The organism is Rhizobium altiplani, assembly GCF_001542405.1.
In the GTDB taxonomy this organism is placed as follows: Bacteria; Pseudomonadota; Alphaproteobacteria; order Rhizobiales; family Rhizobiaceae; genus Rhizobium; species Rhizobium altiplani.
In genome coordinates, this window is the sequence record NZ_LNCD01000085.1 from 113541 (window position 1) to 167552 (window position 54012).

A 54012-nucleotide genomic window follows, 5' to 3' on the forward strand; every position below is an offset into this window, starting at 1 on the left:
AGCGGATATCCAAGCGCGGCCGGGTCGATGCCGATCGTGAAGGCGGCGATGATCCCGCGCTCTTCCAGGCGGCGGAGGCGTTCAGCGGCACTGGGCGAGGACAGCCCGGCAGCCTGGGCCAGTTCCTTCAACGAAATGCGGGCGTTCTCCGCCAACGCCTCCAGGATCTTCTGGTCGACATCGTCGATCACATTATCATTAGGCGAAACAGACATTATCCCTCACAATGATAGGAAAGAGCCGCAACCAACCTAATGCAAACTATATAATGCAGCGCAGTGCCGCAATAGTCTTCATCCATCGAGATGGAGAGATGTGATGCAGAGCGAAATCCGCGCCGGCGCGACCCAGATGACCGCCGCAATGCTGATATCGGGGACAATCGGTTGGTTCGTGGTGATGTCCGGCCAGCCGGTGAGCGGCGTGGTGTTCTGGCGCTGCCTCTTTGGCGCGATCAGCCTGCTTGTCGTATGCGCGGCAATGGGGCTGCTGCGACCGGGCGTCATCAGCCTGAAATCGGCAGGCATCGCTGTCCTCGGCGGCGTGGCCATCGTGCTCAACTGGTTGCTGCTCTTTGCATCCTACGGCCACACATCGATTTCGATCGCGACGACCGTCTACAACACGCAGCCTTTCATGCTGCTTGGGCTGGGCGCCCTGTTCCTTGGCGAAAAGATCACCGCCGCAAAGCTGTTTTGGCTGACGCTGGCCTTTGCCGGCATGGCGGCCATCGTCGAGGCCAAGCCGGCCGCGGCGGGTGGCCATGAGGGATATGGCCTCGGTATCCTGCTGGCGCTCGGTGCCGCCTTTTTCTACGCTCTCGCGGCGATCGCGGCAAAATGGCTCAAAGGAACGCCGCCGCATCTTATCGCGCTGATCCAGGTGGCGACCGGCGTGCTGATGTTGCTGCCGACGGTGAATTTTTCTGAGCTGCCCACAAATGGCCAGTCATGGTCGATCCTGATTACCCTGGGTGTCGTGCATACCGGTCTGATGTATGTGCTGCTCTATGGCGCGATCCAGAAGCTGCCGATCCATCTGATCGGAGCGCTGTCATTCATCTATCCGATTGCGGCGATCCTGGTGGACCGTTTGGCCTTCGGACACGCCTTGCAGCCGCTGCAGCTCGTCGGCGCTGCCGTCATTCTGGTCGCTGCGGCCGGAATGAACCTTGGCTGGACGCCCGCGCAGCTGTTGCGTACGCGGGCGGGCTGATGATTTAGAGCCTTTCAGGTTTAAAGGACCGGCTACTTCTGCTGCCGGGTCGTTTCGAACAGGAACCAGGTGCGGCGCTCAGCCTCGTCGATCCAGACCTCCAGCAGGCTTGTCGTCGCGAAATCATTATGCTCTGAGCAGACATCGTGCGTCTCGCGCAACAGCGAGACCAGCTGCTTGTTGTCATCACGCAGTTCCGCCAGCATGTCCTCAGGCGTGACGTAGTCTGCATCGTTGTCGTTGATGCGTTGCAGGCGGCCGATATGGCCGATCGAGCGCAGTGTCGTGCCGCCGATTTTGCGGGCGCGCTCGGCGATCGCATCGGTGGTGGCGAAGATCTGCTCGGCCTGCTCGTCGAGCATCAGGTGATAGTCGCGAAAATGCGGCCCCGACATGTGCCAGTGGAAATTCTTGGTCTTCATGTAGAGCGCAAAGACATCCGCCAGCAGCGCCGCCAGGGCGGCCGAAATATCCTGAATGGCATTGCTTTTCAGGTCGGTGGGGGTGGCGAGCGGGGCGAGTTTGCGCTTTTCGGCGGCAGTGGGGCTCATCAGTGTCTCCTTTGGCGAGCGGCGGGTGGCAGGTGTCGGCGCGGTTGGGGGATGCAGGCTCCACCAGCCATAATCACCGCCTTGGAACTAGAACCGCGACAGGCAGCGTCAATAGCGACAAGCGACCGCAGCATGATGACAGAACGACGCTCCTTGAATGGAGCGAGCCGCAGGCGTAGAAGGCGGCTGAAGCAGGAGTCCACATCATGTCATTCACCGCCCTTTTAGCTTACGCTGCGGCGCTGTTCATCGCGGCGGCAATTCCGGGACCGGGCATCACGGCGATCGTCGCGCGCGCGCTCGGTTCGAATTTTCGCGAGACGTTTTTCATGGGCCTCGGCCTCGTGCTGGGCGACATGACCTATCTGACTGCCGTTATCCTCGGGCTCGCCTTCGTGGCACAGACCTTCACCGAGGTCTTCATCGTCATCAAGGTCGCCGGTGCGCTCTATCTCTGCTACATCGCCTACAAGCTATGGACCGCCGGGCTGCTGCCCCAGGACATCGCGGCCAAGAAGGCAAGCAGTGCCGGCATGAGCTTCCTGTCCGGACTGCTGGTCACGCTCGGCAACCCCAAGACCATGCTTTTCTACGTCGCCCTGGTGCCGACGCTGATTAATATCAACAGCGTCGGACCTCGCGAATACTGCACCCTCCTGGCAACCACCTTCGTCGTCCTGCTCGTGGTTCTGGTGCCCTATATGCTGCTGGCGTCGCGGGCGCGCATCATGCTCAAGCAGCCCCGCGCGCTGCAGGCGCTGAACAAGACAGCGGCAGGCATTCTGGCCGGTACGGCAGCCTTTATCGCCACCCGTACGGCGTGAAAAATTCAACCGGCAAAGTTCGGTTGTTAAAGGTTTTTTTCTCAAAGGATGGCCTCAAGCGGGTGAAGCCAGACTGGTTTCCATGCGCCTTTGACCCTATTCTCTCCGCACATTTCACCCAGGGAGAGCCTAATGTCGAAGAAACCTGGCCGCGGCCGCATCTATTCCTCGATCACCGAAACCATTGGCGATACACCGATCGTGCGGCTCGACAAGCTCGCCAAGGCGAAAGGCGTAAAGGCGAACCTGCTGGCCAAGCTTGAGTTCTTCAATCCGATCGCGTCCGTAAAGGACCGCATCGGCGTCGCGATGATCGAGTCTCTGGAATCGCAGGGCAAGATTTCGCCCGGCAAGACGACCCTCATCGAGCCGACATCGGGCAATACCGGGATTGCGCTGGCTTTCGCCGCTGCGGCGAAGGGATACAAGCTGATCCTGACCATGCCGGAAACCATGTCCGTCGAACGCCGCAAGATGCTGGCGCTGCTTGGCGCCGAGCTCGTGCTGACGGAAGGTCCGAAGGGCATGAAGGGTGCGATCGCCAAGGCTGAGGAACTGGCTGCGACGCTCCCGGATGCGATTATCCCGCAGCAATTCGAAAACCCGGCCAACCCGGAAATCCACCGCCGCACGACGGCCGAGGAGATCTGGAATGATACCGACGGTACGGTCGACATCCTGGTTTCCGGCATCGGCACAGGCGGTACCATTACGGGCGCCGGCCAGGTGCTGAAGTCGAAGAAGCCCGGCATCAAGGTGGTCGCCGTCGAGCCGACAGAATCTCCGGTCCTTTCCGGCGGCCAGCCGGGACCGCACAAGATCCAGGGCATCGGCGCAGGCTTCGCGCCGGCAATCCTCGACACCCATATCTACGACGAGATCGTTACGGTAAGCGGCCCCGAGGCTCTGGAACTTGCCCGCGAAGTCGCCAGGCTCGAAGGCGTGCCCGTTGGCATCTCCTCCGGCGCAGCACTGGCCGCTGCTATCCAAGTCGGCCAACGAGACGAGAATGCTGGGAAGAATATAGTTGTGATCATTCCGTCCTTTGCCGAGCGCTATCTCTCGACCGCGCTGTTCGATGGCCTTGGAAGCTAGGCAACGCCTTTTCTGCAGCATCTGGGGCGCCTCGGCGCCCCTTTCTGTTCAGGCAGCCGTGCTTAGCCGCTCACCGGCGATGCGATAGGAAATTGCCTCGGCCAGGTGAATGCGGCCCACCGTCTCGTTACCGTCGAGATCCGCGAGAGTGCGCGCCACCTTCAGTACACGATGGTACCCCGCGCCGAAAACCTCATTTTCTCGGCCGCGTCGCGGAGCAATTGCAGGCCGGCAGGTTCGGGCGCGGCGTAATTTCTCGATCATGGCGGTTGAGCAGCGAGCGTTGGTGCCGACGCCTCCAAGCCCGGCCGCCTCAAAACCGCTACGCTGGATATCGCGGGCACGGCCGACGCGGCGGGCGGCATCCGCGCTCCTTTCAGCCGGCATCGGCCAGATGAGATCGACAGCGGAAACGGCGAGCACATCGATGCGGATGTCGATACGATCCATCAGCCGACCTGATATGCGCGCCTGATAATCCGGCATGCAGCGCGGGCCGCGGGCGCGCCGGCCATGCCGCAGCGGCACGGATTCATGGCCGCAACCAGCTGGATGCTGGCGGGGTAAGCCACGCGATGATTGGCGCGTGCGATGCTGCACTCGCCCGTTTCCAGAGGTTGGCGAAGGGCATCCAGCGCCTGCGGCGAAAACTCCGGGAACTCATCGAGAAACAATACGCCATAGCGGGCAAGCGACGCCTCGCCGGGCTTCGCTCGAAGACCACCTCCGACCAGTGCCGCCATGTTGCCGAATGATGGGGGGTCCGGAAGGGGCGTCGATCCGAGAGCTTTCCGCCGGACAATTGTCCGGCCACCGAATGGATCATCGAGATTCGAGCAGTTCGGCAGCCGAAAGCGATGGCAAAATCGAGGGCAGCCGAGCGGCGAGCATCGATTTTCCCTAGCCGGGAGGACCGACCATCAGCAGATTGTGGCCACCAGCCGCAGCCACCACGAGCGCCCACTTGGCACTCTCCTGCCCTTTGATATCGGCTAGATCAGGCAGGTTCGCCGTATTCGCGCGGATCCCCGGTTCCGGACAGGCGGAACCTGGGTGCCACAAAAGTGATTGGCAAGCGCGATGAGGCTGCGCGGCGCGAGGATGTCGATATCGGGACCGGCCCAGGCTGCCTCCGCACCGCTCTCGGCCGGACCGATCAAGCCCTTGCCGATCGCGTTGGCGCCAATGGCCGCCGGCAGTGCCCCGGCAACGGGAGCAATCGTGCCGTCGAGATTGAGCTCGCCGATAACCACGTAGCCGGAGAGCGCGTCCGCGGGGATCGCGCCGAGAGCGGCCATCAAGCCGAGGGCAATCGGCAGATCGAAGTGGGAGCCCTCTTTCGGCAAGTCAGCGGCGCCAGATTGACGGTAATCTTCTTGGCTGGCAGAGCCAGGCCGGAGGCGTGCAATGCCGCGTGAACGCGCTCTCGACTTTCGGCAACGGCCTTGTCCGGAACCCCAACGATCTGGGTCACGACCCGCCCGGGCGCGACCATGACCTGAACTTCGACCGGAACACCCTCAATGCCCTGAAATGCAACCGTGCTGACGCGTGCGACCATGCCCCAATCCCCTGTGCCGCATCCCACTACACTACAGTTTAACGACGTGTCATTGTCGACAATTGCAATCTTTCATAGAAAACAGAATGGAACAAGAACAATAAAAGAGCGAATTCAAGCCTGCGCTGTAGTCAGGTTGTGGTTGGTTGCACTAGCAGAACAAAGTAAGGAAACGCCCGGATCGATGCCAATCCGGGCGCTCACAAACTCATTATAATTTTGCGGAAGAGCTCTCCTCACCGCGCATGAGGCGGCGAAGCCAAGCGCTAGGCGCGCTTGCGCTCAATCGCGTCCCAAAGAAGGGCTGAGATGTCGGCGCCGCCAAATTTGCGGACCTCCCGAATGCCCGTCGGCGACGTGACGTTGATCTCCGTCATGTAGTCGCCGATGACATCGATGCCGACAAAGAGGAAACCGCGTTCCTTGAGCGCAGGGCCGATACGCTTGCAGATTTCGATTTCGCGGGCCGTCAGGTCAGTCGCCTCGGCGCGGCCGCCGACATGCATGTTGGAACGGCTGTCGTGCTCGGCGGGGACGCGATTGATGGCGCCGACCGGCTCGCCGTCGACGAGCAGGATGCGCTTGTCGCCCTTGCGGACATCCGGGAGATATTGCTGCGCGATGAAGGGCTCGCGGAACAGCTGACCGAACATTTCGAGCAGCGACGACAGGTTGCGGTCGTCCCTGGTCGAATGGAAAACGCCGGCGCCGCCATTGCCGTAGAGCGGCTTCAGGATGATGTCGCCCATCTCGTCCCTGAACCGGCGAATTTCGGCCGCGTCCTTGGTGATCAGCGTCTTCGGCATCAGATCTGCAAATTCGGTGACGAAAATCTTCTCGGGCGAATTCCGGACCCACGCCGGGTCGTTGACGACGAGCGTCTTCGGGTGGATTCGCTCCAACAGGTGCGTCGAGGTGATATAGGCCATGTCGAACGGCGGGTCCTGGCGCAGCAGGATCACATCCATCGTCGACAGATCCACGCGTTCCGGCGCCCCCAGCTCGAAGTGATCGCCCTTGACGTCGCGCAGCACCATCGGCTCCACGGTGGCGTACAGATTGCCATCCCTGAAGCTCAGGCGCTCAGGCGTGTAATGGAAGAGCTTGTAGCCACGGGTCTGGGCTTCCAGGCTCATCGCAAAGGTGGAATCGCCTGCAATATTGATGCCGGCAACATGGTCCATCTGGACCGCTACATTCTTAATCTTGGCCATTTCCGTCCCTTAGCTGATGCCGGACAGATGTAGGCTGCAGATGCCTTGAAAGCAACGCCAATCAATGGCGTCCGGGGCGACGAGCGGGCGAATTCCTCAGGCCGCGATGCCGCTCTTCGGCGCCTCGCCGCGCAACAGGCTGCGAAGCCGGTAGACAAGCGCGACCGGCTTCGGAAACGGCTTTCTCAGGAATGCGACCTTGCGCACATAATTGTCGACGCGCCAGCAGGCCCAGGTGCCCGCCGCGAAGAACGCAACGTCGCCAGCCTCCAGCGTCCGCTCCGTGCCATCCTCGGCAACAATATGGACGCCGCCTTCAAGGATCATCACCGTTTCGTCCCAGTAGAAGTGCCAGCGGAATTCGCCGGCTGTGCAATCCCAGATCGCCGTATATGCCGCATCATCATTGCTGCGCGAATGCTCGCCGGTGCGGGCCTGCGGCTCGCCGCTGATGATCCAGTCCGGGTTGATGGGCGTCGCGTGCATGACGAAGTTATCCCCGGACTTCGCCACGAAGGTCTTTGCTGCCGGTTGCGGAAGACTCGGAAAGGGCACCACTCGTGCGGCCATCGCGACCACGCTCGCCAGCATCACATGAATACCCATGAGCAACCCCCGCTGCTATCCAGTCCTTGTCGGGATAGCAGAGAGTCGTAAAGGCACCGTACAGGCGGTCGGTACAATTTGAATGATCAGCCCAAGGCGTCAGGCGATTTCCGTTTTCACCTGGACGACCTGCGGAGACACGGTATCGCCGATGCGCTTCCCCGTTTCCTGATTGAAGAAATGCAGCTTCTCGGTAGCCACCACCAGGCGCAACTCCGACTTCAGCTCTGTCACAGGGGACAGGACTGCCGTCAATGATTGGTCGCCCAGATTTCCATGCACGAGACGCTGGGAACCAAGCTCTTCCACATAGTCTACCGCAACGGTCATGGCATGTTCGCCGGGACCGGCAAGGCGTAGGTCCTCGGCGCGAATGCCGACGGTGACCGGCCCCGATGTAGGAGCAAGCCCCGCAAGGTCGATCATGCTTGGCCCCAATGCGAGCTTGTCGCCATGCAGTTCGCCCTTGAGCAGGTTCATGGCCGGCGAGCCGATAAAGCTCGCGACGAAGGTCGAGGCCGGGGTGTGGTAGACCTCGAGCGGCGCGCCGATCTGCTCGATCTCGCCGCCGTTCAGAACCACCAGGCGATCGGCCAGCGTCATGGCTTCCAGCTGGTCGTGGGTGACGTAGATCGAGGTGGTGCCGAGCCGGCGTTGCAGGCGCTTGATCTCGCCGCGCATCGAGACGCGCAGCTTGGCGTCGAGGTTGGACAAGGGCTCGTCGAACAGGAAGGCCGCCGGCTTGCGCACGATCGCGCGGCCCATGGCAACGCGCTGACGCTGGCCGCCGGACAGGGCGCGCGGCTTGCGCTCGAGGTATGCTTCGAGTTGCAGCATGCGCGCGGCTTCCGCGACGCGGGCGTCGATCTCGGCCTTCGGCGTCTTGCGATTGCGCAGGCCGTAGGCAAGGTTTTCATAGACCGACATATGCGGATAAAGCGCGTAGTTCTGGAAGACCATGGCAATGTCGCGCTCGGCCGGATCGATCTTGTTGACGACGCGATTGCCGATCTTCACGTCACCCTTGGAGATCTCCTCCAGTCCCGCGACCATACGAAGCAGAGTGGATTTTCCGCAGCCGGAGGGGCCGACGAGGACGATGAACTCGCCGTCCTTGATGTCGATGCTCACGGATTTCACCGCATGCACGTCCCCGGTATAGATCTTGGAGACCTGATTGATTTCGATGGCGGCCATCGGCGTTTCCTTTACTTGTCGCTTTCGGTGAGGCCCTTGATGAACCAGCGCTGGAACACCACGACGATGATGACAGGCGGTAGCATCGCGAGGATCGCGATCGCAAAAGCTTCGTTGTAATCGGGGATCTGAGCGCCGACCCAGACCAGCAGGATCTGCTTGATGCCGCGCACCAGCGTGTAGAAGCTCTCGTCATTGGTCATCAGCATTGGCCAGAGATACTGGTTCCAGCCATAGACGAACATGATGATGAAGATGGCTGCCACCATCGTCTTCGAGAGCGGCACGATGACGTCGAAGAAGAACTTGATTGGGCCGGCGCCGTCGATGCGCGCCGCCTCGAGCAGCTCGTCCGGGATCGATTTGAAGAACTGCCGGAAAAAGAAGGTGCCGGTTGCCGAGGCGAGTAGCGGCACGATCAGGCCGGTATAGGTGTTGATGAGGTGCAGTTGGTGCATCACCTCGTAGGAAGGAAGGATGCGGACCTCGAGCGGCAGCAGCAAGGTCGTGAAGATCATCCAGAAAAACAGCGTTCCAAGTCGAAAGCGGAAATAGACGATCGCATAGGCGGCGAGCATCGACAGCACGATCTTTCCGACGGCAAAGCCGATACCGAGGATCAGCGAGTTCATCAGCATCCGCATGCCGGTCACCTGTCCGGTGAAACCACCTTCGCGGTTCAGGACCGCATTGTAGGTCTCGACGAAATGGTTCCCCCACCTGAGCGTCAAACCGTTGCGGTGAATTTCGGCCGCCTCGTGCGTCGAGGTGAAGAAGGCGACGACGACGGGCGCCATCATGACGAAGACGCCCAGGAGCAGGATAATGTGATCAGTTATCTTGAGACGATACATTGCGCCCCCTCAATTGTAGTGAACGCGCCGCTCAAGGAAGCGGAACTGGAAGACCGTGAGCACGAAGACGACAATCATCAGGATTACCGACTGGGCCGAGGAGCCGCCGAGGTCGTTGCCACGGAAGCCGTCCATGTAGACTTTGTAGACAAGGGTGATCGGATTGTTGGCGGCCTTGTCCTTCACCATCACGTCGACGATGCCGAAGGTATCGAACAGCGAATAGGTGACGTTGATGACGAAGAGGAAGAAGGCGGTCGGCGCCAGGAGCGGCAGGATGACGGTCCAGAAGCGGCGGAAGCCCGAACGGCAGTCGAGCGCCGCGGCCTCGCGAACGGAAACGGGAATGCCCTGAAGGCCAGAGAGAAAGAAGATGAAATTATACGGGATCTGCTTCCAAACGGAGACGACCACCATCGCAAAGGCCGTGTCGAAGTAGTTCAGGCCGATCTTCATGTCCCAGCCGAACAAGGCGGCGAAACGCACGAAGGGGCCTATGTGCTGGTCGAAGAACATCATGCCGATCAGGCCGGCCACCGGCGGGGCGATCGCATAGACCGAAATTAGCACGGTCTTGTAAGCCGAGCTGCCGCGAATGACAGCGTCCGCCTTGACCGCCAGCAGGAGGCCAAGCGACAGCGAGAAAAACGTGACAAGCGCCGTGAAGATCGCCGTAAAGCCGGCAATCGAGCGGTACTCCGCGCTTTCGAGGATGCCCTTGTAATTGTCGAAGCCCACGAAGCTGGAGCCGAAGCCGAAGGGATCCTCAAGGAAGAACGAGGACTTCACCGCCTGAACGGACGGCCAATAGAAGAAAATGAAAATCACCGCCATCTGCGGCAGCAGGAAGAGATAAGGCAGCGTTGGCGACGAAAACTGCACGCGCTTCATGGCGAGACCTTTTTGCAAAGCGGTTCCGGAGACGGCCAACGCCCCCGGAACCGTTGTCTTTCAGCAATGGGCTAGATCAGCCGGCAGTCTTGGCAAAACGCTCGAGGAGCTGGTTGCCTTCCTTCTCGATGGTGTCGAAAGCGTCCTTGACGGAGGTTTCGCCCGAGAAGATGCGGCCGTATTCGCGTTCCATGATTTCGCGGATCTGCGGGTAGAAGCCGAGGCGGTAGCCCTTCGACCATTCGCCATCATCAAGCTTCAGCTGCTTGATACCGACTTCGGCAACCGGCTCCTTGTCGTAGTAGCCTTCCTTCTTGGCGAGCTCGTAGGCTGCCTCGGTGATGGCGACGTAACCGGTTGCCTGGTGGTAGAACTTCTGGATCTCAGGCGAGGTCAGGAACTGGAAGAAGTCGGCAACGCACTTGTTCTCCTCAGCCGACTTGCCGGACATTGCGAAGAGCGCCGCGCCGCCGATGAAGCTGTGGGTGCCGGCGCCCTTGATCGCACCCCAATACGGCAGGAAGGTTGCCGAGAAGGGCATCGTTGCCGTCTTCTTCAGGCCGCCGAAGGAGCCCGAGGAACCGATCCAGAGAGCGACCTTGCCTTCTTCAAAGGGCTTCTGGTTGTCGTTCCAGCCGGCGCCGTAGTACTTGAAGTAGCCTTCGTCGGACCAGGCCTTCAGCTTGTCGAACATCATGATGAGGTTCGGATCGGTGACCTTGAGCTTGGTGTCGACAACGCTGTCGTAGCCGTTGTTGTTGGTGGCGAACTGGATGTTGTTGCGCGAGAAGAAGTTCTCGGTGAATTCCCAGGTCAACTGCGACTGGACGAGCGGGATATAGCCGGCCTCCTTGAGCTTCGGAGCAATTGCTTCGAACTCTTCCCAGGTCTTCGGAGCTTCGACGCCAGCCTTCTTCAGCGCTTCCGGATTGATGTACATAATCGGTGCGGAAGAGTTGAAGGGCATGCCGACGAACTTGCCGTCAGCGGCGGCGTAGAAATAGCGAACGCCGGGAATGAAGGCATTGCGGTCGAACTTGTAGCCGGCGTCCTTGATCAGGTCTTCGGCCGGAACGACAGCGCCCTTGGCGTTGATGATGGTTGCTGCACCTGCGTCGAAGACCTGCAGAATGTTCGGCTGTTCGCCCGAACGGAAGGCCGCGATGCCGGCGGCAAGTGCTTCTTCATATGTGCCCTTGCTGACCGGGGTCAGGGCGCAGGCGGACTGCGCAGCGTTGAACTTCTGTGCAACCTCATTGATGACTTCGCCGTTGCGGCCGCCCATGCCGTGCCACCAGGTGATGTTGGTCGCAGCAAAGGACGACGACGCCGAAAAGCTGGCCGCCATGGCGGCCATAGAAATTTTCTTGAACATGGCTAATCCCTCTCCACCAATTGTTGGGGTGAGGAGTGCAATAGAGGCCTTCCATGACGCCTCCTTGATGGTTTCATGACAGGACTGTTACAGCCGGATCCTTTTGCACGCGATTGCAATGACGTCAGAAGGCATTCGGAAAGTTCGCGGCAGGCGGCCGGGCAGGATGGCCACGATGTCGTAACGCCACGAAAGCAAAGCATAATCGCGTTGTCGCTGTAGCCACAGATCGCTGGCCGCTCTGATGCGGTTTTGCGCTGTAGGAGACACGGCGTCGATCGCGCTCATCTCCTCGCGCCGCGCCTTCACTTCAACAAAAATCGCCAGGTTGCGCTTTGCAATGATGTCTATTTCCCCGAGCTTGGTGCGATAGCGCAGCGCGACGATGCGATAGCCCTTCAGCATAAGATAAAGAGCAGCGAGATACTCGGAGACCTGGCCCCGACCGAGCGCCCTGCGGCGGTCGGCAGCAGCAGCCCTATCGCCCATCGCCGCCCTTCATGTCGAGAAGCCGCTGGTAGAGTTCCTTCTTGGAGACGCCAGTCAGCTTCGATGCCTCGGCTGCCGCTTTGGAGGTCGGCAGGGTTCTTGCCAGATGGGCCAAGATCGCATCGACATCGGCAGCTTCGACCACCCGTTCGGGAGGCGGACCTATGACCAACACGATCTCGCCTTTGACGTTGTCGACATCGGCGTAGTGGGCAGCCAGCGTCCCTAGGGTGCCGCGGCGAAACTCTTCGAAGGCTTTGGTCAGTTCGCGACAGACGCAAGCCGACCGGTCTGCACCGAGCACATCGGCGGCGGCGGCAAGGGTCGCAGCAATGCGATGCGGCGATTCAAAGAACATCAGCGTCGCGGGGGCCGCCTCTAACTCCGCCAGCCGATCGCGACGGGCCTTGTCCTTGGTCGGCAGAAAACCGGCGAACAAGAACGCATCATTCGGCAGGCCGGAACCCACGAGAGCCGCAAGCGGTGCCGAGGCACCGGGGATCGGCACGACGCGATAGCCGGCCTCGATGGCGCTCTGTGCGAGGCGATAGCCGGGATCGGAGACCAGGGGCGTTCCGGCGTCCGAGACGAGAGCGACTGACTTGCCGGCCTCCAGCGCCTGAAGGAGCCGCGGACCAGCCTCGTCGGCATTGTGTTCGTGATAGGCATAGGGGCGGTTCTGAATGCCAAAACGGTCGAGCAAGACGCGGGTGACGCGCGTGTCTTCGCAGGCCAGCACATCGGCGCCGGCAAGGGTTTCCAACGCACGCAGCGTGATGTCGCCGAGATTGCCGATCGGCGTCGCAACGAGGTAAAGCGCCGGCTCCAACGGTCGTGCCGGAACGGACATATTGTGCAGGCGGAAGCTGCGTTGCCTGCCGCCATCGGCCATCACATCGTCATTGCTCAAGGTATCGATACTCTCCTCTGGTTTCCGCTTTTATGGGCGAGACCCCGCCGTTCGGCAAGGCCGCAGCAATTTCTGTGTGCATTGCACCGGAAAACGGCAAATGCACTGGCGCGGCCATTCGCGCCTCTTGCAATCGGTCTCAAAATCCTGCCATTTTGCCTATCCACTCTATGGTCCCTTTTGGGCAAAGGCATTCCTTGCGGCGCGCAACATGCGCGCTCAAGCAGTAACGGTCGAAAGCGGTAGCATCCCATGCGTATTACAATTGAGCGGTCCAACCTTTTGAAGTCGCTGAACCACGTGCATCGCGTGGTCGAACGCCGGAACACGATCCCGATTCTGTCCAACATCCTGCTGCGCGCCGACGGCCAGAATCTGGACATGAAGGCGACCGACCTCGATCTCGAAGTGACCGAAGCGACGCCTGCGAATGTCGAACAGGCCGGCGCCACTACGGTCCCCGCCCATCTTCTTTACGACATTGTGCGCAAGCTGTCTGATGGCTCCGAAGTTCTGCTGGCGACCAGCACCGACGGCGGCTCGATGACCGTCCAGTCCGGTCGTTCCAAGTTCTCGTTGCAGTGCCTGCCGGAGTCGGACTTCCCTGACCTCACCGCCGGCACCTTCAGCCATACCTTCAAACTGAAGGCGACCGATCTCAAGATGCTGATCGATCGCACCCAGTTCGCGATCTCGACCGAGGAAACCCGCTACTATCTGAACGGCATCTTCTTCCACACCATCGAGAGCAAGGGCGACCTGAAGCTGCGTGCCGTCGCAACCGATGGCCACCGCCTCGCCCGCGCAGACGTGGATGCACCATCCGGCTCGGAGGGCATGCCCGGCATCATCATCCCGCGCAAGACCGTCGGCGAACTGCAGAAGCTCGTCGATGTGCCTGATGCGATGGTGACCGTGGAAGTCTCGGACGCCAAGATCCGCCTCAGCATCGGCTCGATCGTTATGACCTCGAAGCTCATCGACGGCACGTTCCCGGACTACCAGCGCGTCATCCCGACCAACAACGACAAGGAAATGCGCGTCGATTGCACGACGTTCGCTCAGGCCGTCGACCGCGTGTCGACGATCTCCTCTGAGCGCGGTCGCGCCGTCAAGCTCGCCCTCTCCGACGGCCAATTGCTGCTCACCGTCAACAATCCGGATTCCGGCAGCGCAACCGAAGAAGTCGCGGTCGGCTACGACACCGACTCGATGGAAATCGGCTTCAACGCCAAATACCTGCTTGATATCACCGCGCAGCTTTCTGGCGATGAAGCGATCTTCCTGCTCGCCGACGCCGGCTCGCCGACGCTCATTCGCGACACGGCTGGCGACGATGCCCTTTATGTGCTGATGCCGATGCGCGTCTAGCCGCGCGTCGCATCTACGGTGCAAACTTTGCCAATTGCGACGTCAGGCCTTGTTTTTCGGCGGAACTGACTGCAATTAGAGAGCGGGCTGCTTTGTTGCATATCTAGGAGGACGGGCATGGCGTTGCGCCTAAAGGAACGGCTGGGCAAAAAATTCGATGAAGAAATCCGCTTCTTCAAAGGAATGATGCAGGGGCCGAAGACTGTCGGTTCGATTGTTCCCACCTCCTCCATAACGGCCCGCAAGATGGCAAGCGTCATCAACCCGCATTCGGGACTGCCGGTCCTTGAGCTCGGCCCGGGTACCGGCGCAATCACCAAGGCCATTCTTGGTCGCGGCGTGAAACCCGAGAAGCTGGTCGCCGTCGAATATTCGACGGATTTCTACGAGCACCTGGTCCGGCTCTATCCGGGCGTGAACTTCATCAACGGCGATGCGTTCAATCTCGACAAGACGCTCGGATCGATGAAGGATCAGACGTTCGATTCCGTTGTATCCGCCGTCCCGCTGCTGAATTTCCCGATGCAGGCGCGCATCGCGCTGCTCGAAAGCCTGCTCGACCGCTTGCCGGCAGGCCGCCCCGTTGTCCAGATCTCCTACGGCCCGGTGTCGCCGATCATCGCGCGGCCGGATCGCTACCATATCCAGCACTTCGACTTTATCGTCCGCAACATTCCGCCGGCACAGCTCTGGATCTACCGACGCGGCTGACCCGGTGTTCGGCCTCTACGTCACCCATCCGCAGGTGAGGATCGACGCAGCGGTTCCCGTGCCGAAATGGGGGCTGTCGGAGATCGGCGCCGCACGCGCCCACAAGGCCGCCGAACGCCGCTGGGCAAAGCAGCTGCGCCGCATCGTTTCCAGCGACGAGACAAAGGCGATCGAGACTGCCGAGATCCTTGCAGCCGCAGCGGACGTGACCGTCGAGATCGTACACGACATGCATGAGAACGACCGCTCGGCGACCGGTTTCATGCCGCCCCCCCGAGTTCGAGAAGGCGGCCGACTGGTTCTTTGCACATCCCGAGGCGAGCTTCAAAGGCTGGGAGCGCGCGATCGACGCCCAGCGGCGTATCGTTTCCGCCGTCACAGATATCCTCGCGTCGCACAATCCCGCCCTTCCCATCGCATTCGTCGGCCATGGAGGCGTCGGCACGCTGCTCAAGTGCCACCTTGAGGGCCGCCCTATCCGGCGTGATGGCGATCAACCGGGAGGCGGTGGCAATCTCTACTGTTTCAGCCTTGCGGATCGACGCCCGTCGTGCGACTGGACGCCTATCGAAGAGTGGCAGGGATGGATGTGAGATGGACGTACGCGAACGCCTGATCGTCGGGCTGGATGTTCCAACACTTGGCGAGGCCGAAAGGATCGTCCATACGCTTGGCGACGACGTCGTCTTCTACAAGATCGGATATCAGCTGGCTTTTGCCGGCGGCCTGGAATTTGCGCGCGATCTTGCCAAGAGCGGCAAGAAGATCTTCCTCGACATGAAGCTGCTCGACATCGACAACACGGTTGCATCGGGTGTCGAGAACATTGTCAAGATGGGCATGTCGATGCTGACGCTGCACGCCTATCCGAAGGCGATGAAGGCCGCCGTCGAGGCCGCCAAGGGCTCCGACCTCTGCCTGCTCGGCGTGACCGTACTGACGTCGATGGACGAGCAGGACCTGGTCGCAGCCGGCTACGAATACGATCCGCATACACTGGTTTTGCGCCGCGCCGAACAGGCCCACCTCGCCGGTATGGGCGGCATCGTCTGCTCCGCAGAGGAATCGGCGGCTGTGCGCAAGATCATCGGCCCCGATATGGCGCTCGTCACGCCGGGCATTCGCCCCGCCGGCGCCGACAAGGGCGACCAGAAGCGCGTGATGACGCCGGCTGACGCACTGAAGGCCGGCTCCAGCCATCTGGTCGTTGCCCGCCCGATCGTGAAGGCAGCCGATCCCCGCGAAGCGGCTCGCGCAATCCTCGCCGAAATGTCGGCGGCCCTTTAATAATCTGACAAACAGGGAGGACCTGAAATGGCAAAGGCATATTGGATCGCACGCGTCGATGTTCGTGATGTCGAGCGCTACAAGGACTACGTCGCAGCAGGAAAGCTGGCCTTCGATAAGTATGGCGCCAACTTCCTCGCCCGGGGCGGCGCGATCACCGAGCTCGAGGGCAAGTCCCGCGCACGCAACGTTGTGATCGAGTTTCCCTCGATGCAGCACGCTGTCGATTGCTATAATTCGCCGGAATACCAGATCGCTGCGAAAATCCGCCAGGAAATCGCCGACGCCGAAATGATCGTCGTCGAAGGCATCTAAGACGAGTTCTCAGCCGTGAGATCTGCCGCGCGATGACCCTTTTCGTCGCGTCGTGATTGGTCTAAGACGAAACCAGATCGACCACACAACCGAGCCTTTCGAGGAGCCTGTCATGACCCTTGCCAACCTGCCGCCACTCGTTACCGTGTTCGGAGGGTCCGGCTTCATCGGCAGGCACGTCGTCCGTGAACTGGCAAAGCGCGGCTATCGCATCCGCGTCGCCGTTCGCCGCCCGGATCTCGCCGGCTTCCTGCAGCCGCTCGGCAATGTCGGCCAGATCTCCTTCGTTCAGGCAAACCTGCGCTACCGCAACTCCATCGACCGTGCCGTCGAGGGCGCCGACTTTGTCGTGAACTGCGTCGGCATTCTGCACGAAGCCGGCCGCAATTCCTTCGAGGCGGTTCAGGAGTTTGGCGCACGTGCTGTCGCTGAAGCCGCTCGCGGCGTCGGCGCCAAGCTGATCCACATCTCGGCAATCGGCGCAAACGCGCACTCCGATTCAGCCTACGCCCGCACCAAGGGCCGCGCAGAGGCAGCGATCCACGCGATCAAGCCGGATGCCATCATCTACCGCCCGTCCGTCGTCTTCGGTCCCGAGGACAGCTTCTTCAACAAGTTTGCCGACATGGCGCGCATCGCGCCGGCGCTACCGCTGGTCGGCGGCGGCAAGACGAAGTTCCAGCCGGTCTATGTCGTCGACGTGGCCGAAGCCGTGGCAAAGGCAGTCGAGGGCAAGGTGACCGCGGGCCAGGTTTACGAGCTTGGTGGCCCCGAGGTGCTGACCTTCCGCGAATGTCTCGAGGTCATGCTCAAGACAACCTGGCGCAAAAATCGTCTGGTTTCGCTTCCCTTTGGCATTGCCTCGCTCATCGGCAGCATCGCCTCGCTCATTCCGTTCGTCACACCGCCGATCACCTCCGACCAGGTGCGTCTGCTGAAGAAGGACAATGTCGTTTCGAAGGAAGCGGAAACCGAAGGCCGGACGCTGAAGGGTATCGGCGTCACACCGACGCTGGTGAACTCGGTCATCGGCTCTTACCTCGTGCAGTACCGTCCGCACGGGCAGTACACCGGATCGGGCAAGGCGGCCTGAGAGCTGCGACCTTCCCAAAGCAACACGCCGCTCGCGACCTTCACGGGCGGCGTTTCTCGTGGAAGGTTTTTTCAGAATCGCAGAAGTTGTGAACGCTTTTTTCCCTGTAGCAGACCGGCACTCGTTGCATAAAAGTCGCACGTAAAAATTAGCGGAATTAACACCAAATTTAGCAGGAACATTTATTGCTATTTGTCATTCCACTGACTACACACCCCGCGCGTTTCCCAATGGACTCAGCGCCTTGACGGCGCACTAACGACTTTTGAAAGGCTTTCTTCAATGGGTAGGTCAATCGCGCTCCTGTTTGCGTGTGCGGCGCTGGTTATTCTGGCAGGCTCCTTCATTGCGCCCGGATCGGTTGCAGCGGTGAAGGGTGAGTGCTCGCCGGCCTACGGTGTCGATCCCTGCGAGACCGGCTCGATTAGCCGATAATAAAAAACCGGCGCTCTTCACGCCGGTTTTTTCTTGCCTTGCTTTCGGTAGTGGAACTGATCCGCATCCGCGCCACAAGGACTCGGATGCGTCGATCAAGTGCGTCTCAGGCGATCATGCCTAATGCCGCCATGCCGAGCAGGATAGCGCCGAGAATGATGCGGTAGATTGCAAACACCGTAAACCGGTTGCTCCTGATGTAGGACAGCAGCCATTTCACGGCGATAAACGCAACAATCGTCGAGACGATGAAAGCGATGCCGAGGCTCGTCCAATCCTCGTTTGCAGCCCCGCCATCCTTGAACGTCTTCAGCAGTTCGTAGCCGCTTGCGGCATACATGGTCGGGATGCCGACCAGGAAGGCGAATTCGGTCGCGGCGGCGCGATTGCCGGTGCCGGCCAGCATGGCAACGAAAATCGTGGCGCCGGAGCGCGACGTTCCCGGGAAGACGCCGGCCACCACCTGGGCAATACCGACCAAGATGGCGACGAGCCAGGTAATCTCCTTATGAGGCGGTCGACGAGCGGCGGCCCATTCGGCAAAGATCATCCAGATGCCGCCGATGATCAGCGCCCAGGCAATCGGCGTCGCATTCTCCGGCAGTTGGAAGCCGAGCTTCTTGACGACCAGTCCGAGGATCGCCGTGATGAGAAACGCGACAATCAGCTTGGCCGCGTAAGTGCGATTGCGCGGATCACGCCAGCCCAGGACGAGATCCAGGAGGCGACGCCAGTAAATAATGGTGACGGCGAGAATCGCGCCCGCCTGAATGACGATGTTGAACATGTCCGACCGGTGGCCGAGCCATTGCTCAGCGATGATAAGGTGGCCGGTGCTCGAAATCGGCAGAAACTCGGTAATTCCCTCTATTATGCCTAGAATTATAGAGTTCACATAATCCATACATTCTCTCCGTGGAGTTTGGTCGGGCTTTGATTGGGGTTATGGCGTCCGGAAGTGACGAAGGCAGGGCGGGAAAACAAAAATCCGTTTTTCGAGCACGCCCACCTCCTTTGTCAGGGAGTTGGCTACCCGACTCGCTTGTATTGAAAGGGCCAAGCTCCTATAGCTTCAACGAATAAGTCATGACTAGGGCGCTATGATCATCGCGCTCCCGCAACATGCCACACACCTCAAAAAATCCGAGAATCAATGCCCACGCTCTATCATCATCCCATGTCATCCGCATCACGCTTCGTTCGGCTGATCCTGACGGAGTACGGCTATCAGGCGGACCTGATCGAGGAGCAGACCTGGGAAAAGCGCCGGGATTTCCTCGCGCTCAACCCGGCCGGAACCCTGCCGGTTTATGTCGATGACAGCATGCGGGCGTTGTGCGGCGCGGCTGTGATCTCCGAGTATCTCGACGAGACGCACGGCGTGCTCAAGCGTGATCGCCGGCTCCTGGCGGAAGATCCATTCCAGCGCGCCGAGATTCGCCGGCTGACGGAATGGTTCATGCAGAAGATGGAAACAGACGTGACCAAGCCGCTCGCCCGCGAGCGGGTCTACAAGCTGCAGATGACGGCGGACCAGGGCGGCGGCGCGCCTGATTCCAAGATCCTCCGCACGGCGCGGGCGAATATCCGCCAGCACATGAAGTATCTGGGCTGGCTTGCCGGCTCCCGACAGTGGCTGGCCGGCGACCGCATGAGCTATGCAGATCTCGCTGCTGCCTCGGCCGTTTCCATTCTCGACTATCTCGGTGAAATCGACTGGTCTGAAGCTCCTCTCGTCAAGGAGTGGTATCAGCGCCTGAAGTCGCGTCCATCCTTCCGGCCGTTGCTCACCGAGCGCGTGCGGGGCCTGACCCCGGTTTCGCACTACGCCGACCTGGATTTCTGACGAGGGCCTTCAATGGCCATGGAAAACAAGGACCAGAAACGCCGCGATACCCTCACCGCCTTCGTTCGGTCGGAGGCGAAGGCCTTGGGTTTCGACCTCTGTCGCATCACGCGACCCGACGCCATACCGGAAGCCAAGGAGCGGCTCGGCGAATTCATTGACGCCGGGCGGCATGGAACGATGGAGTGGATGGCGGAGACCCGCGACAGGCGCGGCGATCCACGCACGCTCTGGAGCGACGTCCGGTCGATCGTCGTCTTCGGCCTCAATTACGGACCGGATGAAGATCCGCGCGAGATTCTGACAAAACCCGACAAGGCTGCAATCTCGGTCTACGCGCGCAATCGCGACTATCACGACATCATCAAGGGGCGATTGAAGGAGATCGCAACACGCTTTGCGGCGCGCGCCGGGGCGGATGTGAAGGTCTTTGTCGACACGGCTCCGGTGATGGAAAAACCGCTCGCGGCAGCGGCCGGCCTCGGCTGGCAGGGCAAGCATACGAACCTCGTCAGCCGCGAGCACGGATCATGGCTTTTCCTCGGCTCGATGTTCACGACCGCGGATCTGAACATCGATGCGCCGGAGATTGACCACTGTGGCTCCTGCCGCGCCTGTCTCGATATCTGCCCGACGAAAGCCTTTCCCGGTCCCTACCAGATCGACGCACGGCGCTGCATCTCCTACCTGACCATCGAGCACAAAGGACCGATCGACCCGGCGTTGCGGTCCCTGATCGGCAACCGGATCTATGGCTGCGACGACTGTCTCGCCGCCTGCCCATGGAACAAATTTGCCCACGAGGCCTCCGAGATGAAGCTGCAGGCCCGGGAGGACTTGAAGGAGCCATCGATCGAGTATCTGCTCGGCCTCGATGATGCCGCCTTTCGCACATTCTTCAGCGGCTCGCCCGTCAAGCGTATCGGCCGCGATCGGTTCATCCGCAATGTGCTCATTGCCGCCGGCAATTCGAACGATCGCCGATTTGTCGAGCAGTGTCGGAAACTGTCAGAGGATCCCTCCCCGGTCGTACGCGGCATGGCAATTTGGGCCTTGTCGCGCCTTCTCGAGGCTGGCGAATTTTCTGCCTTTGCGGCACAAAGGCCAGATGAGTCGGATAGCGATGTCCTGAGTGAATGGCGCCTGGCGGGAGCAGTTTGATGCAAGTGATGATTTTCGGCTGCGGCTATTCGGGCACGGCGATCGCCAAGGCTTTCATGGCGGACGGCGCGCGTGTCTCCGGTACGACGCGCTCGGAAGACAAGGCAGCTGCCCTGCGTGGCCAGGGCATCGACGCTTTCGTGTTTGACGGCGACGTGCTGGACGAGAAATTGAGCGAGGCGATGCGGGGCGCGACCCATCTCGTCCAATCCATTGCGCCGCGCGATAATGGTGATGCGCTGATCAGGCTCGCTGGCGACCGTCTGAAGGAGATGATGCCCAAGCTCCAGTGGATCGGCTATCTCTCGACGGTCGGCGTCTATGGCGATCACAAGGGAAATTGGGTCACCGAAGAAATGCCCTGCACGCCGGTTTCCGGCCGCTCGAAGGAGCGGCTGGAAGCAGAAGACGGCTGGATGGCCATCGGCGCCGCCATCAATGTTCCGGCGGCGGTTCTCCGCCTCTCCGGTATCTACGGGCCAGGCCGCAATGCCCTTTGCAATCTGGAACGCGGTACCGCACGGCGATTGATCAAGAAGGATCAGGTTTTCAACCGGATCCGGGTTGAGGATATCGGCGCGGCGACGCGGTTCCTCGCCGACCGTGGGCTCGGCGGCATATATAATGTGACCGACGATCTGCCCGGCCCGCCTCAGGAAGTCATCGTCGAAGCAGCCCGGCTGCTGGGCGTCGAGCCGCCGCCGGAGCAGCCCTTCGAAACTGCCGAGCTCACCCCGATGGCGCGGTCCTTCTACGGCGAGAACAAGCGGGTCTCGAACGCCAAGCTGAAGGCGGCGGGCTTTATCTTCGCCTTCCCGACCTATCCCGCCTCGCTCGCGCAGCTGATGCAGAGCAACAGCTGGCGAGGATAGCGACGCCTCAAATCGAGACGCCGAGCGCCGGCTCGGCCTTTACCCGTGCGAGCGGCGGGAATGCGAGGGCTATTGCGGCTGCGCCGAGCCCGACCAGAGCGGATCCGATGAAGAGCCACGAGTAGTTGTCAAAGGTGTCGAAGATCCATCCGCCGATAAGAGGACCGAAGGCCATCCCGAGGCTGGAGAGCATCGTCGCCGCGCCGAACACCGTACCGATGATGCGCGGCCCGAAATATTCTCGCGCCAGAACAGCATAGAGCGGCATCACGCCGCCATAGGCGCTGCCGAAGATAATGGCGAGGGCGTAGAATTCGCCGAGCCTGCTGACGAAGAGGTAGGTCGCAAGCGCAATCGCCTGGACGAGCAAACCGGCGACGAGGACCGGCTTCACCCCGACCCTGTCGGCCAGCCCGCCATAGAGAAGCCGGCCGCCGAGCCCCGCAAGTCCCTCGACGCTATAGATGCTGACGGCGGCCATTGGCGCTATGCCGCAGATCGTCGCGTAACTGACCATGTGAAAGATCGGACCGGAATGCGCAGCGCAGCAGGCGAAGAACGTCAGCCCCAACACAATGAATTGTGGCGATCGGAACACCCGCGAGAGCGAAGGCTGTTCCCCGCTTGTTGCAGTGGCGGTCGCGCCGTCCCCTGCCTCTGCCGGCGGGCGCCGAACCAGCAAGGCTGCCGGAAGCAGCAGGACCCAGGCAGTGATGCCGATCAGCAGCATCGCGGTTCGCCAATCATAGGCAGAAATGAGCCAGCGTGCGAAAGGTGAGATCGTCATGGGCGCGACACCCATGCCGGCAGAGACAAGGGAGACGGCGAGGCTGCGGTTCTCCTCGAACCACCCGGTCGTCGTCGCGATCATTGGCGCGAAGAAGGTGCTGGCGGCAAGCCCGACCAAAATCCCGTAGGTCAGCTGAAACTGCAGAAGCGATTCCGCGCGGCTTGCCAACACAAGGGCCAGGCCAAGGCCGGCAGCACCGATCAGAACGACAACCCGCGCGCCGAAGCGATCGCTCGCAGTGCCCCACAGGAAACCGCCAATCCCCATGACAATGAAATTAAGTGTCATCGCGCTCGCAATGCCAGCGTGCGACCAGCCGGTCTCGGTCGCGATTGGCTCCTGGAAGATTGCCAGGGAGAACATCGCGCCGAGTGCAACGCAAGTCATCAACGCCCCGGCAGAAACAATGATCCAACGATAAGGTATGCTCATGATTTCGCAGCCTCCCTGCCCAATTTGAATGAGGCGCGCACTGCTTGCGCGCTTGCAAGCTAAAGACGTTTGAATGTCACCGTTTTGGACACGCCCGGGGCGTTTTTAATGCTATGCCGCAGCGACTTCCGTCGACTTGCATATCACGACTTGCCTGCGGGGCGAGAGCGGGCGGCAGACTTTTCGTCTTGCGATTGTATTTGTCGATCACAAATAGCGCGGTTTCAGGGTAGGAAATTTCTACTTCCTCCATTCGGCGCATATAATATAGCGCCGGATTATGGTTAACGGCCTCTGAATTTGCGCAAATGAGGCACTAATTATGGCAATCGCGCAAAATTATTTTCGTTAATTTTGTGATCTTTGGTTGCGTGGATCAGGCCTTGCAAAAAACGTTCTAATTTTACTTGATTTCATTATCTTTTTTCCTAATCATTCGATTTTCTGTGGCGCACATGCCGCGCATCTAGCCATCACGTATATTACACTTTGTAATATTCCGTGATAATTGGGGGCACTTTTTCGCCACACTTGGCCGGATTCAACCCTCCCACCGCCCACAAGGCGTGAGTTCAACAATTGAGGGGACAATCCGTTTTGAAGAAAATCTGCCGTTCTGTCATCGCCGCAGCAACAATTGCAGCTTGCTCTACTATCCTTCCCGTTGAAGGATTTGCTGCAAATGGTTGCGGTGGCGCTTCATGGTACGCACTTCGCTCCAAAACCGCCTCCGGGGAACGGATGAACCCGACCATCAATACTGCAGCACATCGTTCGCTGGCATTTGGCACGAAGCTGAAAGTTACCAACAGCAAAAACGGACGCAGCGTCGTCGTCCGCGTCAATGATCGTGGCCCATTCATTCGCGGCCGCGTCCTCGATCTCTCCCGCGCTGCCGCCCAGAACATTGGCATGGTCAGCAGTGGCACGGCAAAGGTCTGCTACGAAGTCATAGGCTAAGCGTTCGCCCGTACACGAACGGGTCGCTTGCTCTTGCCGCCAATCGCGTCTACGACGCGGTCTAGACTTGTGTACTATCCGCTGCGTCTGTCGCGCTTCCTGCGGATTGTTCACAAGCCCGGTATTTTGATCCAGGCGATAGGAGCTGTTTGAATGCGGTTGGGCGGTCGGCTCGAAGGGGCGATTTCGGTTCTTGCAGATATCGATGCCCGCAGACGGCCTGTCGCCGATGCATTGAAGGACTGGGGTCTTGCCCATCGGTTTGCCGGATCGGGCGATCGCGCCGCGATCGGCAATATCGTCTACGATGCCCTTCGCATGCGCCTCTCCCACGCCTGGCTGATGGACGATGACAGCGCATCCGCTATCGCCCACGCCGTGATGTTCCGGCAATGGGGTTTCACGCCAGAAAGCCTCGCCGCGGAACTCGCAGACGACAAGTTCGCACCAAGCCCGCTTTCGCAAGCTCAGCTTTCCGCTTTCAACAGCCGCCAGCTGGCCGACGCGCCCGCTCACATCCAGGGCGATATTCCCGAATGGGTCCAGCCCTCGTTTGAAAGCGCCTTCGGCGATCACTGGATCGTCGAGGCGCAGGCCCTCGCCGGGCGTCCGACCCTCGATCTGCGCGCCAACATCCTGAAGGCGACCCGCGACAAGACAGTCAAGGCGCTCGAAAGAGCCGGCGCACAAGAGGCGGCGATCGCGCGTTACGGCATCCGGATTCCCGCCGGCGAAGGCGCCTCAAGGCTGCCAAATGTGACCGCCGAGCTTTCGTTCCAGAAAGGCTGGTTCGAAGTGCAGGACGAGGGGTCGCAGATCGTTGCCGATCTCGTGCTCCCAAAAGACGGCGAACAGGTTCTCGACTACTGTGCCGGTGGTGGCGGCAAGACGCTCGCCATGTCGGCGGCGATGCACAACAAGGGCCAGGTTCACGCCTATGATGCCGACCGCAAGCGGCTCGCGCCGATCATAGAACGGCTGAAGCGTGCCGGAACGCGCAATGTCCAGGTGCACGATGACGCCAAGGCTCTGAAGAGCCTGAGCGATCGCTGCGACAAGGTGCTCGTCGATGCGCCATGCACGGGAACCGGGACCTGGCGGCGGCGGCCCGACACCAAGTGGCGCCTGACCGCGAAGAACCTCGACGAGCGCACGACCCAGCAGCAGGACGCGCTCAAGCAGGCGAGCGCCTTTGTCCGTCCGGGCGGAGAACTGATCTACGTGACCTGCTCGGTGCTGCCGCAGGAAAACGAGGCGCAGGTCCGGCGTTTCACCGCAGAAAACGGCGACTACGAGATTGTCAGCGCCCTGCCTGCGTGGGATGGACTGTTCGGAAAGGACAGCCAACGTCCTCGTTCGTCCGACGGCAAGACCGTCACGCTGACACCCGCCTCCACCGATACGGACGGTTTCTTCTTCTGCCGCATGCAGAGGAAAGGCTGAGCCCTCGCTCAGCCGGCAGACTTCTGACAAAGCCGTCAACTCAATTGATTTTCTGGGGGCGAGATACCCATCGCCGTCATACCGGCCTCGAGCCGGTATCCAGCGCGATCAAGTCCTTGATCGCGAAAAACTCTTCAGCCCCGCAGACGCGCGGCGGGCTGGATTCCGGCTCAAGGCCGGAATGACGGAGAAGCAGGGGGTGTCAAAACAACAAGAGGTTCGTCAGACCGCGCGAATACACTTAAAATCATTCCAAACTAGAGTGTTTGACACCAGTTTGCTTTTGGGCGAAGAGATTTTTCGTCGGACCTCAGACGGAAAGTCCGCACAGGAGAGGATCATGAAACTCAACAAGAATTTCCGCGCAGCCGTGGCGCTGGCGCTGGCCCCAGCCGCTCTGCTGGCCATTCCCGCTTACGCGGCCCCGGATGCTGCTGCAGTTGTAAAACACTACGCCGACGTTGCGCATGCCAAATACGAAGACTCGCTGACGACGGCCAAGGCCCTCGACGCGGCAATCGACGCCCTGCTCAAGGACCCGACCGACAAGACATTGAAGGCTGCCCGCGCCGCGTGGATCAAGGCACGCATCCCTTACCAGCAGACGGAAGTCTATCGCTTCGGCAACCCGATCGTTGACGACTGGGAAGGCAAGGTCAACGCCTGGCCCCTCGACGAAGGCCTGATCGATTACGTCGATGCGTCCTACGGCACCGAGAGCGACGAGAACGCGCTCTACGTCGCCAATGTCATCGCCAACAAGACGATCAAGATCGACGGCAAGGATGTCGACGCGTCCAAGCTGACTCCTGAATTCCTGTCCGGCACGCTGGCCGAAGCCGGCGGCGTCGAAGCCAACGTCGCAACGGGCTATCATGCCATCGAATTCCTGCTCTGGGGCCAGGACCTGAACGGCACCGGTCCCGGAGCTGGCAACCGCCCTGCCACGGACTACGACCTGAAGAATTGCACGCACGGCAATTGCGATCGCCGTGCCGAATATCTGAAGTCCGCCTCGACGCTGCTGGTCTCCGACCTTCAGGAAATGACTAACAACTGGGCTCCGGAGGGCGAAGCCACCAAGCATGTCGAAGCCGATCCGAAAGCCGGTCTCGTTGCCATTCTGACCGGAATGGGCTCCCTCTCCTACGGTGAACTGGCCGGCGAGCGCATGAAGCTCGGCCTGCTGCTGCACGATCCGGAAGAAGAGCATGATTGCTTCTCGGACAACACCTTCAACTCGCACCTCAACGACGCGATCGGCATCGCCGCTGCCTACACGGGCGACTACACCCGCGTCGACGGCACGAAGATGAAGGGACCGTCGCTGCACGATCTCGTCGCAGCCAAGGACGAGAAGCTCGACAAGGAAATGCAGGCCAAACTCGACGCGACGCTCAAGGCAATGAATGTCATGGCGAAGCGCGGTCTGAACGTCGAGAAGTACGACCAGATGATCGGCGAAGGCAACAAGAAGGGCAACGCCGTCGTTCAGGCCGCCATCGACGGTCTCGTCGACCAGACCAAGACAGTGCAGCGCGTTATTGCCGCACTCGATCTCGGCACGGTGAAGCTTGAAGGTTCCGACAGCTTGGATAATCCTGGCGCGGTCTTCCAATAAGTGAAAAGGCGGGCCGCTTCGTTCGACGCAGCGGCCCGAACTCTCGAATGCCTCCCAGACCGGCTCGTCGTCTTCTCAGTTGCGCAGCATTTTGCGCCGCGATTGCCGGATTCTCCGTTGCGCTGGCATCCGGGTTCGATCTTCCGACGAAACGAAGCGACCTTTCCGACGCGGATATGAAACGCGTCGCCGATGTCACGCGGCCGGCCACCGATTTTTCCAAGGCCGAGCAATACGAAGCGATGCAGGCCGGCGGCGCCACCTCCATCGATCCGGTCACGCAGGATTCCTTTTCGCATATCTCGGCGACAATCCCCTTTGAAGAAGAACAGCCGTTCCGGCTCGGAAATGCCCTTTTCAAGAAGCTCTGGGTCTCCGCCCCTTCCTCGACGCAGGCCTCAGATGGTCTGGGGCCGCTCTTCAATGCCCGCTCCTGCCTGAGTTGCCACTTGAACGACGGCCGCGGCAAGCCGCCGGAAGGTGGCGTCAGTGCCACCTCGATGTTCCTGCGCCTGTCGCGCCCGGCGACAACGCCTGATGAGCAGCGGGCGATTGCCAGCGCCGGAGTCGTCAATTTCCCGGACCCAATCTACGGCCACCAGTTGCAGGATCTTGCGATTCCAGGGCTTCCCTCAGAGGGCAAGATGGCTATCCGCTACACCGAGGAGCCCGTGACGCTCGGCGACGGCGAGACCATCTCGCTCCGCCGTCCGACATACGAAGTGACCGACCTCGGCTATGGGCCACTCGACCCAACAACGACGATCTCGCCGCGCGTTGCGCCGGCGATGATCGGGCTCGGGCTGATCGAGGCCATCCCTGAAGCGGACATCCTTGCCCACGCCGATCCGGACGATGCGGACGGCGACGGCATCCACGGCAAGGCGGCCATCGTACGCGACCATCGCACCGGCAAAGTTGCGCTCGGGCGCTTCGGTTGGAAGGCACAGAATGCGAGCCTGCGCGACCAGAGCGCGGATGCCTTCTCCAATGACATTGGCATTTCGACGCCGGACCGACCCGACCCGCATGGCGATTGCACAGAAGCTGAAGCCAAGTGCGGGAAGATGCCGACCGGCGTGCAGAAGCGGCTTGGCAAGGAGGAGGCCCCCGGCCCGATCCTCGACCTCGTCACCTTCTATTCGGCCAACCTTGCCGTTCCTGCCCGCCGCAAGACGAGCTTCCCCGCGACCCTTCAGGGCAAGAAAATCTTCTACCAAAGCGGCTGCATTTCCTGCCACATGCCGAAGTTCGTCACGCGGCGCGACAGCGTCGACAAGGCTCAAGCCTTCCAGCTGATCTGGCCCTATTCCGACTTCCTGCTGCACGACATGGGCGAGGGTCTCGCGGACGGACAACAAGTCGGGAGCGCGAACGGACGTGAATGGCGCACGCCGCCGCTATGGGGTATAGGTCTGACCCAGACTGTCACCGGGCACAGCTTTTTCCTCCACGACGGCCGCGCCAGAAATCTCACCGAAGCGATTCTCTGGCATGGCGGCGAGGCTGAAAAGGCGCGTGACGCTTTCGCATCCCTGCCCGGGGATGACCGGCAGGCACTGATTACATTCCTGGAGTCCCTTTGATGCGCCTTTGGCAACCTCTTGTCCTCTCCCTTGTCCTTGCTACTTCTGCCTTCGCCCAGACTCCTCCCGCACCGCAAGCCGGTCTGAACGAGGAGGCGGTCTCCGGAGTCATGCAGCGGGCGGTCGATGAGGTGATCCGCCCAGGCTATCGCAATGCCCAGCAATCGGCAGCACGCCTGACAACGGCGATGAAGGACCTCTGCGAGGACGCGACGCAGCAGAAGCTGGACAAGGCGCGGTCAGCACTCGACGACATGATCCGCTATTGGTCGGTCATTGAAATCGTTCAGACTGGACCAGTGATACAGGACAATCTCTTCGAGCACATCCTGTTCTACCCCGATCGCAAGGGCGTCGCCCTGAAGCAGGTTCAGGCTCTGATCGCCAAAGCCGATCCCAAGGATACGACTGTAGATGCAATCGCCGGCAAGAGCGTCGCGCTGCAGGGGCTGACTGCGCTCGAATACGTGCTCCACGGCACCGGTTCGGAAGACCTGACGACGCAGAAGAACAGCTTCCGATGCCTCTACGGCACTGCGATTGCCGGTAACATCCAGCGTGAGGCGGGCGAGGTCGTCGCGGCCTGGGAAAAGCCCGACGGCGTGCAGGGAAGCTGGAAGCATCCCGGCCCGCAAAGCGAAGACTTCATGGACAACAAGGAGGCCATAACCGCTTTGCTCGGCATCCTCGTTCATGGCGCGGAGACCGTTCGCGATCAGCGGCTCGAGCAGTTCTACAAGGGCAAGGACGCCACGCCTCGTCCACGCATGGCGATCTACTGGCGCTCCGGGAACACCTGGAAGTCGATGACGGCCAACGTCGAGGGACTTCGCACACTCTGGCAAAAAGCCGGAATGGCCGAGCTCTTGCCAGCCGACAAGAAGCCGATCGCCGACACGATCGATGCCAATTTGAAGTCGCTGCTTGAGGCGTTGCAGAAGGTCAACCCCGATATCGAAGTTGCAACAAGCGACGCCGAGAGGGCAAAGCTTGATGCTCTTCTGGTCAGCACGCGCGAGCTGATCACCAAGATCAGCGATGACTATGGCGCGGCAATCGGCCTTTCAGCGGGTTTCTCCTTCTCGGACGGCGACTGAACCCATGTGGAATAGCTCCGCGATCGATCGGCGCAGTTTCGTCAAGGCGGCCGGGCTGACTTTCCTGGCTGCCCTACAGCCGCGAGCGCTCATGGCACTTGAGCGCGCGGATGCGATCTATGCGTCAGGGATGCGGACCGCGAACGGATCCTACGCCGTTGCGACGGTCACGGAGCGCGGCGAGATCGTCGATCAAATTGCCCTTCCGGCACGCGCCCATGGCATGGCCTTCAGCAACGCGACGGGAAAAACCGTCGCCTTTGCGCGCCGCCCCGGCACCTATGCGATGATCTTCGATCCCCGCGGCAAAAACGAGCCGATCACCATTGCAGCCGCCGAGGGGCGCCACTTCTATGGCCATGGCGCCTTCTCGCCGGACGGCCGGATTCTCTATGCCAGCGAGAACGCCTTCGACGCCAACCGCGGCATGATCGGCCTCTACGATGCGACCGGGCGTTTTGAGCGCATAGGAGAGTTCGAGACCTACGGTGTCGGTCCGCATGACATGACCGTGTCCGACGACGGGCGCATGCTGATCGTTGCCAATGGCGGCATTGAAACGCATCCGGATTTCGGCCGCGCCAAGCTCAACCTCTCCAATATGCAGCCTTCGCTGACGCTGATCGATGCGGCAACCGGAGACCTGATCGAAAAACACTCCCTCCCATCGCAGTGGGTGCAGCTCTCCACCCGACACGTCGATGTCGACGCGAGGGGCCGCATCTGGTTTGCCTGCCAGTATGAAGGGCACCGCAACGACCTGCCGCCGCTCGTCGGCTCCTTTGCCAAAGGCGAAGACCTGCGCTTCGTCGATCTGCCGGAGGAGACGACACGCCGGCTTGCCAACTATGTCGGCGCGATCGCAATCAATCGCGGTGAAGGGCTCGTCGGCGTCACGTCTCCCAAGGGCGGCGCGTCCGTGACGATCGATGCGAAGAGCGGACGCGTGCTTCGTGAAGAGATTGTGCCGGATGCGGCAGGGATTGCCGCAGCCAAGGCCGGCTTTGCCGTGTCATCCTATGAAGGCGGATTTTTGTCGACGCAGAGCGACGTTACCTGGGACCAGCATATCGTGCGCATTGCGGCCGTCTGAATTGTGCGCAAAAGATCGCTAGCGATCTGGCTGGAGAGTCCAGCCGCCCTATTTCCGGCGAATGAGCAAAGCCCTGACCTACGTCGTCTTCGTCGCCATCGCGCTCGGCGGGGGGCTCGCCATCGGCGTCAACAATCTGCCGGAGGAATGGTATCAATCTCTCGCCAAGCCGCCGTTCAATCCACCTGATTGGATATTCGGGCCTGTCTGGCTCACCCTCTATGTTTTGATTGGTATTGCCGGGGCACGGACGTGGTTGCGCGGGCATCTGTCTGTCGGCATGCTTATCTGGGCCTGGCAGATGGTGCTGAACTTTCTATGGTCGCCGTTCTTCTTCGGCCTGCGAATGCTGTCGGCCTCGCTCGTCGTCATTGTGCTGTTGCTCGGACTGATCCTCGCCTTTGCCGCAAACCGCTGGAATTCGGATCGGACCGCCGCCCTGCTCTTCGTGCCATATGCAGCCTGGGTTGGCTTCGCGACCTTGCTCAACGCCGCGATCGTCTATTTGAACTAGCGATCAGCGAGAAAATCGAGCACGCGCCGTTCGAGAACGGCTGCCGCCGCTGGATCGAAGGCGGCGAGCGACCGATCGGAAAAAAGATGCGCGTCCCCCGGATAGAGGAAAAGCCTGACATCCGCCGACTCGGCAACCAACGCCTTCGCCGCCTCGATATCACCGTCTCCAACGAAGAACGGGTCGGCGTCCATGGCATGGATCTCAGCCCGCAAGCCTTTCGGCCAGGCCGAGCCGAATTCCGAACGCGGCAAGCAGGCGTGAAGGAAGATCGCACCCCGCGCACCGGCACGCGTCTGAGCCAGATATTGTGCCGGGAGCACTCCCAGGGAAAACCCGACATAGACGAGATCGGCTGCAAGGCCATCCACGGCGCGGGCTCCACGCTGGATAATCTCGCCGAAGCCGGTCTCCTGGGCGTGCTGCACGCCCTGTTCCAGCGTGTCAAACGTCCGGCCGGCAACCAGGTCAGGCGTATGTACGACGTGCCCGGCGGCCCGCAGATCGCCAGCAAAAGCGATGACGCCTCGCGTCAATCCAAGCGCGTGGTGAAACAGCACAACCTCTGCCATGGCGAACCTCCCGGTTGTTTCGCGCGGGCGAGACGAGCAGCACCTCAGTCCGATCTGGCGACCCAGTCGTGCCAGTCGGCTTCGCTGCCGTGGAACACATTCAGGTCAATGCGGCCATCAACGCCGTGCGAGATGCCGGAGCCCGAATACTGCCAGAATACCCACCGGCGTCCGGGATAAACCTTCGACGGGTGGGCTGCAACCGAACGCAGCCAGAAGGGATAGTTCAGGAAGGCGCCCTTGAGGTTGTCGCGATAGAAGTCCGGCGCGGTGTAGATGATCGGCCGCTGGCCATAGTGCTGCTCGAGCTTGTCCATGAAGACCTGCATCTTCTCACGAACCTTCTCGGGCGAGACCCGCCGCTTGCAGCTCGACTCGCCGTTCCATTCGACGTCGATGACTGGTGGCAGAGCCCCGGCTTCGCGGGGAACGTTGCGGATGAACCAGTCCGCCTGTTCGCCCGCCGTGCGGCACCAATAGAAGAAGTGATAGGCGCCCCGCCTCATCCCAGCTTGCTTGGCGTCGCGCCAGTTCTTCCGGAACATCGGATCGAGATGGTCACCGCCGTCGGTCGCCTTGATGTAGACGAAATTCGCACCCTGCGTTCTCAGCTTGTCCCAGTCGATGTCGCCCTGCCAGCGCGAAACGTCGACGCCATGGACGGCAAGCTTCCTGGGCGAGGAAGAGCCGAAATTGATCGGTTTGACGTCGCGGAAACGATGACTGTAGATCCGCGAACGTGTGCGCGGCGTCTCGTCAATTTCGGGCGCTGCGGGCGTCAGGACGGCTGGCACTGCCGTTGCCATCGGCCTTTCCGACGGCACGGGAGCGGTGGCCACTCCGGCCTGTTGTGTGAAGGCTTGCGGCTGAGGCACCGGGCCGGCCCAGGCCAATTCCTCCTGTTGCGGCGCGGCTGGCGTTGGCGCCTCGGCGACATCAGCTGAGGGAACAGGGCTCGCCGGCATGACGCTGGCCGGCACGGGCGCGCTTGGGCGTGCGACCGAGCTGGTCGTCTCCCGCGACGGGATTCCCGCGACAAGGCTGTCCGGTCCCAAACTGGACGTGCAGCCCGACAAGGCGAGACAAGCAAGGAAGAAAGCTGGCGCAGCCAATAGACGCATAAGAACCCGCACGCAAAACAATTGTCGACGACAGATTCGCTGCCGCCAGGGACCCATCGAAAAGCAATGGCTAACGGAGATTTACCAAAAAAGACTGAATCCAATCTTTACGCCCGGCACTTGCATGCGCGTCAGACAAGCGACCGCATGGCACGGGAGCACTCTGCCAACTGATTTCCGGGAAGCGCTTGTCTGATGCGGCGCAGCATGCCACTTTCGCGATCGCAAGAAAGGCGCGACGATGACCGACAACGACAGCGGCGATTTCCACGAGCGAATCCGCCAGAACTTTACCCGCCAGGCGGCGTTGCATACGCTCGGCGCCGAACTGACCCGCGTCGGGCGGGGGTTGGTGGAGATCGAGCTGCCTTTCGACGTCAAGCTCACCCAGCAGCACGGAATTCTGCATGCCGGCGTGATCTCCGCTGCCCTCGATTCCGCTTGCGGCTTGGCGGCCTACAGCGTCATCGACGCCGAGGCATCCGTTCTGACGATCGAATTCAAAGTCAACCTGCTGTCGCCAGGCCGTGGCGATCGCTTCCTCTTCAGGGGCGAAATCACCAAGCCGGGATCGAACATCATCGTTGCGGACGGGCGCGGCTATGCGATCGGCGACGGACCGGCAAAGCTGATCGCTTCCATGACAAGCACCATGATGATCATCCGTGGCAGAGAGGGCATTTCGGGATGAAGTTTGAGCTGAAATCGGTCGCCGGCAAATCCATTCTCTTCGTGATGGCGGCGGAGGCCGAGTACGGTCCGTTCCTACGCTCCCGCTTCGAGCCGCTGATGACGGGGGTCGGTCCCGTCGAGGCGGCAATCGTCCTCACCCGGGCGCTGGCGCAACTAGCGCAGGCCGATGAGTTGCCCGACCTCGTCGTTTCGCTCGGCTCGGCGGGCTCGGCAAAGCTCGAGCAGACCGAGGTCTATCAGGCCACCTCCGTATCCTATCGCGACATGGATGCATCGCCACTCGGTTTCGAGAAGGGGCGCACGCCGTTCCTCGATCTCCCTGCCACCATCGACCTGCCGCTTAGAATCCCAGGCATTCCGGAGGCAAGCCTGTCGACCGGCGGCAACGTCGTGTCCGGGCAGGCCTATAATGGTATCGCCGCCGATATGGTCGACATGGAGACCTTCGCAATCCTGCGCGCCTGCCAGGCTTACGAACTGCCGCTGATCGGCCTGCGCGGGATTTCCGACGGTGTCGAAGAGTTGCAGCACATTTCCGGCTGGACAGAATACCTGCACGTCATCGACCGCAAGCTTTCCTATGCCGTCGACAGCCTGTTTACGGCGCTGGAAGACGGCGTATTCTGGTTCTAACCCCTGCGGGATAGGGACAATCAGCACAATAAAATCCTCGGCCGGGGGATTTCGCGCATTGCAAGACCGGGTGCTTTTCATTAAAGGCTCGCCATGACCCAGACAGCACATCCAGACAGCGTCCTCATCGTCGATTTCGGCAGCCAGGTAACCCAGCTGATCGCACGCCGCGTGCGCGAAACGGGTGTCTACTGCGAGATCGTTCCCTTCCAGTCCGCCGAAGAAGGCTTCAAGCGCCTGCAGCCGAAAGCCGTGATCCTGTCCGGCAGCCCGGCCTCGACGGTTGATGAAGGCTCGCCCCGCGCACCCCAGATCATCTTCGACAGCGGCCTGCCCGTTTTCGGCATCTGCTACGGCCAGCAGACGATGTGCATGCAGCTCGGCGGCAAGGTCGAGAGCGGTCATCACCGCGAATTCGGTCGCGCCTTCCTCGAAGTCGATGAAGACAACCAACTGTTCGAAGGCCTCTGGTCGAAGGGCTCCCGCCATCAGGTCTGGATGAGCCATGGCGACCGCGTGACGGCGCTGCCTGAAGGCTTCAAGGTCGTCGCGACTTCGCCGAACGCGCCTTACGCCTTCATCGCCGACGAGAAGCGCAAATATTATGGCGTGCAGTTCCACCCGGAAGTCGTGCACACGCCCGATGGCGCCAAGCTGATCGGTAACTTCATTCACAACATCGCCGGCATCAAAGGTGACTGGTCGATGTCGGCCTATCGCCAGAAGGCGGTCGAAGCGATCCGCGAGCAGGTCGGCGACAAGCGCGTCCTCTGCGCCCTTTCGGGGGGCGTCGACAGCTCGGTCGCAGCACTACTGATCCACGAAGCGATCGGCGACAAGCTCACGTGCGTGCTCGTCGACCACGGACTGATGCGCAAGGACGAGGCGGCCAACGTCGTCGCCATGTTCCGCGAACACTACAATCTGCACCTCATCCACGTCGACGCATCCGACAAGTTCATCGGCGAGCTCGAGGGTGTTTCCGATCCAGAGACCAAGCGCAAGATCATCGGTCGCCTGTTCATCGAGACCTTCGAGGAAGAGGCCAAGAAGCTCGGCGGCGCCGACTTCCTCGGCCAGGGCACGCTCTATCCTGATGTGATCGAAAGCGTTTCCTTCACCGGCGGACCGTCGGTGACGATCAAGTCGCACCACAATGTCGGCGGCCTTCCCGAGCGCATGAACATGCAGCTCGTCGAGCCGCTGCGCGAACTCTTCAAGGACGAAGTGCGCGTGCTTGGCAAGGAGCTCGGCCTGCCCGACTCGTTCATCGGCCGCCACCCCTTCCCGGGTCCGGGTCTCGCGATCCGCTGCCCGGGTGGCATCACCCGCGAAAAGCTGGAGATTCTCCGCGAAGCCGACGCCATCTATCTTGACGAGATCCGCAAGGCCGGCCTCTACGACGCCATCTGGCAGGCCTTCGCCGTGCTGCTGCCTGTCCAGACCGTCGGCGTCATGGGCGACGGCCGCACTTACGAGTTCGTCTGCGCGCTCCGCGCCGTGACGTCCGTCGACGGCATGACTGCGGATTTCTATCACTACGACATGGAATTCCTCGGCCGCGCCGCAACCCGCATCATCAACGAGGTGCGCGGCATCAATCGTGTCGTGTATGATGTGACCTCGAAGCCGCCCGGAACCATCGAGTGGGAATGATTTGAGAGTCGCCTCAATCGAGGCGACATCCATCAGAAATCAAGTGACTGCTGCACCGGCTTTGGCGGCGCCAGGCTAACGCCTTCGAGCTCCAACATCCTCTGCTTGGACGTTGAGCCGCCGGGCGCGGAGAATCCTCCGATCTTGTTTCCGGCCGCTAGCACGCGATGGCAGGGGATGATCAAGGCGACCGGATTTTTCGCCATCGCCTGGCCGACGTCGCGGGCGGCCTCCGGCCCTACGCCGAGTTGTTTCGCGAGCGCACCGTAGGTGGTCGTGTGGCCCCAGCCGATCTGGCGGGCAGCATCGTAAACCTGCCTGAAGAAGGCATCCTGACCAGCGAGATCGACCTTCACGGTTGAGAAGTCCGTCGGCTCTCCGCTGAAATAGCGCTTCACTGCGGCAACAGCTTCGGCAACGGCAGCCGTCGGCTTCGCCGGCTCGGCGCCGGGAATGCGGCGAAGGAGCAATCGCTCGGTTGCGTCGGCACTCGACGTCGGCAGCTGAAACCGCGTAATGCCGACATCATTCCAGGCGATGCCGCAGAAGCCACCGCTCGTCTCGAAAATCAGATAGTGATGCATTGCCTGTTGCATGGGTCATTGCCTCCCTGCTGCTCTTCTCCGAAGATCGTGCCGTCGCGGCCCGAATTCAACCCGTTTCTTGCGTCACACGAGCTTGCTCCCGTCGATCGCTCGCCCGTATGTTCTCTTTTTGTTCTTGCCATTTCAAGATCAAATGTTAGCAGGCATCTTTCGATTTCGCTTCGCCGAAGACGCGCCAACAACCATCGCGCTTCGCCAGAGAGAGTCTTTTCTTTGCGATATTGCCGGATCCGCAATCGCTCGACGAATGCGTGTCGATCCAGCAGTGGCTACAGCGGGAACACCTTCCCCTCGCATCGCCGCGTCCGCCGGCGGCCGTGCATGTCTCGCTCTATTGTGTCGGCAAAAGCGCCCGCATTCGCGAGGGGGGTCATCGCGGCGGCACGCCAGGCAGGAACGGCGATCGAGGCGTGTCAGTTCGAGCTCGTCTTCGACCATATCATCACCTTCCTGCTGCCGCAGGACAACGCGATCGTACTCACCGGCAATGGCGGACAGGAACTGTTACGGCAACTGCATGTGCAAATCGCGATCGAGATGCATCGGTTGGGCGCAGACGCCAATCTGAACCCGAACTTTCAACCTCACGCCACGCTCCTCTACGACAAGGACGTGGTGCCGCGGATCGCCCTGCAGAGGCCGGTCGTGATGGCTGCGCGCGAATTCGTTCTGCTGCACAATCGCCGGGGTCAAGCAGGCTACGAAAAGGTCGGGCGCTGACCGCTTCATGCGCGCGGATAACACCTTGCCTCCGGCTATCGAACTCGCTTAAAGCTCCTGCGACAAGGCATCAAGCGGAGAACGACATGAACACGTCCGAGATCATTATTGCCGGTGACACGGCGGGTATCGAGTGGCGTTTGCCGGTTCTTCGTTTCAATGGCAGCGATCCCAAGGCACCGAAGGTCTACATTCAGGCGGCTCTCCACGCCAACGAGCTGCCGGGCACGGCGTTGGTTCACTTCCTGTGTGAAAGACTGCGCCAGTCGGAAAACGCCGGTCAGATCAAGAGCGACTTCATCGTCGTCCCGCATGCCAATCCGATCGGGGCGGCCCAGTCGCATTTCGGTGAACTTCAGGGCCGCTTCGATCTTGGATCGCGCACCAATTTCAACAGGGAGTTTCCGCTGATCTCGGTGAAGGATCGCGACGGGTTGCTTGAGGACCTCGAGCGCCGTTCGGCCGTCGAAAAACTGAAGCGCCAGCTGCTGCATATGGCGCTCGGCTGCGATCTGGTGATCGATCTGCATTGCGATGATGAATCCCTGCAATATGCCTATATCGACGAGGCATTCTGGCCGGAGGCGGCCGATCTGGCCTCTGCGATGGAGATGGAAGCCGTTCTTCTCTCCGATGGCGAGAGTTCCGCCTTCGAGGAGGCCGTCGGTTTTGCCTGGAAATACGAGACTCCAGAGAAACAATCGCGCCTGCCCGGCAAGCTGTCTGTCACCGTCGAGCTTCGCGGCCGGCGTGACGTCTATCCCGAGATGGCGAAGAAGGATGCCGAGGGATTGTGGGAATTCCTGGCAAGCCGCGGCGCAATCGATGCCCCGGTCTCGCTGCCCGCTTTCGATGGCCCCGCTGTCCCGCTCGACAATATCGAGGTGGTCCGCGCGCCGGAGGCCGGCACGGTTCTCTTCCAACGCAACATCGGCGAATGGGTTGGCGAAGGCGATGTGCTTGCCACGTTGATCACCCGCCCCGGCATGGCTGACGGCAGCATCGAGATTTGTGCACCACAGGCCGGCCTGATCGTGACGCGCAGCTCCGAACGGCTGGTTCGCCGCCGCGCCGACCTGATGAAGATTGCTTGCAAGACCGCCAGCAAGGCAACACGCAAGCCTGGAACGCTGGAGGACTAAGTGACCGTCACCATCTACGGCATCAAGAACTGCGACACCATGAAAAAGGCCCGAACCTGGCTGGAAGAGCATGACGTCGCCTACCAGTTCCATGACTACAAGGCTGTCGGGATCGATCGCGCGCATCTGCAGGCCTGGACGAAGGAAGCCGGGTGGGAAACGGTGCTCAACCGAACAGGCACGACCTTTCGGAAGCTGCCTGAGGCCGAGCGCGAAAATCTCGACGAGGGCAAGGCGATCTCGCTGATGCTGGAGCAGCCATCGATGATCAAGCGGCCGGTTGTCGAGGCAGACGGCAAGTTGCTCATCGGCTTCAAGCCCGAGATCTACGGCAGCTTCTTCAAGGCCTGATCGATGTCGAAAACCACACGCGCCACGCAGGTTCTGAGCCAAGCCGGAATTGCCTTCACGGTCCATACCTACGACTATGATCCGAATGCGGAGCGCGTTGGCCTGCAGGCGGCAGAAGCGCTTGGCGAGCAGCCGCATCGCGTGTTAAAGACGCTGATGGCGGAGGTCGACGGCAAAGCGGTCTGCGTCGTCGTGCCGTCGGATCGTGAAGTCAGCATGAAGAAGCTCGCAAACGCCTTCGGCGGAAAGTCCGCCAACATGATGAAGCCCGCCCATGCCGAGCGCCTGACAGGCTACCACGTCGGCGGCATCAGCCCGTTCGGCCAGAAGAAGCTCGTCCCGACAGCAATCGAGGAAACAGCGCTGACAGAGGCGCAGGTCTACATCAACGGCGGGCAACGCGGCCTGCAGGTTCGGCTGGACCCGAAGGACGCGTTGAAGACGCTGAAGGCTGCCGCCGCGCCCCTCATTGCCTGATCTCAGCTGAAGCGTGACAGCAGCGAGGTCAGCGTCGCGACGTCGACCTCGCTCAGCTTGGCGCCGAAGTTCTCCTCGATGGCTCTGGCATAGACCTTCCACATGCGCTTCTGCAGCGCGCGTCCCTCCTCGGTTACAACTACCCACTGCCCGCGCCCGTCCTGATCGAAGCTCTGGCGCTGCACCAGCCCTGCCTTCTCGAGGCGGTCGATCAGTCGCGAAAGATTGTATTGGGCTAGCAACGTTCGTTCTTCGATCTCGAATGGCCGCAACTTGCCCTGCGGCGACCGCACCAGTTCCCAGAGCACGTCGTACCAGCCGAGCGCTGGGAGCCCGGCCTGCTTGAGATCCGCTTCGATCTGACCGAGCAGTCGCTGCTGCGCGCGCATCAGCCCGATCCAGGCATCGATCACCGCATCGGAGGGCGTGGCTCTATTCGTCTTTTCACTCATACATGCATTTACATCTATCTTGAATCCTGGCGCAACAGCTATTACATGCAATTGCATCTACAATGGAGATTGCCAAGATGGATCATTTGCCACCTCAAATATCCGGTTCCGCTCTGCTGCTCGTCAGCCACCACCTTTGCCCCTACGTACAGCGCGCCGCGATCGCGCTTGCGGAAAAAGGAGTGCCGTTCGAGCGCGTGAATATCGACCTCGCGGACAAACCGCGCTGGTTCCTGGAGGTCTCGCCGCTCGGCAAGGTGCCTCTGCTTTGCATTCGCCTCAGCGACGGCAGTCAGGACGTGCTCTTTGAAAGCAGCGTAATCTGTGAATACCTGGAGGAGACGCAGGACGGCCGCCGCCTTCATCCATCCGACCCGCTGACACGCGCCCGCCACCGTGGCTGGATGGAGTTCGGCTCTTCGATCCTCTCCGATCTCTGGGTCTACGAAACGACGCAGGATCGCGCGCAGCTGGAGGCGAAGCGGCAGGTGCTCGCATCAAAGTTCGCCACCATCGAGGCGGAACTGAAGGATGGCCCCTACTTTGCGGGCGTGGACTTCAGCCTGGTCGATGCCGTGTTTGCGCCGATCTTTCGCTACTTCGACGTCTTCGACGCCATCGGCGGCAGCGGCATTTTTGCCGGCCTGCCCCGCGTCCAGGCCTGGCGGACAGCGCTGTCCGAGAGACCGAGCGTGAAGGCCGCCGTCGGACCTGACTATGCCGACCGGCTGATGGCCTTCCTGAAGCGCCACGACGCGGTGCTGTTGCAGCAGCCATCCGTTTCGGCGGCCTAATCCCGCGTGTGGGCCGATGGCGGCAAAGAGCTGCCATCGGTCGACAAGCGAGCTTCAATTTCGCCGTAAAGGGGTCTAAGTCTACCGGCCAATCCGTTTTGTTCGAGGAGTGACCGATCATGAATTTCATGCCGCAAAGCCAGACCTCCGTGGATCCCGTAAAGCTTGAGAAACTGGCGGAGGTGGCCGTCAAGGTCGGGCTGCAGCTGCAGACGGGCCAGGATCTCGTGATCACGGCCCCGGTCGTCGCCCTGCCCCTCGTGCGCCTGATTACCCAGCATGCCTATATGGCAGGTGCCGGGCTGGTGACAGCGTTCTATTCGGACGAGGATTCGACGCTGGCGCGCTACCGATATGGCAGTGATCAGAGCTTCGATCGCGCCTCCGACTGGCTCTACGACGGCATGGCCAAGGCCTATGCCAAAGGCACTGCACGCCTTGCGGTTTCTGGCGACAATCCGATGCTGCTTTCGGAACAGGATCCGGCAAAGGTCGGCCGTGCCAACCGGGCGAACTCGGCGGCCTACAAGCCGGCGCTGGAAAAGATCTCGAATTTCGACATCAATTGGAACATCGTCTCCTACCCCAACCCGTCCTGGGCAGCGCTCGTCTTCCCTGACGATCCGGAAGCAATCGCCGTTGCCAAGCTCGCCAAGGCGATCTTCGCGGCGTCGCGCGTCGATGTCGAAGACCCGATTGCGGCCTGGGCCGAGCACAATGCCAATCTCGCCAAACGCTCGCACTGGCTGAATGGCGAGCGCTTCGCCTCGCTGCACTTCAGGGGACCTGGCACCGATCTGACGGTCGGTCTTGCCGACGGTCACGAGTGGCACGGCGGCTCGTCGACGGCCAAGAACGGCATTACCTGCAATCCGAACATTCCGACCGAGGAAGTCTTCACGACCCCGCATGCGTTGCGCGTCGAAGGCCATGTTTCGAGCACCAAGCCGCTGTCCCATCAGGGCACGCTGATCGACAACATCCGGGTTCGCTTCGAAGGCGGCCGGATCGTCGAAGCGAAGGCTTCGCGTGGCGAGGAAGTGCTGAACAAGGTGCTGGATACCGATGAGGGCGCGCGCCGCTTGGGCGAAGTGGCGCTGGTGCCGCATTCCTCGCCGATCTCGGCCAGCGGCATTCTCTTCTACAACACGCTGTTCGACGAGAACGCCTCGTGCCACATCGCGCTCGGCCAGTGCTATTCGAAGTGCTTCGTCAACGGCGCAAGCCTGACGCAGGAGCAGATCAAGGCGCAAGGCGGCAACTCGAGCCTGATCCACATCGACTGGATGATCGGCTCGGGCCAGGTCGATATCGACGGCATCAAGCCGGACGGCTCGCGGGTTCCGGTGATGCGTCAGGGCGAGTGGGCCTGACCGACATCGTGCGCTGACTGAGCCAGACGCTCGCGAGCACCATCGCGAAGCCGAAGATCTGCGCGGGCGTCAGGCTTTGCCCGAGAGCCAGCCAACCGATAAAGGTGGCGGTGACCGGGCTCAGGAAGCCCAACGAGGCCGCAGCTGACGGTTCGATACGCGCGAGCCCCCGGAACCACAGCAAATAGGTGAACGCTGCGCCGATCAGGCCAAGATAGGCGATGCCCAGCACATTGGCCGCGGTCGGCACCGGCAGTGTGGGTTCGACAAAGAAGGCGACGGGCGCGAGCAGGATGCCGCCGGCCGTGAGCTGCCATGCGGTAAAGGCCAGATTCGAAACCGGCGGAACCCAACGTCGCGTCAGCACCGTGCCGAATGCCATCGAAACCGCCCCCGCAATGCCGGCGGCAACGCCGATCGGATCGAGCGCCGCATTGGGTGTGAGCACGAGAAGTGCCACACCTGTCATCCCGACCACGCCGGCCCCAACGGCAACGGCGTGGATCGGCCGGCCGAGGAAGATGCGCGACAGCAGGATGACGATGAGCGGCTGAATGGCTCCGACGGTCGCGGCAACACCGCCCGGCAGACGATAGGCCGACACGAACAGCATTGCCCAGAAGAACGAGAAATTCAGGCCGCCGAGCACGAAGGCGCGAAGCCACCAGATTCCCTGCGGCAGCTGCCGGACGATCGCAAGCAGCAGAAGCCCGGCCGGCAGAGCCCGCAGGAAGGCGACCGTCAGCGGATATCCGTGCGGAAGAAAGGATGTCGTGACGAAATAGGTGCTGCCCCAGATCGTCGGAGCCAACGCCGTGATCAGCACCTCAGAAAGCGGTGCTTGAGTTTTCTTCATATCAAGAATCTCTACATCAAGATAAATACAATGTAGCGCCATTTATCTTGACGTCAAGATACGCGATGATAACAGTCTTCGCAGAAGAACGGGCTGACCGATGGATCGCGTCGACAAGATACTTGCGCAATGGAAAAACGAGCGCCCCGACCTCGATACCGAGGCGATGGGCATCATGGGGCGACTGAAGCGGCTGACGACGCACCTCGCCCGCGAGGTCGACCAGGTGCTGCAGCAGCAGGGACTCTCCTCCTCGTCCTTCGATGTGCTGGCAACCCTCAGGCGTTCAGGCGCGCCATACCGGCTCTCCCCCGGCGATTTGCTCTCCATGACGATGGTCAGTTCCGGCACCATGACCAACCGGATCGACCAGTTGGAGAAAGCGGGCCTGGTCGAGCGCGTTCTCAATCCGGATGATCGGCGAAGTGTTCTCATCGCCCTGACCGAAGCCGGATTTGCCGCCGTGGAAAGTGCCGTCGGCCTCCACGTCGCCAATCAGCAACGCTTGACGCAGGGTTTCAGCGCGGAGGAGAAGGCCCAGCTCGACGCCCTGCTGCGCAAGTTTCTGGCGACATTCGAGTAGCCGGGCCAGCAGCCCTCCTCGTGTGTGCCGTGGCATCGACGGACGGCAGCCTCCCTGTCTTTGGCCTCAGATGTGCAGGTCAACCCAGATGGCGGCATGATCCGACGCCGCGTGTTTCGGCTCGGTGAGTTCCGGATAGGTCTCCCAGCGTTTCGGCCGGCTTCCGGGCCAGGCGCCCTTGCGGAAGACACCGCCTCGCTCGACCTTGTCAAAAAGCTTCGGCGACAGGAACAGGTAGTCGATCTTGTTTCCGGCGTTGCCAAGACCGAAGGTCCCAGGAAAGCCGCCGTCATCGAACGCGGGATGCGTAAAGGCATCCTTCAACGTGCTCTCCTTCAACGGCGCCAGCGGGGCGCTATCCGGCGTGTCGTTGAGGTCGCCGATCAGTGCGATGTGGTCGAATCCTTCCGCGAGACGCTTCTCGTAGATCTCGCGCGCCCGCTGCGCTTGCGCGTGCCGGCGAGCATCGGAGGACTGAGCGCTGCCGAAACCCTTGCTCTTGAAATGATTGACCATGACAAGCAGCGTCGTTCCCCCGGGCGTCGTCACGAAATATTCGGGGCAATCGCGCGAGAAGATCGGGTTGCTTGCCGCGTCCCTGTCATCGACGTGGCTGCGCATGATGTCGAGCGCTAAACCCTTTCGGGTCATCAGCCCGACATCGATGCCCCGCTCGTCATTTCCGTCGATCACCATGACCTGCGTGAAGGGGTTGCCGCCAACGGCCGGCAGCACCTGGGTGTTGAAAGCAGTGAGCACAGGCCGGCTCTCGACTTCAACGATGCCGAGAATATCGGCCTCGAGATCACTCATGACGCGCGCCGTGTTCTGCATGGCGATCTCGTTGATCGGCTCGTCACGCAATTCCAGCGATCCGACCCAGTCGATGCGACCGTTGGCGGTGATGACCACCCCGCCGGCTCTCGGCCGTTTCAGAAGACTGCCCCTATTGCGCCGAAGAATGACGAAGGGACCCGTATCACTCCCCTCCATGCCGAGCTCGATGATCAGCGTGGCCATGCGCGCCTTGTCGGCTTCGCTGTAGGTCACCTGCCCCAGCAATTTCTCCAGTTCGGCAAAGCGGTCGAGAACAACCCGGCCGTCGGCCCAGGTTTCCAGGTTCATCGCCTTTGCGCGGTCGAACAGGTTTTCGACATTGAAGGATGCAAGTCTCATGTCACGCCCTCCCGTTTATCGGGGATAATGACACGTATATGTTGCATTTCAATGATGTCGCCCCAGGATTGGGTCGTCAGCACCTATCTAGAAGAGAGTGCCTTGCTTTGGCGGCGCCTGCTCATCCTGTGGCTTTTGTGCTCGTTTCTTCAACGTGGATGAAGACGGGAGCCCCTCGGTGGTCACCGCGCCGACGCGACCATCCGCGAATTGGATTGAGATACCCGAGCCTGCGGACAACATTGCAGCCTGTGACACCGGCCTATTCTCATCGTCCCGGATAACTGCAAAGCCGCGCTTCAAGACATTCTCGTAGGACAACGACTGCAGCACGCGATACTGCGCCGCGACCTCGCCGCGTGCCCGCGTCAGCTGATGCGCCACCGCTGTGTCGGCGTGACGCGATAGATTGGCGAGACGGTCGCGCAGCCGCGATGTCTGCGTCTTCAGACGAGCCGGCAATGTCGCAAAAATAGCATCCGCACGACTGACTGGTGCTCTGGAACGCTCGATAAAACGCTCGATCGTGCGCTCCGCACGCGTGATCCGTTCGTTGAGATACTGGCGGCGCTCGGTGATGCGGTTCGAGAGGACATCGGGCCGCAAATGCGCCGCCGTTCGCTCGAAGCTGCGGCGCTTGTTGATCGTGTTGAGTTCGAGGCCGCGGCCGAGACCGGCGGCAGCCTCGTCGAACCGGCGACGCGGCAGCGCCAAGAGCTGATCCAGCGACGGCAGCGCGCGGACCAGCGCCCGGACGGACTGGCGATGGTGATCCATGCGGCGGCTCATGCAGCCCTGTAGGCGGGCGCCAAGAGCGGCCGTCTGCGCCTCCAGTTCGGCCTTCACGGGAACGGCCATTTCAGCCGCACCGGTCGGGGTCGGTGCACGCACATCGGCAGCGTAGTCGATCAGCGTCCAATCCGTTTCGTGGCCGACCGCAGAGATCAGCGGAATCTGGCTTTCGGCCGTCGCGCGTACGACGATTTCGTCATTGAAGCTCCAGAGATCCTCGAGGCTGCCGCCGCCACGCGCGACGATCAGGACATCAGGGCGGGGCATGTCCCCACGCGTCTCGAAGCTGTTGAAGCCTCGGATGGCATTGGCGATTTCCTCGCCCGAGCCTTCGCCCTGCACCTTTACCGGCCAGACGATGACATGAACCGGGAAGCGATCGGAGATGCGGTGGAGAATGTCGCGAATGACGGCGCCTGTGGGCGACGTCACGACACCGATCACCTTTGGCATGAAGGGAAGCCGCCGCTTGCGGGACGGGTCGAACAGGCCCTCGGCGCCAAGCCGGCGCTTGCGCTCTTCGATCAGCGCCATCAGCGCGCCGGCGCCGGCCGGCTCCAGCGTCTCGATGACGATCTGATATTTCGATGAACCCGGGAAGGTCGTGATCTTACCGGTGGCGATTACCTCCATCCCTTCCTCGGGACGGAATTTCAGCCTTGAGAAGTTGCCCTTCCAGACGACGGCATCGATACGGGCACGGTCATCCTTCAAGGAAAAATAGGCGTGACCGGAAGAGTGCGGGCCCCGGTATCCGGAAATTTCGCCGCGCACGCGCACCTGGTCGAAGGCTGTCTCGACCGTGCGCTTGATCGAGCCGGACAGCTCCGAAACCGAGTACTCGGTAAGATTGCTCGGCGAATCATTCTCGAAGACGTTGCTCATGATCCTGTTCTAGCCGATGAGGCGGCAAAGAGCAGCCTCCGAAGGGGGATGATTTTATGCGCTCTTCCGTAGCCAAAGCCGGCGGCACCCTCATTTTTCGTTCAGCATCAACAGCTTAGATCGGTCGAACCGGAAAGCAGGCGAATCGATCACCTCTCCGTTTTCCCCGGCAATCCTTGCGGAGCGAAGATCGGGCAACCGACAAGAGGAGTTTTCCATGTCCGACCGTTTCGCCTCCCATGCCCCTTCGCTCACCGGTCCCGCGAGCGCCGGTTTCGCCATCATCCCCAATGACAGTCTTGACCTCGTTGAGATCACGAGGGCAGTCTATGTCGGCATCGGTGGAGACCTTGTCGTGACCATGGCGTCTGGGCAGGCGCTCACCTTTGCTTCGGTTCCAGACGGCTCGGTCCTGCCACTTCGAATCTCTCGGGTCCACGCCACCGGCACCACGGCAGAGAGCATTCTTGGGCTGACCTAGCTTGCCTTTGTGCTGCAGGCCGGAATCGTGCCGGTTGCAACCACTGGGGAAAACGGTAATAAGCCGCGAGATTAATTGTTCGGTAAGATGGACACGCCTATGCTGCCGCGACTCAGGAGAGGCTGATGATCGCTCTGACGACCACAATACTTGGTTTCGCTACCGCGCCAATGCGCTCGATCTTTTCGATGGTGTTGGTCGGCTGCCTCATCTGCGTCGCCTATGCTGGTGCGGCCTGGGTCTCATCCACATCCATTCTTGATCTTGCGGCCGCCATCGTCTGCTATGACGCTGGTCTCATGATCTGCCTGCTTGGCCTCTACGCCTTCGATCGCAGCCGGGACCGCCGACGCTTCATCTAGGCCTTACGAGCCGGTGGGCACGTAACGGAAGAGCCGGATGGGCGCGCCCTCGGGCGTCGGTATGGATTGCAGGTAAGCCGGAACGACGCCCTTCGCCAGTTGCGCATAGAGGCCGTCCGGCTTCATTTTCGTAAGCTCCCTGGTCTGCGGATTGTCGGCGCAATAGGCAAGGACCGTAGCCCCGACTCCCTTCAGGAAGGCCTCGGCTTCCTGCGGTTCTGCCAGGCCAATATGTATTTCCGTCAGCATGCCGCCCTGGTTTCGATGATACGGCGCCGCCAGTATGCGATTGCCGGTAAAGCGAAGGATCGACACACCGACGTCCGACGGCGCGACCACCAGGCCGGCCGGCAAATCGGCCAAAGGCGCGATGGACGACTTCGACGAGCAGGACGGTTTTGCGGGTGCGGTCTGCAGGATGCTTTCACCATTCCCCATCTGCATGCCGATAAGCCCCCCCGCTAACCCCCACACCGCCGCCACGCTCAAGAGAACCGTGGAAAGGTAGCAAAAGGCGGCCGCGACATCTTCGCTGTCACTGGCCGATAACCGGCGCATGTCGATGATCAGCAATGTCAGCGGCAGGATTGCAAGAAGATTGGAAAACGCGGTGCCGCGCACTTGCACCGCGGCGATTGTCCAACTGACGGCGAGGAGGGACAGCAGAACAAGATGGACCCGCACGCGATCGCCGTAAGCGAGGCGGAACATGCAGACGGCAAGCGCAAAAGCCCCAGTCGAATAGTAGAAGCCAAGCGTAAAAGGGTCCTGCCAATTGGCGCCAAGGATCGACTGTGCCTCCTGCACGCGGTCCAACCAGAGCTCGACAAGAAGCGGATCGAGGTCGGCCAGCGGACTATGAAGGCACTGCGGAGCGATCGTGACGGCGGAGACGAGCACGACCGCGCCGATCCCGCCGACGGCCGCAAATCGCAGCAGTCGGCTCCGTCCGCTCGCGAACGTGGCGGCAAAGAGCAACAGCCCGCCGCCGATGGCCGCAAGACTGTAATAGCCGAGCGACAGGTTATCGCAGGTCACGGCCGAGTAAAGCCTTGGCGGAACGGTTCCGACGAAAAGCAGGCTGATGGACAGACCCAGGGCGAGCCCGAAAGCCTTGGCAGCGCGCGCGAACGGCTCGCCTTCCCAAGCCCACGAAACGGCGACGACAACGCATACCACCGCCACGAACGGCGTCGTTTCGGCCCCAATCGCGATCGCCATCGCGGCCGCCAGCCCGGCGACGGCGTAGCTGAGCGGCCGATGGTTTTCGTCGAGCAACATCGCCGTCATGATGGCGACCAGTGCAAACTGGACGTTGTGGTGGTCGATGGCGCCCGGCAGAAAGCGGTTGTTCGCAACCAGGAGCAGAGCGGTCAGCCCCAAGGCGACATGCATGCCGAACGTGCCGCCGATGCGCCGGCCGGCAAGTCCCATGGCCCACAGGCTCGGAACGATCAGCGACAGCGGCCAGACGGCCAGCGCAACCGCCTCTGCCCGCTCTTGCGGGAAAAAGAAGCCGAAAAACCGGATCAGCGTCGCGATCGGAAGGTCGATCAGCCGGGACCAGTGCATCAGCGTACCATCACCGAGTCCCATGCGGTATTGCATGAGGTCGAACCAGCCCTGCCCGTTCAGGAAATCACGCACTTCGACAAGCCGCATGCCGTCATCATTATCGGCGCCGACATAGTCGGTCGCGCTAGGCAGCTTCAGAGCGAGGATCGCGGCAATAAGGACAGCGCTGTAAAAAAGCACCGATGGCCATAACAGGGTCATCATGGCGCGCAGCTTGGCGATCGGCGATGCCGATGTGGAACCAGCGATCATCTGGGCTACATTCGTCATGAAGCGGATCTCACCGTTTGAGTGCCAAGATCCTACCGTTCGCCGGTCAAGAAACCGTAAAAGTCCTGCTCACGCGCAGTTTTCGCCGGCTCCATAGCCACTTGTTAACGCGCACCGTCTATTCTTGCCGAGATTTCTTCGCCGCGGGTGTGATCATGACCGGATCGCGTATCGACAATCTGAATATTGCCGTGCTCCTGCCCTGCTACAACGAGGCCTCGACGATCGGCGCCGTTGTCCGGGGATTCAAGTTTGCGTTGCCGGGCGCCCCCATCCACGTCTACGACAACAACTCCACGGATGGCACGGCACTCCACGCGATGCTTGCCGGTGCCCACGTGGTGCGCGAACGTCGGCAGGGCAAAGGTCACGTTGTCCGGCGCATGTTCGCCGACATCGACGCCGACATCTACATCATGGCCGATGGCGACGGCACCTACTCGCCCGACGATGCTGAGGAACTGATCCGCACCCTGCTGACGGAGCGCGCCGACATGGTCGTCGGCACACGGCGCGGCGTCCATGCGGATGCCGGCAGGCAGGGGCATGCCTTCGGCAACAAGATCTTCAACATGTTGTACCGGACGATCTTCGGTACTGATTTCACCGATATCTTCTCGGGCTACCGCGTCTTCTCGCGACGCTTCGTCAAGAGTTTCCCTGCCGTCTCGGGAGGCTTCGAGATCGAAACGGAAATGTCCGTGCATGCGTCGCGTCTGAAGCTGCCTGTCAGCGAGCTGGAACTGGATTACGGCCGTCGGCCGGAAGGTTCTCACTCGAAGCTTTCGACCTTCAAGGATGGCGCCAAGATCCTCTGGATGTTCGCGATGCTGATGAAGGAAACGCGGCCCTTCGTGTTCTTTGGCATCATCAGCGCGATTTTTATGTCAGCGAGTCTCGGATTCATGACGCCCGTCCTCTTCGAGTATTTTGAAACGGGTCTCGTCAGCCGAATGCCGACATGGGTCCTGTCTATGGCACTGATCATGGTGTCGTTCATGATGTTTACCGCCGGCGTGATCCTCGATTCCGTTTCGCGCGCCCGCGCAGAGCAGCTTCGCATCCACTATATGAGCCTTATGGCTCCGCGCCCGCGCGAGCACACACCCTTGCTGCCTGATGATCTCGACGATTATCATCAACAGTCGGCCAAGATCAGCACCAGATGAAGAAGCTGCTCCGCTTCGGGATTGCTGGCGGCCTTGGCTTTATGGTCGATGCAGGCGTTCTTGCGCTCTTGCTGCATATCACGCCGCTTGGCCCATTCATTGCTCGCGTGATCGCGATCGCTCTGGCAATGGCAGCGACGTGGATCTTCAACAGAACATTCACCTTCGATCGCTCGGGACACTCGCTCGCCGTCGAGGGATTTCGCTACGGCTCCGTCGGGGTGACGGCGGCGCTGGTGAACTATGGGCTTTATTCGGCGCTGCTGCTGCGGCTACCTGACCTGCAACCACTCGCGGCGATGGTTCTTTCCACCGCCGCGTCCACGGTCTTCAGCTTCGTCGGCTATTCCCGCTTCGTTTTTCGAGGCGACTGAGCTCAGACGGGCTCCCAGCCGTCCTTCTCGCTGGCGCGGTAGATCGCATCGATGAACTTCTGGCTGAGCTTCGAGCTCTCCAGCGTCACCACCTCTTCATTCTCACCCTTGGCAGCGCGCGCAAAGGCCTCGGCTTCGCGCTTGTACTGGCGGCTGTCGGGGAAGCGGAAGATCGTTGATTCATTGTGGCTGCGGTTGGTGAGTTCGATCTCCTCGGCGCCCCAGCGGTCAGCATTGAACGGTGACTTCACCTCGATGAAGCCGTCGGTGCCATGGAAAACCATGACCTGGCGGTTCGCCATCTGGGTAGCGATATAGAAGGTCAGTTCAAAATCGCCGAAATCGGCCTTGACGCTGGAATAGATGTCGGTGCCGAATTCCGGGTCGCGGCGGGTGACGGCCTGGACGCGCAGCGGCTCCTTGCCGGTGGAAAAGCGTGTGCCGATCGTCGGATAGACGCCGATATCAGGCAGCGCGCCGCCGCCGAGTTCGGGAATGTTGCGCATGTTGCCGGGGTCGCGGTTGAAATACGTGAAGGCGCCCTGAACATGCAGGAGTGTGCCAATCGCGCCGTCCGCTATCAGCGAGCGAACCTTCCGCCAGACCGGTGCGTAGGTGACCATGTAGGCTTCGGTGATGAGAACCTTGTTGCGGTCGCGGGCGGCAATCAGACTGTCGATCTCGTCTGCCTTGAGCGCGATCGGCTTTTCGCAGAGCACATGCTTGCCGGCATCGGCGGCCTTGATCGTCCACTCGACGTGCTGCGAGGTTGGCAGCGGAATATAGACGGCATCGATCTTGTCGGAAGCGAGCATCTCCTCGTAGGAGCCGAAGGCGTGCGGAACGGAAAAACGATCCGCCATCTCGCGAGCCCTCGCCAGATCGCGGCTCGCAACGGCCGTCACGACGCAGTTTTCCGCATCCTGAATGGCGGGTACGACGAGTTCACGGCCGATCTTTGCGGTCGAAAGAATACCAAAACGCAGCATAGCCTGGGTCCTCCTGGTTCGATTTTTGCGCACCTTAGTAAGCCGGCCACGGCGGCGCAATGGCGCGATCACAAATCGCGGAGTTGGTTTCCAATCGTTCGAAGCCACGCTAGGTTAGACTTCGGCGGTGTTCTGCCGCGTCAACGATTTCAATCAATCCGGCACTTTAGGAGAGCGCTATGGATATGCGCCGTCTTGGAAAAACCGGCCTTTCGATCGCCCCGATCGTCTTGGGCTGCAACGTCTTCAGCTGGACCGCCGACGAGAAGACGTCCTTCGATATTCTCGATGCCTTCTTCGACGCGGGCTTCAACACGATCGACACGGCCGACGTCTATGGAGCGTGGGTGCCGGGCAACAAGGGCGGCGAGTCCGAGGAGATCATCGGCAAGTGGCTGAAGCGCGGCAAGGTGTCCCGCCACAAGGCCGTCGTCATCACCAAGGTCGGCTCCGACATGGGTCAGGGCAAGACGCTGAAGGAGACCTATATCCTGAAGGCGGTTGAGGATTCGCTGCGCCGGCTGCAGACCGACTATATCGACCTCTATCTCTCGCATTGGCCGGACGAGAACACGCCCTATGAGGAGACGCTCGGCGCCTTCGCCAAGCTGAAGCAGCAGGGCAAGATCCGCGCGATCGGCTGCTCCAATCTCGACGCCACGCAGCTTCAGGCGTCCTTCGATGCCGCCGAGAGGGCCGGCGTGCCGCGCTACGATGTCATCCAGCCGGAATACAATCTCTATGCACGCGCGAGCTTCGAGGGACCGCTGGCGGATCTCTGCGTCAAGGAAGATATCGGCGTCATCACCTATTTCAGCCTTGCCGCCGGCTTTCTCTCCGGAAAGTATCGCACGAAGGCCGATACGGAAGGCCGCGCCCGCGAAGGCCGGGTGGCGCAATATCTCGACGACAAGGGACTGCGCATTTTGGCAGCGCTCGACAAGGTCGTGGCGGAAACCGGCGCCAAGCCGGCAGAGATCGCGCTTGCCTGGCTGCTCAGAAAGAAGAGCGTGACGGCGCCTATCGCCAGTGCTACCAGCCTGTCGCAACTTGAGAGCTTGACCAAGTCAGCGACGCTTTCACTCTCCGATGACGCGATGGCGCTGCTCGACAGGGCCGGCGCCTGACGGGAGGGACCGATGACCGTGACGATCCGCGATGCGAAGCCCGAGGACGAAGCGCGCTGGCGCGAGCTTTGGGCCGGCTATCTCGCCTTCTACGAGGTCACGGTCGATCCTGACATCACCGATGCGACATGGCGCCGGGTCTTCGATCCGGCGTCTGCGATCTTCATGCGTGTCGCCGAGGTGGACGGCAAGATGATGGGTTTCACCCTCAGCCTGACGCATGAGGGCACCTGGATCCGTGGCAAGGACTGCTATCTCGAAGACCTCTTCGTCGATCCGGCCGCACGCGGAAAGGGTGTGGGCCGCGCCTTGATGGACGATCTCGTTTCGCTCTGCAAGAAGAACGGCTGGTCGCGGCTCTACTGGCACACCAGCGAACAGAACAAGACGGCGCGGGCGCTGTACGACAGCTATGTCGAGAACGACGGGCACATCCGCTACCGCATCAATTTCTGAGCGGCGGGAAGCCCTCATACAAGCCGGCGTGGCTGCCCTCCCAGTTCCCCATGCCCGGCTTCGTCAGGATGCCGCGTGGCCTCACATAGCTCTGGATGACCCGGCGCGGCCGTTCGTGCCATTGGATGTTGAAGGCCCAGAGCTTCGGGAAGAAGCAGAGCGAGGCATAGGGCAGATGATCGTGGATCCACCATGCCAGCCTCTGCCAGTCCTCTTCGTTGCTGTAGTTGTCGACCATCCACGGGACGACGACACAGGCGGTGGCACCCATGCAGCCATCGAAATCGCGCAGGTCCCAGATGTGATCGGCGGCCGTGGCGGCATTTGACGAGCAGTTGAGGTTGTTGCGGTTGCCGAACTGGTTGACCTCAGGCGAGCGATAGCCGGAACGGACGTGCAGCCGGCCGAACGTCGCCTGCAGCGGTTCCAGCAACTCCCCGCAGAGCCGCCTTCCCGCTTCGATCGCCAGATCGGGATTTTCGGGGATATTCGGAATGCGATAGAAATCGGCGATTTCGGAATGCAGGAAATCACGGAGGAAGAAATTCTTCGAAAGGCGCGCACGCCCGAGTTCCTCCAGGCCCTTCATCGATCCAGGTTTCTTCACGAAAAGCTCCCGTTGGTTGAACGTCTCACTCTGCCTCCCCCGCCGATCAACGCAACCCGAAAACGACCGGAACAATTGGCTACCTCCTGTCTTTCCCTAGCTTCCGTAGCTCCCCGCCAAGGAAGCGCGGATCCCCCACACCCAGGAAGGAAGAGACAATGGCCAAAGAAAAGACCCTCGACGATCTATTCTACGATACGCTCAAGGACATCTATTTTGCCGAACGGCAAATCCTGCGCACCCTGCCGAAAATGGCGCGGGCGGCTCAATCGCAAGAGCTGAAGGCCGGCTTCGAAAAGCATCGCGAGCAGA

General features: G+C 61.1%; 59 protein-coding genes and 4 pseudogenes (2 of these 63 running past the window's edge). 37 read left to right on the top strand and 26 right to left on the bottom strand.

What is annotated here, in order from left to right:
* Positions 1-215 carry the 5' end (the start) of an Lrp/AsnC family transcriptional regulator gene (locus tag AS026_RS20420; protein WP_062371394.1) on the bottom strand. 256 nt of this gene lie to the left of the window's left edge, so only the first 215 of its 471 coding nucleotides appear in the window; its start codon is at positions 213-215; the stop codon falls past the left edge of the window.
* 103 nt (positions 216-318) lie between these two features.
* Here AS026_RS20420 and AS026_RS20425 point away from each other — a divergent pair, with 103 nt between their 5' ends.
* Positions 319-1215 (top strand): DMT family transporter, encoded by an 897-nt coding sequence (locus AS026_RS20425; RefSeq protein WP_062371396.1) that lies wholly within the window; start codon positions 319-321, stop codon positions 1213-1215.
* A gap of 32 nt (positions 1216-1247) precedes the next feature.
* Here the strand turns inward: AS026_RS20425 and AS026_RS20430 are convergent, their stop codons facing one another.
* Positions 1248-1766 (bottom strand): Dps family protein, encoded by a 519-nt coding sequence (locus tag AS026_RS20430; protein ID WP_018855168.1) that lies wholly within the window; start codon positions 1764-1766, stop codon positions 1248-1250.
* A gap of 206 nt (positions 1767-1972) precedes the next feature.
* Here AS026_RS20430 and AS026_RS20435 point away from each other — a divergent pair, with 206 nt between their 5' ends.
* Positions 1973-2590 (top strand): LysE family translocator, encoded by a 618-nt coding sequence (locus AS026_RS20435; RefSeq protein ID WP_018116817.1) that lies wholly within the window; start codon positions 1973-1975, stop codon positions 2588-2590.
* Positions 2591-2722: 132 nt separating this feature from the next.
* The gene (gene cysK / locus AS026_RS20440) at positions 2723-3685 is read left to right on the top strand and encodes a cysteine synthase A (RefSeq protein WP_018116818.1); all 963 of its coding nucleotides are present in this window, start codon (positions 2723-2725) and stop codon (positions 3683-3685) included.
* Between the two features lie 48 nt (positions 3686-3733).
* On the opposite strand, the gene AS026_RS43480 is transcribed toward cysK, so the two are convergent.
* The 12 genes and pseudogenes from AS026_RS43480 to rsmI all read right to left on the bottom strand — a co-directional run bounded on the left by AS026_RS43480 (position 3734) and on the right by rsmI (position 12764).
* Positions 3734-4135, bottom strand: a complete 402-nt coding sequence (locus tag AS026_RS43480) for an ATP-binding protein (protein ID WP_167354910.1) — start codon at positions 4133-4135, stop codon at positions 3734-3736.
* 15 nt (positions 4136-4150) lie between these two features.
* Positions 4151-4428 (bottom strand): annotated as a pseudogene (locus AS026_RS44025) (ATP-binding protein); the annotation flags it as partial.
* Between the two features lie 79 nt (positions 4429-4507).
* Positions 4508-4639: pseudogene (locus AS026_RS44235) on the bottom strand (ATP-binding protein).
* Between the two features lie 38 nt (positions 4640-4677).
* A pseudogene (locus AS026_RS44595) lies at positions 4678-5246 on the bottom strand (magnesium chelatase domain-containing protein).
* Positions 5247-5512: 266 nt separating this feature from the next.
* Positions 5513-6460: a glutathione synthase gene (gene gshB / locus AS026_RS20450; protein ID WP_018855176.1), complete on the bottom strand. Its 948-nt coding sequence runs from the start codon at positions 6458-6460 to the stop codon at positions 5513-5515.
* Positions 6461-6556: 96 nt separating this feature from the next.
* Positions 6557-7066: a cupin domain-containing protein gene (locus AS026_RS20455; protein ID WP_018116824.1), complete on the bottom strand. Its 510-nt coding sequence runs from the start codon at positions 7064-7066 to the stop codon at positions 6557-6559.
* A gap of 99 nt (positions 7067-7165) precedes the next feature.
* Positions 7166-8263 (bottom strand): ABC transporter ATP-binding protein, encoded by a 1098-nt coding sequence (locus tag AS026_RS20460; RefSeq protein WP_062371398.1) that lies wholly within the window; start codon positions 8261-8263, stop codon positions 7166-7168.
* 11 nt (positions 8264-8274) lie between these two features.
* Positions 8275-9117 carry a sn-glycerol-3-phosphate ABC transporter permease UgpE gene (gene ugpE / locus AS026_RS20465; RefSeq protein ID WP_018116826.1) on the bottom strand — a complete coding sequence of 281 codons (843 nt, stop codon included), beginning with the start codon at positions 9115-9117 and terminating at the stop codon, positions 8275-8277.
* Positions 9118-9126: 9 nt separating this feature from the next.
* Positions 9127-10008: an ABC transporter permease subunit gene (locus tag AS026_RS20470; RefSeq protein ID WP_018855179.1), complete on the bottom strand. Its 882-nt coding sequence runs from the start codon at positions 10006-10008 to the stop codon at positions 9127-9129.
* Between the two features lie 76 nt (positions 10009-10084).
* Entirely contained in the window at positions 10085-11383 is a 1299-nt protein-coding gene (locus AS026_RS20475) for an extracellular solute-binding protein (protein WP_018116828.1), read from the bottom strand.
* 87 nt (positions 11384-11470) lie between these two features.
* Positions 11471-11872, bottom strand: coding sequence for a YraN family protein (locus AS026_RS20480; protein WP_062371401.1), 402 nt, complete (start codon positions 11870-11872; stop codon positions 11471-11473).
* Positions 11862-12764 (bottom strand): 16S rRNA (cytidine(1402)-2'-O)-methyltransferase, encoded by a 903-nt coding sequence (gene rsmI / locus AS026_RS20485; RefSeq protein ID WP_062371403.1) that lies wholly within the window; start codon positions 12762-12764, stop codon positions 11862-11864. Before rsmI ends, AS026_RS20480 begins: the two co-directional genes overlap by 11 nt.
* A 270-nt stretch (positions 12765-13034) precedes the next feature.
* On the opposite strand from rsmI, the gene dnaN reads away from it, so the two are divergent.
* From dnaN to AS026_RS42385, 7 genes and pseudogenes are all read left to right on the top strand, one after another.
* The gene (gene dnaN / locus AS026_RS20490; protein ID WP_018116831.1) at positions 13035-14153 is read left to right on the top strand and encodes a DNA polymerase III subunit beta; all 1119 of its coding nucleotides are present in this window, start codon (positions 13035-13037) and stop codon (positions 14151-14153) included.
* A gap of 117 nt (positions 14154-14270) precedes the next feature.
* Positions 14271-14864: a phospholipid N-methyltransferase PmtA gene (gene pmtA, locus AS026_RS20495; RefSeq protein WP_018116832.1), complete on the top strand. Its 594-nt coding sequence runs from the start codon at positions 14271-14273 to the stop codon at positions 14862-14864.
* 4 nt (positions 14865-14868) lie between these two features.
* Positions 14869-15457 (top strand): annotated as a pseudogene (locus AS026_RS20500) (histidine phosphatase family protein).
* A 1-nt stretch (position 15458) separates the two neighbouring features.
* Positions 15459-16151 (top strand): orotidine-5'-phosphate decarboxylase, encoded by a 693-nt coding sequence (gene pyrF, locus AS026_RS20505; RefSeq protein ID WP_062371405.1) that lies wholly within the window; start codon positions 15459-15461, stop codon positions 16149-16151.
* A gap of 27 nt (positions 16152-16178) precedes the next feature.
* Complete coding sequence (locus AS026_RS20510; RefSeq protein WP_018116835.1) at positions 16179-16466, top strand: DUF1330 domain-containing protein; 288 nt, start codon at positions 16179-16181, stop codon at positions 16464-16466.
* Positions 16467-16578: 112 nt separating this feature from the next.
* Positions 16579-17559, top strand: a complete 981-nt coding sequence (locus tag AS026_RS20515) for a complex I NDUFA9 subunit family protein (protein ID WP_018116836.1) — start codon at positions 16579-16581, stop codon at positions 17557-17559.
* A gap of 282 nt (positions 17560-17841) precedes the next feature.
* Positions 17842-17994, top strand: a complete 153-nt coding sequence (locus AS026_RS42385) for a hypothetical protein (RefSeq protein ID WP_007799501.1) — start codon at positions 17842-17844, stop codon at positions 17992-17994.
* A 106-nt stretch (positions 17995-18100) separates the two neighbouring features.
* Here AS026_RS42385 and AS026_RS20520 read toward each other — a convergent pair whose 3' ends face one another.
* Positions 18101-18898: an undecaprenyl-diphosphate phosphatase gene (locus tag AS026_RS20520; protein WP_018116837.1), complete on the bottom strand. Its 798-nt coding sequence runs from the start codon at positions 18896-18898 to the stop codon at positions 18101-18103.
* A gap of 249 nt (positions 18899-19147) precedes the next feature.
* Here AS026_RS20520 and AS026_RS20525 point away from each other — a divergent pair, with 249 nt between their 5' ends.
* From AS026_RS20525 to AS026_RS20535, 3 genes are read left to right on the top strand one after another with little or no spacing between them, the layout of a single operon-like run.
* Positions 19148-19840, top strand: a complete 693-nt coding sequence (locus AS026_RS20525; RefSeq protein WP_018116838.1) for a glutathione S-transferase family protein — start codon at positions 19148-19150, stop codon at positions 19838-19840.
* Between the two features lie 12 nt (positions 19841-19852).
* Positions 19853-21001: a tRNA epoxyqueuosine(34) reductase QueG gene (gene queG, locus AS026_RS20530; RefSeq protein ID WP_062371407.1), complete on the top strand. Its 1149-nt coding sequence runs from the start codon at positions 19853-19855 to the stop codon at positions 20999-21001.
* Positions 21001-21873 (top strand): SDR family oxidoreductase, encoded by an 873-nt coding sequence (locus AS026_RS20535; RefSeq protein WP_062371409.1) that lies wholly within the window; start codon positions 21001-21003, stop codon positions 21871-21873. The genes queG and AS026_RS20535 overlap by 1 nt, the downstream gene beginning before the upstream one ends.
* Positions 21874-21880: 7 nt before the next feature.
* On the opposite strand, the gene AS026_RS20540 is transcribed toward AS026_RS20535, so the two are convergent.
* Positions 21881-23095 (bottom strand): MFS transporter, encoded by a 1215-nt coding sequence (locus AS026_RS20540; protein WP_062371411.1) that lies wholly within the window; start codon positions 23093-23095, stop codon positions 21881-21883.
* A 597-nt stretch (positions 23096-23692) separates the two neighbouring features.
* Between AS026_RS20540 and AS026_RS20545 the strand changes: the two genes are divergently transcribed.
* From AS026_RS20545 to AS026_RS20575, 7 genes are all read left to right on the top strand, one after another.
* Positions 23693-24055: a septal ring lytic transglycosylase RlpA family protein gene (locus AS026_RS20545; protein ID WP_018116842.1), complete on the top strand. Its 363-nt coding sequence runs from the start codon at positions 23693-23695 to the stop codon at positions 24053-24055.
* A 153-nt stretch (positions 24056-24208) separates the two neighbouring features.
* Positions 24209-25498, top strand: a complete 1290-nt coding sequence (locus AS026_RS20550; RefSeq protein WP_062371412.1) for an RsmB/NOP family class I SAM-dependent RNA methyltransferase — start codon at positions 24209-24211, stop codon at positions 25496-25498.
* 340 nt (positions 25499-25838) lie between these two features.
* Positions 25839-27119 (top strand): imelysin family protein, encoded by a 1281-nt coding sequence (locus AS026_RS20555; protein WP_062371415.1) that lies wholly within the window; start codon positions 25839-25841, stop codon positions 27117-27119.
* 47 nt (positions 27120-27166) lie between these two features.
* Entirely contained in the window at positions 27167-28705 is a 1539-nt protein-coding gene (locus AS026_RS20560; protein ID WP_062371418.1) for a di-heme oxidoreductase family protein, read from the top strand.
* Positions 28705-29802 carry an imelysin family protein gene (locus tag AS026_RS20565; protein ID WP_062371421.1) on the top strand — a complete coding sequence of 366 codons (1098 nt, stop codon included), beginning with the start codon at positions 28705-28707 and terminating at the stop codon, positions 29800-29802. The genes AS026_RS20560 and AS026_RS20565 overlap by 1 nt, the downstream gene beginning before the upstream one ends.
* Before the next feature lie 4 nt (positions 29803-29806).
* Entirely contained in the window at positions 29807-30895 is a 1089-nt protein-coding gene (locus AS026_RS20570) for a DUF1513 domain-containing protein (RefSeq protein ID WP_062371423.1), read from the top strand.
* A 61-nt stretch (positions 30896-30956) separates the two neighbouring features.
* Positions 30957-31409 carry a TspO/MBR family protein gene (locus tag AS026_RS20575; RefSeq protein ID WP_018855196.1) on the top strand — a complete coding sequence of 151 codons (453 nt, stop codon included), beginning with the start codon at positions 30957-30959 and terminating at the stop codon, positions 31407-31409.
* Here AS026_RS20575 and AS026_RS20580 read toward each other — a convergent pair.
* Positions 31406-31981 carry a dienelactone hydrolase family protein gene (locus AS026_RS20580; RefSeq protein ID WP_062371425.1) on the bottom strand — a complete coding sequence of 192 codons (576 nt, stop codon included), beginning with the start codon at positions 31979-31981 and terminating at the stop codon, positions 31406-31408. The two genes, AS026_RS20575 and AS026_RS20580, sit on opposite strands and share 4 nt — an antisense overlap.
* Before the next feature lie 44 nt (positions 31982-32025).
* Positions 32026-33102 (bottom strand): glycoside hydrolase family 25 protein, encoded by a 1077-nt coding sequence (locus AS026_RS20585; protein WP_062371427.1) that lies wholly within the window; start codon positions 33100-33102, stop codon positions 32026-32028.
* 241 nt (positions 33103-33343) lie between these two features.
* Between AS026_RS20585 and AS026_RS20590 the strand changes: the two genes are divergently transcribed.
* The 3 genes from AS026_RS20590 (at position 33344) to guaA (ending at position 36084) form a co-directional block, all read left to right on the top strand.
* The gene (locus tag AS026_RS20590; RefSeq protein ID WP_025658634.1) at positions 33344-33793 is read left to right on the top strand and encodes a PaaI family thioesterase; all 450 of its coding nucleotides are present in this window, start codon (positions 33344-33346) and stop codon (positions 33791-33793) included.
* Positions 33790-34428, top strand: coding sequence for a 5'-methylthioadenosine/S-adenosylhomocysteine nucleosidase (locus AS026_RS20595; RefSeq protein ID WP_062371429.1), 639 nt, complete (start codon positions 33790-33792; stop codon positions 34426-34428). Before AS026_RS20590 ends, AS026_RS20595 begins: the two co-directional genes overlap by 4 nt.
* 93 nt (positions 34429-34521) lie before the next feature.
* The gene (guaA, locus tag AS026_RS20600) at positions 34522-36084 is read left to right on the top strand and encodes a glutamine-hydrolyzing GMP synthase (RefSeq protein ID WP_018855201.1); all 1563 of its coding nucleotides are present in this window, start codon (positions 34522-34524) and stop codon (positions 36082-36084) included.
* A gap of 32 nt (positions 36085-36116) precedes the next feature.
* On the opposite strand, the gene AS026_RS20605 is transcribed toward guaA, so the two are convergent.
* Positions 36117-36680, bottom strand: a complete 564-nt coding sequence (locus AS026_RS20605) for a methylated-DNA--[protein]-cysteine S-methyltransferase (RefSeq protein WP_062371431.1) — start codon at positions 36678-36680, stop codon at positions 36117-36119.
* A gap of 330 nt (positions 36681-37010) precedes the next feature.
* On the opposite strand from AS026_RS20605, the gene AS026_RS20610 reads away from it, so the two are divergent.
* The 4 genes from AS026_RS20610 (at position 37011) to ybaK (ending at position 39379) form a co-directional block, all read left to right on the top strand.
* Positions 37011-37409 carry a 2'-5' RNA ligase family protein gene (locus tag AS026_RS20610; RefSeq protein ID WP_245307568.1) on the top strand — a complete coding sequence of 133 codons (399 nt, stop codon included), beginning with the start codon at positions 37011-37013 and terminating at the stop codon, positions 37407-37409.
* Between the two features lie 86 nt (positions 37410-37495).
* Positions 37496-38551: a M14 family zinc carboxypeptidase gene (locus AS026_RS20615; protein ID WP_062371433.1), complete on the top strand. Its 1056-nt coding sequence runs from the start codon at positions 37496-37498 to the stop codon at positions 38549-38551.
* Complete coding sequence (locus tag AS026_RS20620) at positions 38552-38902, top strand: ArsC family reductase (RefSeq protein WP_018855205.1); 351 nt, start codon at positions 38552-38554, stop codon at positions 38900-38902.
* Between the two features lie 3 nt (positions 38903-38905).
* Entirely contained in the window at positions 38906-39379 is a 474-nt protein-coding gene (gene ybaK / locus AS026_RS20625; RefSeq protein WP_062371435.1) for a Cys-tRNA(Pro) deacylase, read from the top strand.
* 2 nt (positions 39380-39381) lie between these two features.
* Here ybaK and AS026_RS20630 read toward each other — a convergent pair whose 3' ends face one another.
* Positions 39382-39831 carry a MarR family winged helix-turn-helix transcriptional regulator gene (locus AS026_RS20630; RefSeq protein WP_082728561.1) on the bottom strand — a complete coding sequence of 150 codons (450 nt, stop codon included), beginning with the start codon at positions 39829-39831 and terminating at the stop codon, positions 39382-39384.
* Between the two features lie 77 nt (positions 39832-39908).
* On the opposite strand from AS026_RS20630, the gene AS026_RS20635 reads away from it, so the two are divergent.
* Positions 39909-40625 (top strand): glutathione S-transferase family protein, encoded by a 717-nt coding sequence (locus AS026_RS20635; protein WP_062371499.1) that lies wholly within the window; start codon positions 39909-39911, stop codon positions 40623-40625.
* Between the two features lie 119 nt (positions 40626-40744).
* A complete protein-coding gene (locus AS026_RS20640) occupies positions 40745-41998 on the top strand; it encodes an aminopeptidase (protein ID WP_018855209.1) in 1254 nt (417 codons plus the stop codon).
* On the opposite strand, the gene AS026_RS20645 is transcribed toward AS026_RS20640, so the two are convergent.
* The gene (locus AS026_RS20645) at positions 41946-42854 is read right to left on the bottom strand and encodes an EamA family transporter (RefSeq protein ID WP_018855210.1); all 909 of its coding nucleotides are present in this window, start codon (positions 42852-42854) and stop codon (positions 41946-41948) included. The two genes, AS026_RS20640 and AS026_RS20645, sit on opposite strands and share 53 nt — an antisense overlap.
* 100 nt (positions 42855-42954) lie before the next feature.
* Here AS026_RS20645 and AS026_RS20650 point away from each other — a divergent pair, with 100 nt between their 5' ends.
* Positions 42955-43437: a MarR family winged helix-turn-helix transcriptional regulator gene (locus tag AS026_RS20650; RefSeq protein ID WP_062371439.1), complete on the top strand. Its 483-nt coding sequence runs from the start codon at positions 42955-42957 to the stop codon at positions 43435-43437.
* Between the two features lie 66 nt (positions 43438-43503).
* On the opposite strand, the gene AS026_RS20655 is transcribed toward AS026_RS20650, so the two are convergent.
* Positions 43504-44613, bottom strand: coding sequence for an endonuclease/exonuclease/phosphatase family protein (locus tag AS026_RS20655; RefSeq protein WP_062371441.1), 1110 nt, complete (start codon positions 44611-44613; stop codon positions 43504-43506).
* An 87-nt stretch (positions 44614-44700) separates the two neighbouring features.
* Complete coding sequence (gene xseA, locus AS026_RS20660; RefSeq protein ID WP_062371444.1) at positions 44701-46290, bottom strand: exodeoxyribonuclease VII large subunit; 1590 nt, start codon at positions 46288-46290, stop codon at positions 44701-44703.
* Positions 46291-46507: 217 nt separating this feature from the next.
* Here xseA and AS026_RS20665 point away from each other — a divergent pair, with 217 nt between their 5' ends.
* Positions 46508-46771 carry a spike base protein, RCAP_Rcc01079 family gene (locus AS026_RS20665; RefSeq protein WP_062371447.1) on the top strand — a complete coding sequence of 88 codons (264 nt, stop codon included), beginning with the start codon at positions 46508-46510 and terminating at the stop codon, positions 46769-46771.
* A 125-nt stretch (positions 46772-46896) separates the two neighbouring features.
* Positions 46897-47133, top strand: coding sequence for a hypothetical protein (locus AS026_RS20670; RefSeq protein WP_062371449.1), 237 nt, complete (start codon positions 46897-46899; stop codon positions 47131-47133).
* Positions 47134-47136: 3 nt separating this feature from the next.
* Here AS026_RS20670 and AS026_RS20675 read toward each other — a convergent pair whose 3' ends face one another.
* Positions 47137-48978, bottom strand: coding sequence for a hypothetical protein (locus AS026_RS20675; RefSeq protein ID WP_062371451.1), 1842 nt, complete (start codon positions 48976-48978; stop codon positions 47137-47139).
* A 155-nt stretch (positions 48979-49133) separates the two neighbouring features.
* On the opposite strand from AS026_RS20675, the gene AS026_RS20680 reads away from it, so the two are divergent.
* Positions 49134-50147, top strand: a complete 1014-nt coding sequence (locus AS026_RS20680) for a glycosyltransferase (RefSeq protein ID WP_062371454.1) — start codon at positions 49134-49136, stop codon at positions 50145-50147.
* On the top strand, positions 50144-50521 hold the full coding sequence (locus AS026_RS20685) for a GtrA family protein (protein ID WP_018855219.1): 378 nt from the start codon (positions 50144-50146) through the stop codon (positions 50519-50521). Before AS026_RS20680 ends, AS026_RS20685 begins: the two co-directional genes overlap by 4 nt.
* Before the next feature lie 2 nt (positions 50522-50523).
* Here AS026_RS20685 and AS026_RS20690 read toward each other — a convergent pair whose 3' ends face one another.
* Positions 50524-51510, bottom strand: a complete 987-nt coding sequence (locus AS026_RS20690; RefSeq protein WP_062371456.1) for a Gfo/Idh/MocA family protein — start codon at positions 51508-51510, stop codon at positions 50524-50526.
* Positions 51511-51689: 179 nt separating this feature from the next.
* Between AS026_RS20690 and AS026_RS20695 the strand changes: the two genes are divergently transcribed.
* Both AS026_RS20695 and AS026_RS20700 read left to right on the top strand, forming a co-directional pair.
* A complete protein-coding gene (locus AS026_RS20695; protein ID WP_062371458.1) occupies positions 51690-52637 on the top strand; it encodes an aldo/keto reductase in 948 nt (315 codons plus the stop codon).
* A gap of 12 nt (positions 52638-52649) precedes the next feature.
* A complete protein-coding gene (locus tag AS026_RS20700) occupies positions 52650-53093 on the top strand; it encodes a GNAT family N-acetyltransferase (RefSeq protein ID WP_062371460.1) in 444 nt (147 codons plus the stop codon).
* On the opposite strand, the gene AS026_RS20705 is transcribed toward AS026_RS20700, so the two are convergent.
* A complete protein-coding gene (locus AS026_RS20705; protein ID WP_062371463.1) occupies positions 53083-53700 on the bottom strand; it encodes a hypothetical protein in 618 nt (205 codons plus the stop codon). The genes AS026_RS20700 and AS026_RS20705 overlap by 11 nt on opposite strands.
* 158 nt (positions 53701-53858) lie before the next feature.
* Between AS026_RS20705 and AS026_RS20710 the strand changes: the two genes are divergently transcribed.
* Positions 53859-54012: the 5' end (the start) of a YciE/YciF ferroxidase family protein gene (locus tag AS026_RS20710; RefSeq protein ID WP_018855224.1), read on the top strand. It continues 341 nt past the right edge of the window; only the first 154 of its 495 coding nucleotides appear in the window; the start codon lies at positions 53859-53861; its stop codon lies off the right edge, out of view.

What these genes read in the sequence shown, in the direction of transcription:
- AS026_RS20425 (WP_062371396.1), top strand. Translation starts at nt 319, where the DNA reads ATGCAGAGCGAAATCCGCGCCGGCGCGACCCAGATGACCGCCGCAATG.
- AS026_RS20430 (WP_018855168.1), bottom strand. Translation starts at nt 1,766, where the DNA reads ATGAGCCCCACTGCCGCCGAAAAGCGCAAACTCGCCCCGCTCGCCACC.
- AS026_RS20435 (WP_018116817.1), top strand. Translation starts at nt 1,973, where the DNA reads ATGTCATTCACCGCCCTTTTAGCTTACGCTGCGGCGCTGTTCATCGCG.
- cysK (WP_018116818.1), top strand. Translation starts at nt 2,723, where the DNA reads ATGTCGAAGAAACCTGGCCGCGGCCGCATCTATTCCTCGATCACCGAA.
- AS026_RS43480 (WP_167354910.1), bottom strand. Translation starts at nt 4,135, where the DNA reads ATGGATCGTATCGACATCCGCATCGATGTGCTCGCCGTTTCCGCTGTC.
- gshB (WP_018855176.1), bottom strand. Translation starts at nt 6,460, where the DNA reads ATGGCCAAGATTAAGAATGTAGCGGTCCAGATGGACCATGTTGCCGGC.
- AS026_RS20455 (WP_018116824.1), bottom strand. Translation starts at nt 7,066, where the DNA reads ATGGGTATTCATGTGATGCTGGCGAGCGTGGTCGCGATGGCCGCACGA.
- AS026_RS20460 (WP_062371398.1), bottom strand. Translation starts at nt 8,263, where the DNA reads ATGGCCGCCATCGAAATCAATCAGGTCTCCAAGATCTATACCGGGGAC.
- ugpE (WP_018116826.1), bottom strand. Translation starts at nt 9,117, where the DNA reads ATGTATCGTCTCAAGATAACTGATCACATTATCCTGCTCCTGGGCGTC.
- AS026_RS20470 (WP_018855179.1), bottom strand. Translation starts at nt 10,008, where the DNA reads ATGAAGCGCGTGCAGTTTTCGTCGCCAACGCTGCCTTATCTCTTCCTG.
- AS026_RS20475 (WP_018116828.1), bottom strand. Translation starts at nt 11,383, where the DNA reads ATGTTCAAGAAAATTTCTATGGCCGCCATGGCGGCCAGCTTTTCGGCG.
- AS026_RS20480 (WP_062371401.1), bottom strand. Translation starts at nt 11,872, where the DNA reads ATGGGCGATAGGGCTGCTGCTGCCGACCGCCGCAGGGCGCTCGGTCGG.
- rsmI (WP_062371403.1), bottom strand. Translation starts at nt 12,764, where the DNA reads ATGGCCGATGGCGGCAGGCAACGCAGCTTCCGCCTGCACAATATGTCC.
- dnaN (WP_018116831.1), top strand. Translation starts at nt 13,035, where the DNA reads ATGCGTATTACAATTGAGCGGTCCAACCTTTTGAAGTCGCTGAACCAC.
- pmtA (WP_018116832.1), top strand. Translation starts at nt 14,271, where the DNA reads ATGGCGTTGCGCCTAAAGGAACGGCTGGGCAAAAAATTCGATGAAGAA.
- pyrF (WP_062371405.1), top strand. Translation starts at nt 15,459, where the DNA reads ATGGACGTACGCGAACGCCTGATCGTCGGGCTGGATGTTCCAACACTT.
- AS026_RS20510 (WP_018116835.1), top strand. Translation starts at nt 16,179, where the DNA reads ATGGCAAAGGCATATTGGATCGCACGCGTCGATGTTCGTGATGTCGAG.
- AS026_RS20515 (WP_018116836.1), top strand. Translation starts at nt 16,579, where the DNA reads ATGACCCTTGCCAACCTGCCGCCACTCGTTACCGTGTTCGGAGGGTCC.
- AS026_RS42385 (WP_007799501.1), top strand. Translation starts at nt 17,842, where the DNA reads ATGGGTAGGTCAATCGCGCTCCTGTTTGCGTGTGCGGCGCTGGTTATT.
- AS026_RS20520 (WP_018116837.1), bottom strand. Translation starts at nt 18,898, where the DNA reads ATGGATTATGTGAACTCTATAATTCTAGGCATAATAGAGGGAATTACC.
- AS026_RS20525 (WP_018116838.1), top strand. Translation starts at nt 19,148, where the DNA reads ATGCCCACGCTCTATCATCATCCCATGTCATCCGCATCACGCTTCGTT.
- queG (WP_062371407.1), top strand. Translation starts at nt 19,853, where the DNA reads ATGGCCATGGAAAACAAGGACCAGAAACGCCGCGATACCCTCACCGCC.
- AS026_RS20535 (WP_062371409.1), top strand. Translation starts at nt 21,001, where the DNA reads ATGCAAGTGATGATTTTCGGCTGCGGCTATTCGGGCACGGCGATCGCC.
- AS026_RS20540 (WP_062371411.1), bottom strand. Translation starts at nt 23,095, where the DNA reads ATGAGCATACCTTATCGTTGGATCATTGTTTCTGCCGGGGCGTTGATG.
- AS026_RS20550 (WP_062371412.1), top strand. Translation starts at nt 24,209, where the DNA reads ATGCGGTTGGGCGGTCGGCTCGAAGGGGCGATTTCGGTTCTTGCAGAT.
- AS026_RS20555 (WP_062371415.1), top strand. Translation starts at nt 25,839, where the DNA reads ATGAAACTCAACAAGAATTTCCGCGCAGCCGTGGCGCTGGCGCTGGCC.
- AS026_RS20560 (WP_062371418.1), top strand. Translation starts at nt 27,167, where the DNA reads ATGCCTCCCAGACCGGCTCGTCGTCTTCTCAGTTGCGCAGCATTTTGC.
- AS026_RS20565 (WP_062371421.1), top strand. Translation starts at nt 28,705, where the DNA reads ATGCGCCTTTGGCAACCTCTTGTCCTCTCCCTTGTCCTTGCTACTTCT.
- AS026_RS20570 (WP_062371423.1), top strand. Translation starts at nt 29,807, where the DNA reads ATGTGGAATAGCTCCGCGATCGATCGGCGCAGTTTCGTCAAGGCGGCC.
- AS026_RS20575 (WP_018855196.1), top strand. Translation starts at nt 30,957, where the DNA reads ATGAGCAAAGCCCTGACCTACGTCGTCTTCGTCGCCATCGCGCTCGGC.
- AS026_RS20580 (WP_062371425.1), bottom strand. Translation starts at nt 31,981, where the DNA reads ATGGCAGAGGTTGTGCTGTTTCACCACGCGCTTGGATTGACGCGAGGC.
- AS026_RS20585 (WP_062371427.1), bottom strand. Translation starts at nt 33,102, where the DNA reads ATGCGTCTATTGGCTGCGCCAGCTTTCTTCCTTGCTTGTCTCGCCTTG.
- AS026_RS20590 (WP_025658634.1), top strand. Translation starts at nt 33,344, where the DNA reads ATGACCGACAACGACAGCGGCGATTTCCACGAGCGAATCCGCCAGAAC.
- AS026_RS20595 (WP_062371429.1), top strand. Translation starts at nt 33,790, where the DNA reads ATGAAGTTTGAGCTGAAATCGGTCGCCGGCAAATCCATTCTCTTCGTG.
- guaA (WP_018855201.1), top strand. Translation starts at nt 34,522, where the DNA reads ATGACCCAGACAGCACATCCAGACAGCGTCCTCATCGTCGATTTCGGC.
- AS026_RS20605 (WP_062371431.1), bottom strand. Translation starts at nt 36,680, where the DNA reads ATGCAACAGGCAATGCATCACTATCTGATTTTCGAGACGAGCGGTGGC.
- AS026_RS20610 (WP_245307568.1), top strand. Translation starts at nt 37,011, where the DNA reads ATGTCTCGCTCTATTGTGTCGGCAAAAGCGCCCGCATTCGCGAGGGGG.
- AS026_RS20615 (WP_062371433.1), top strand. Translation starts at nt 37,496, where the DNA reads ATGAACACGTCCGAGATCATTATTGCCGGTGACACGGCGGGTATCGAG.
- ybaK (WP_062371435.1), top strand. Translation starts at nt 38,906, where the DNA reads ATGTCGAAAACCACACGCGCCACGCAGGTTCTGAGCCAAGCCGGAATT.
- AS026_RS20630 (WP_082728561.1), bottom strand. Translation starts at nt 39,831, where the DNA reads ATGAGTGAAAAGACGAATAGAGCCACGCCCTCCGATGCGGTGATCGAT.
- AS026_RS20635 (WP_062371499.1), top strand. Translation starts at nt 39,909, where the DNA reads ATGGATCATTTGCCACCTCAAATATCCGGTTCCGCTCTGCTGCTCGTC.
- AS026_RS20640 (WP_018855209.1), top strand. Translation starts at nt 40,745, where the DNA reads ATGAATTTCATGCCGCAAAGCCAGACCTCCGTGGATCCCGTAAAGCTT.
- AS026_RS20645 (WP_018855210.1), bottom strand. Translation starts at nt 42,854, where the DNA reads ATGAAGAAAACTCAAGCACCGCTTTCTGAGGTGCTGATCACGGCGTTG.
- AS026_RS20650 (WP_062371439.1), top strand. Translation starts at nt 42,955, where the DNA reads ATGGATCGCGTCGACAAGATACTTGCGCAATGGAAAAACGAGCGCCCC.
- AS026_RS20655 (WP_062371441.1), bottom strand. Translation starts at nt 44,613, where the DNA reads ATGAGACTTGCATCCTTCAATGTCGAAAACCTGTTCGACCGCGCAAAG.
- xseA (WP_062371444.1), bottom strand. Translation starts at nt 46,290, where the DNA reads ATGAGCAACGTCTTCGAGAATGATTCGCCGAGCAATCTTACCGAGTAC.
- AS026_RS20665 (WP_062371447.1), top strand. Translation starts at nt 46,508, where the DNA reads ATGTCCGACCGTTTCGCCTCCCATGCCCCTTCGCTCACCGGTCCCGCG.
- AS026_RS20670 (WP_062371449.1), top strand. Translation starts at nt 46,897, where the DNA reads ATGATCGCTCTGACGACCACAATACTTGGTTTCGCTACCGCGCCAATG.
- AS026_RS20675 (WP_062371451.1), bottom strand. Translation starts at nt 48,978, where the DNA reads ATGACGAATGTAGCCCAGATGATCGCTGGTTCCACATCGGCATCGCCG.
- AS026_RS20680 (WP_062371454.1), top strand. Translation starts at nt 49,134, where the DNA reads ATGACCGGATCGCGTATCGACAATCTGAATATTGCCGTGCTCCTGCCC.
- AS026_RS20685 (WP_018855219.1), top strand. Translation starts at nt 50,144, where the DNA reads ATGAAGAAGCTGCTCCGCTTCGGGATTGCTGGCGGCCTTGGCTTTATG.
- AS026_RS20690 (WP_062371456.1), bottom strand. Translation starts at nt 51,510, where the DNA reads ATGCTGCGTTTTGGTATTCTTTCGACCGCAAAGATCGGCCGTGAACTC.
- AS026_RS20695 (WP_062371458.1), top strand. Translation starts at nt 51,690, where the DNA reads ATGGATATGCGCCGTCTTGGAAAAACCGGCCTTTCGATCGCCCCGATC.
- AS026_RS20700 (WP_062371460.1), top strand. Translation starts at nt 52,650, where the DNA reads ATGACCGTGACGATCCGCGATGCGAAGCCCGAGGACGAAGCGCGCTGG.